The sequence below is a fragment of the Rothia sp. ZJ932 genome, assembly GCF_016924835.1.
GTDB lineage: Bacteria > Actinomycetota > Actinomycetes > Actinomycetales > Micrococcaceae > Rothia.
The window spans coordinates 1-57,671 of record NZ_CP070480.1; the positions used below are offsets into that span (position 1 = coordinate 1).

At 53.0% G+C, this 57,671-nt stretch carries 57 protein-coding genes, 3 tRNA genes and 2 rRNA genes (1 of these 62 running past the window's edge); 46 read left to right on the forward strand and 16 right to left on the reverse strand.

Going from position 1 to position 57,671, the window contains the following annotated elements:
* The first annotated feature begins 372 nt into the window (after positions 1-372).
* The 22 genes from dnaA to JR346_RS00105 all read left to right on the forward strand — a co-directional run bounded on the left by dnaA (position 373) and on the right by JR346_RS00105 (position 21,526).
* Entirely contained in the window at positions 373-2,043 is a 1,671-nt protein-coding gene (gene dnaA, locus JR346_RS00005; protein ID WP_205482458.1) for a chromosomal replication initiator protein DnaA, read from the forward strand.
* A 471-nt stretch (positions 2,044-2,514) separates the two neighbouring features.
* The gene (dnaN, locus tag JR346_RS00010) at positions 2,515-3,645 is read left to right on the forward strand and encodes a DNA polymerase III subunit beta (protein ID WP_204877769.1); all 1,131 of its coding nucleotides are present in this window, start codon (positions 2,515-2,517) and stop codon (positions 3,643-3,645) included.
* Positions 3,646-3,748: 103 nt separating this feature from the next.
* Positions 3,749-5,008, forward strand: coding sequence for a DNA replication/repair protein RecF (gene recF / locus JR346_RS00015; RefSeq protein ID WP_204877768.1), 1,260 nt, complete (start codon positions 3,749-3,751; stop codon positions 5,006-5,008).
* On the forward strand, positions 5,005-5,607 hold the full coding sequence (locus tag JR346_RS00020) for a DUF721 domain-containing protein (protein WP_240333960.1): 603 nt from the start codon (positions 5,005-5,007) through the stop codon (positions 5,605-5,607). Before recF ends, JR346_RS00020 begins: the two co-directional genes overlap by 4 nt.
* A 399-nt stretch (positions 5,608-6,006) precedes the next feature.
* Entirely contained in the window at positions 6,007-8,037 is a 2,031-nt protein-coding gene (gene gyrB / locus JR346_RS00025; protein ID WP_204877767.1) for a DNA topoisomerase (ATP-hydrolyzing) subunit B, read from the forward strand.
* Positions 8,038-8,117: 80 nt separating this feature from the next.
* Entirely contained in the window at positions 8,118-10,778 is a 2,661-nt protein-coding gene (gyrA, locus tag JR346_RS00030; protein WP_205482459.1) for a DNA gyrase subunit A, read from the forward strand.
* Complete coding sequence (locus JR346_RS00035) at positions 10,778-11,263, forward strand: DUF3566 domain-containing protein (RefSeq protein WP_204877765.1); 486 nt, start codon at positions 10,778-10,780, stop codon at positions 11,261-11,263. The genes gyrA and JR346_RS00035 overlap by 1 nt, the downstream gene beginning before the upstream one ends.
* A 191-nt stretch (positions 11,264-11,454) precedes the next feature.
* Positions 11,455-11,528, forward strand: a tRNA-Ile gene (locus JR346_RS00040).
* Positions 11,529-11,553: 25 nt separating this feature from the next.
* On the forward strand, positions 11,554-11,673 hold the full coding sequence (locus tag JR346_RS10325) for a DLW-39 family protein (protein ID WP_239478981.1): 120 nt from the start codon (positions 11,554-11,556) through the stop codon (positions 11,671-11,673).
* A 23-nt stretch (positions 11,674-11,696) separates the two neighbouring features.
* A tRNA-Ala gene (locus tag JR346_RS00045) sits at positions 11,697-11,769 on the forward strand.
* Between the two features lie 3 nt (positions 11,770-11,772).
* A 5S ribosomal RNA gene (gene rrf / locus JR346_RS00050) occupies positions 11,773-11,889 on the forward strand.
* 229 nt (positions 11,890-12,118) lie between these two features.
* Positions 12,119-12,835, forward strand: coding sequence for an AAA family ATPase (locus JR346_RS00055; RefSeq protein WP_205482460.1), 717 nt, complete (start codon positions 12,119-12,121; stop codon positions 12,833-12,835).
* A 355-nt stretch (positions 12,836-13,190) separates the two neighbouring features.
* Complete coding sequence (locus JR346_RS00060) at positions 13,191-14,039, forward strand: hypothetical protein (RefSeq protein WP_205482461.1); 849 nt, start codon at positions 13,191-13,193, stop codon at positions 14,037-14,039.
* A 42-nt stretch (positions 14,040-14,081) separates the two neighbouring features.
* Positions 14,082-15,245, forward strand: a complete 1,164-nt coding sequence (locus JR346_RS00065) for a peptidoglycan-binding protein (protein WP_205482462.1) — start codon at positions 14,082-14,084, stop codon at positions 15,243-15,245.
* 8 nt (positions 15,246-15,253) lie between these two features.
* Positions 15,254-15,940, forward strand: coding sequence for an ABC transporter ATP-binding protein (locus tag JR346_RS00070; protein WP_239478978.1), 687 nt, complete (start codon positions 15,254-15,256; stop codon positions 15,938-15,940).
* On the forward strand, positions 15,937-17,082 hold the full coding sequence (locus JR346_RS00075; RefSeq protein ID WP_205482463.1) for an ABC transporter permease: 1,146 nt from the start codon (positions 15,937-15,939) through the stop codon (positions 17,080-17,082). The genes JR346_RS00070 and JR346_RS00075 overlap by 4 nt, the downstream gene beginning before the upstream one ends.
* A 322-nt stretch (positions 17,083-17,404) precedes the next feature.
* A complete protein-coding gene (locus JR346_RS00080; RefSeq protein ID WP_204877760.1) occupies positions 17,405-18,619 on the forward strand; it encodes an inorganic phosphate transporter in 1,215 nt (404 codons plus the stop codon).
* Between the two features lie 2 nt (positions 18,620-18,621).
* The gene (locus JR346_RS00085) at positions 18,622-18,918 is read left to right on the forward strand and encodes a hypothetical protein (RefSeq protein ID WP_205482464.1); all 297 of its coding nucleotides are present in this window, start codon (positions 18,622-18,624) and stop codon (positions 18,916-18,918) included.
* 37 nt (positions 18,919-18,955) lie between these two features.
* Positions 18,956-19,333 carry a DUF3349 domain-containing protein gene (locus tag JR346_RS00090; protein WP_205482465.1) on the forward strand — a complete coding sequence of 126 codons (378 nt, stop codon included), beginning with the start codon at positions 18,956-18,958 and terminating at the stop codon, positions 19,331-19,333.
* Between the two features lie 228 nt (positions 19,334-19,561).
* A tRNA-Ala gene (locus JR346_RS00095) sits at positions 19,562-19,634 on the forward strand.
* A gap of 3 nt (positions 19,635-19,637) precedes the next feature.
* Positions 19,638-19,754, forward strand: a 5S ribosomal RNA gene (gene rrf, locus JR346_RS00100).
* Between the two features lie 311 nt (positions 19,755-20,065).
* Positions 20,066-21,526 (forward strand): sodium/glutamate symporter, encoded by a 1,461-nt coding sequence (locus JR346_RS00105; RefSeq protein WP_204877757.1) that lies wholly within the window; start codon positions 20,066-20,068, stop codon positions 21,524-21,526.
* A gap of 487 nt (positions 21,527-22,013) precedes the next feature.
* Here JR346_RS00105 and JR346_RS00110 read toward each other — a convergent pair whose 3' ends face one another.
* Entirely contained in the window at positions 22,014-22,649 is a 636-nt protein-coding gene (locus JR346_RS00110; RefSeq protein ID WP_204877756.1) for a hypothetical protein, read from the reverse strand.
* 266 nt (positions 22,650-22,915) lie between these two features.
* Between JR346_RS00110 and JR346_RS00115 the strand changes: the two genes are divergently transcribed.
* Both JR346_RS00115 and JR346_RS00120 read left to right on the forward strand, forming a co-directional pair.
* Positions 22,916-23,440 (forward strand): peptidylprolyl isomerase, encoded by a 525-nt coding sequence (locus tag JR346_RS00115; RefSeq protein WP_304621684.1) that lies wholly within the window; start codon positions 22,916-22,918, stop codon positions 23,438-23,440.
* A 107-nt stretch (positions 23,441-23,547) separates the two neighbouring features.
* Positions 23,548-24,384, forward strand: a complete 837-nt coding sequence (locus tag JR346_RS00120; protein ID WP_240333961.1) for a rhomboid family intramembrane serine protease — start codon at positions 23,548-23,550, stop codon at positions 24,382-24,384.
* Between the two features lie 400 nt (positions 24,385-24,784).
* Here JR346_RS00120 and JR346_RS00125 read toward each other — a convergent pair whose 3' ends face one another.
* Entirely contained in the window at positions 24,785-25,423 is a 639-nt protein-coding gene (locus JR346_RS00125) for a PepSY domain-containing protein (protein WP_205482467.1), read from the reverse strand.
* Between the two features lie 267 nt (positions 25,424-25,690).
* On the opposite strand from JR346_RS00125, the gene JR346_RS00130 reads away from it, so the two are divergent.
* Positions 25,691-25,894, forward strand: coding sequence for a TspO/MBR family protein (locus JR346_RS00130; RefSeq protein ID WP_205482468.1), 204 nt, complete (start codon positions 25,691-25,693; stop codon positions 25,892-25,894).
* A 686-nt stretch (positions 25,895-26,580) separates the two neighbouring features.
* On the opposite strand, the gene JR346_RS00135 is transcribed toward JR346_RS00130, so the two are convergent.
* From JR346_RS00135 to JR346_RS00160, 6 genes are all read right to left on the reverse strand, one after another.
* Positions 26,581-27,420, reverse strand: coding sequence for a shikimate 5-dehydrogenase (locus tag JR346_RS00135; RefSeq protein WP_204877752.1), 840 nt, complete (start codon positions 27,418-27,420; stop codon positions 26,581-26,583).
* Entirely contained in the window at positions 27,420-27,728 is a 309-nt protein-coding gene (locus JR346_RS00140; protein ID WP_239478976.1) for a glutaredoxin domain-containing protein, read from the reverse strand. Before JR346_RS00140 ends, JR346_RS00135 begins: the two co-directional genes overlap by 1 nt.
* A gap of 121 nt (positions 27,729-27,849) precedes the next feature.
* Positions 27,850-28,038 carry a CsbD family protein gene (locus JR346_RS00145; protein ID WP_204877751.1) on the reverse strand — a complete coding sequence of 63 codons (189 nt, stop codon included), beginning with the start codon at positions 28,036-28,038 and terminating at the stop codon, positions 27,850-27,852.
* An 84-nt stretch (positions 28,039-28,122) separates the two neighbouring features.
* The gene (locus tag JR346_RS00150; protein ID WP_239478971.1) at positions 28,123-28,284 is read right to left on the reverse strand and encodes a ribosome recycling factor; all 162 of its coding nucleotides are present in this window, start codon (positions 28,282-28,284) and stop codon (positions 28,123-28,125) included.
* Positions 28,285-28,432: 148 nt separating this feature from the next.
* Positions 28,433-29,779: a galactokinase family protein gene (locus JR346_RS00155; protein ID WP_205482469.1), complete on the reverse strand. Its 1,347-nt coding sequence runs from the start codon at positions 29,777-29,779 to the stop codon at positions 28,433-28,435.
* Positions 29,780-29,848: 69 nt separating this feature from the next.
* The gene (locus tag JR346_RS00160) at positions 29,849-30,436 is read right to left on the reverse strand and encodes a TetR/AcrR family transcriptional regulator (protein ID WP_204877749.1); all 588 of its coding nucleotides are present in this window, start codon (positions 30,434-30,436) and stop codon (positions 29,849-29,851) included.
* Positions 30,437-30,583: 147 nt separating this feature from the next.
* Here JR346_RS00160 and JR346_RS00165 point away from each other — a divergent pair, with 147 nt between their 5' ends.
* The 4 genes from JR346_RS00165 to JR346_RS00180 all read left to right on the forward strand — a co-directional run bounded on the left by JR346_RS00165 (position 30,584) and on the right by JR346_RS00180 (position 32,939).
* A complete protein-coding gene (locus tag JR346_RS00165; protein WP_204877748.1) occupies positions 30,584-31,252 on the forward strand; it encodes a hypothetical protein in 669 nt (222 codons plus the stop codon).
* Positions 31,249-31,860 carry a hypothetical protein gene (locus tag JR346_RS00170; RefSeq protein ID WP_205482470.1) on the forward strand — a complete coding sequence of 204 codons (612 nt, stop codon included), beginning with the start codon at positions 31,249-31,251 and terminating at the stop codon, positions 31,858-31,860. The genes JR346_RS00165 and JR346_RS00170 overlap by 4 nt, the downstream gene beginning before the upstream one ends.
* A gap of 374 nt (positions 31,861-32,234) precedes the next feature.
* The gene (locus JR346_RS00175) at positions 32,235-32,615 is read left to right on the forward strand and encodes a hypothetical protein (RefSeq protein WP_205482471.1); all 381 of its coding nucleotides are present in this window, start codon (positions 32,235-32,237) and stop codon (positions 32,613-32,615) included.
* Positions 32,616-32,627: 12 nt separating this feature from the next.
* Positions 32,628-32,939 carry an ATPase gene (locus JR346_RS00180; protein ID WP_205482472.1) on the forward strand — a complete coding sequence of 104 codons (312 nt, stop codon included), beginning with the start codon at positions 32,628-32,630 and terminating at the stop codon, positions 32,937-32,939.
* Positions 32,940-33,041: 102 nt separating this feature from the next.
* Here the strand turns inward: JR346_RS00180 and JR346_RS00185 are convergent, their stop codons facing one another.
* From JR346_RS00185 to JR346_RS00200, 4 genes are all read right to left on the reverse strand, one after another.
* A complete protein-coding gene (locus tag JR346_RS00185; protein ID WP_205482473.1) occupies positions 33,042-33,689 on the reverse strand; it encodes a hypothetical protein in 648 nt (215 codons plus the stop codon).
* An 11-nt stretch (positions 33,690-33,700) separates the two neighbouring features.
* A complete protein-coding gene (locus JR346_RS00190) occupies positions 33,701-35,230 on the reverse strand; it encodes a GMC oxidoreductase (RefSeq protein WP_205482474.1) in 1,530 nt (509 codons plus the stop codon).
* A 341-nt stretch (positions 35,231-35,571) separates the two neighbouring features.
* Complete coding sequence (locus JR346_RS00195; protein ID WP_205482475.1) at positions 35,572-36,255, reverse strand: trypsin-like serine protease; 684 nt, start codon at positions 36,253-36,255, stop codon at positions 35,572-35,574.
* A gap of 244 nt (positions 36,256-36,499) precedes the next feature.
* Positions 36,500-37,000 (reverse strand): MarR family winged helix-turn-helix transcriptional regulator, encoded by a 501-nt coding sequence (locus JR346_RS00200; RefSeq protein ID WP_205482476.1) that lies wholly within the window; start codon positions 36,998-37,000, stop codon positions 36,500-36,502.
* Positions 37,001-37,087: 87 nt separating this feature from the next.
* On the opposite strand from JR346_RS00200, the gene JR346_RS00205 reads away from it, so the two are divergent.
* From JR346_RS00205 to JR346_RS00220, 4 genes are all read left to right on the forward strand, one after another.
* The gene (locus tag JR346_RS00205; protein ID WP_255521937.1) at positions 37,088-37,570 is read left to right on the forward strand and encodes a CrcB family protein; all 483 of its coding nucleotides are present in this window, start codon (positions 37,088-37,090) and stop codon (positions 37,568-37,570) included.
* Positions 37,567-37,971 (forward strand): CrcB family protein, encoded by a 405-nt coding sequence (locus tag JR346_RS00210; protein ID WP_205482479.1) that lies wholly within the window; start codon positions 37,567-37,569, stop codon positions 37,969-37,971. The genes JR346_RS00205 and JR346_RS00210 overlap by 4 nt, the downstream gene beginning before the upstream one ends.
* A 94-nt stretch (positions 37,972-38,065) precedes the next feature.
* Positions 38,066-38,656 carry a VanZ family protein gene (locus JR346_RS00215; RefSeq protein ID WP_205482480.1) on the forward strand — a complete coding sequence of 197 codons (591 nt, stop codon included), beginning with the start codon at positions 38,066-38,068 and terminating at the stop codon, positions 38,654-38,656.
* Between the two features lie 196 nt (positions 38,657-38,852).
* Positions 38,853-40,328: an amino acid permease gene (locus tag JR346_RS00220; protein ID WP_204877740.1), complete on the forward strand. Its 1,476-nt coding sequence runs from the start codon at positions 38,853-38,855 to the stop codon at positions 40,326-40,328.
* A 523-nt stretch (positions 40,329-40,851) separates the two neighbouring features.
* Here the strand turns inward: JR346_RS00220 and JR346_RS00225 are convergent.
* From JR346_RS00225 to JR346_RS00235, 3 genes are all read right to left on the reverse strand, one after another.
* Complete coding sequence (locus JR346_RS00225) at positions 40,852-42,342, reverse strand: family 16 glycosylhydrolase (protein WP_205482481.1); 1,491 nt, start codon at positions 42,340-42,342, stop codon at positions 40,852-40,854.
* Between the two features lie 988 nt (positions 42,343-43,330).
* Positions 43,331-44,545, reverse strand: a complete 1,215-nt coding sequence (argE, locus tag JR346_RS00230) for an acetylornithine deacetylase (protein ID WP_205482482.1) — start codon at positions 44,543-44,545, stop codon at positions 43,331-43,333.
* A gap of 134 nt (positions 44,546-44,679) precedes the next feature.
* Positions 44,680-45,216, reverse strand: a complete 537-nt coding sequence (locus JR346_RS00235) for a flavin reductase family protein (RefSeq protein ID WP_240333962.1) — start codon at positions 45,214-45,216, stop codon at positions 44,680-44,682.
* A gap of 327 nt (positions 45,217-45,543) precedes the next feature.
* Here JR346_RS00235 and JR346_RS00240 point away from each other — a divergent pair, with 327 nt between their 5' ends.
* The 12 genes from JR346_RS00240 to JR346_RS00295 all read left to right on the forward strand — a co-directional run bounded on the left by JR346_RS00240 (position 45,544) and on the right by JR346_RS00295 (position 56,081).
* Positions 45,544-46,062 carry a gluconokinase gene (locus tag JR346_RS00240; RefSeq protein WP_204877736.1) on the forward strand — a complete coding sequence of 173 codons (519 nt, stop codon included), beginning with the start codon at positions 45,544-45,546 and terminating at the stop codon, positions 46,060-46,062.
* A 50-nt stretch (positions 46,063-46,112) separates the two neighbouring features.
* Positions 46,113-47,516, forward strand: coding sequence for a GntP family permease (locus tag JR346_RS00245; RefSeq protein WP_205482483.1), 1,404 nt, complete (start codon positions 46,113-46,115; stop codon positions 47,514-47,516).
* 302 nt (positions 47,517-47,818) lie between these two features.
* Positions 47,819-49,861 (forward strand): DUF6541 family protein, encoded by a 2,043-nt coding sequence (locus JR346_RS00250; RefSeq protein WP_205482484.1) that lies wholly within the window; start codon positions 47,819-47,821, stop codon positions 49,859-49,861.
* A gap of 166 nt (positions 49,862-50,027) precedes the next feature.
* A complete protein-coding gene (locus JR346_RS00255; protein ID WP_240333964.1) occupies positions 50,028-50,762 on the forward strand; it encodes a glycosyltransferase family 2 protein in 735 nt (244 codons plus the stop codon).
* A 2-nt stretch (positions 50,763-50,764) separates the two neighbouring features.
* Positions 50,765-51,157 carry a DUF2304 domain-containing protein gene (locus JR346_RS00260; RefSeq protein ID WP_205482485.1) on the forward strand — a complete coding sequence of 131 codons (393 nt, stop codon included), beginning with the start codon at positions 50,765-50,767 and terminating at the stop codon, positions 51,155-51,157.
* A complete protein-coding gene (locus JR346_RS00265) occupies positions 51,154-52,263 on the forward strand; it encodes a glycosyltransferase family 4 protein (RefSeq protein WP_205482486.1) in 1,110 nt (369 codons plus the stop codon). The genes JR346_RS00260 and JR346_RS00265 overlap by 4 nt, the downstream gene beginning before the upstream one ends.
* Before the next feature lie 3 nt (positions 52,264-52,266).
* On the forward strand, positions 52,267-53,124 hold the full coding sequence (locus JR346_RS00270) for a glycosyltransferase family A protein (protein ID WP_205482487.1): 858 nt from the start codon (positions 52,267-52,269) through the stop codon (positions 53,122-53,124).
* A 139-nt stretch (positions 53,125-53,263) separates the two neighbouring features.
* The gene (locus JR346_RS00275) at positions 53,264-53,644 is read left to right on the forward strand and encodes a glycosyltransferase (RefSeq protein WP_205482489.1); all 381 of its coding nucleotides are present in this window, start codon (positions 53,264-53,266) and stop codon (positions 53,642-53,644) included.
* A gap of 23 nt (positions 53,645-53,667) precedes the next feature.
* On the forward strand, positions 53,668-54,198 hold the full coding sequence (locus JR346_RS00280; RefSeq protein ID WP_205482490.1) for a hypothetical protein: 531 nt from the start codon (positions 53,668-53,670) through the stop codon (positions 54,196-54,198).
* Positions 54,186-54,584 (forward strand): GtrA family protein, encoded by a 399-nt coding sequence (locus JR346_RS00285; RefSeq protein WP_204877728.1) that lies wholly within the window; start codon positions 54,186-54,188, stop codon positions 54,582-54,584. The genes JR346_RS00280 and JR346_RS00285 overlap by 13 nt, the downstream gene beginning before the upstream one ends.
* On the forward strand, positions 54,584-55,198 hold the full coding sequence (locus tag JR346_RS00290; protein WP_205482491.1) for a DUF6056 family protein: 615 nt from the start codon (positions 54,584-54,586) through the stop codon (positions 55,196-55,198). The genes JR346_RS00285 and JR346_RS00290 overlap by 1 nt, the downstream gene beginning before the upstream one ends.
* Positions 55,170-56,081 (forward strand): hypothetical protein, encoded by a 912-nt coding sequence (locus JR346_RS00295; protein ID WP_205482493.1) that lies wholly within the window; start codon positions 55,170-55,172, stop codon positions 56,079-56,081. Before JR346_RS00290 ends, JR346_RS00295 begins: the two co-directional genes overlap by 29 nt.
* A 4-nt stretch (positions 56,082-56,085) precedes the next feature.
* Here the strand turns inward: JR346_RS00295 and JR346_RS00300 are convergent, their stop codons facing one another.
* Positions 56,086-57,345: a hypothetical protein gene (locus JR346_RS00300; protein WP_205482494.1), complete on the reverse strand. Its 1,260-nt coding sequence runs from the start codon at positions 57,343-57,345 to the stop codon at positions 56,086-56,088.
* A gap of 278 nt (positions 57,346-57,623) precedes the next feature.
* On the opposite strand from JR346_RS00300, the gene JR346_RS00305 reads away from it, so the two are divergent.
* Positions 57,624-57,671, forward strand: partial view of an MFS transporter gene (locus JR346_RS00305; RefSeq protein ID WP_205482496.1) — the 5' end (the start) only. Its footprint extends 1,269 nt past the window's final position; the window shows 48 of its 1,317 coding nt (coding positions 1-48); it begins with the start codon at positions 57,624-57,626; its stop codon lies beyond the right edge, outside the window.

A 57,671-nucleotide genomic window follows, 5' to 3' on the forward strand; every position in this document is an offset into this window, starting at 1 on the left:
TTTCTTGGTTTTAACACCGAGTAAATTGGGCACAGTCCTGTACACATACGACTGGACAACTCTAGAAGATTTTTGGTAGTGGGGTCAAGTTTAGGGAGTACTCGTTTTAATCACAGGCTGTATACACAGAGTCATCAACAGGTGTGGATATTTGTAATTTCACGTATGCTGGAAGGAAGTTATCCACAGGCAAGCTATCAACATCCACAAATGACAAGTTTTCGCGGATTTTTGCAGGCTTTGCTCACGGTATCCCCACGACTTACCCCAGGTAAATCACAAGTTTTCCACCCTGTGTATAGTTGTGTGGATATTCGGTGCGCTGCTTGTGGACTAGCCTCAAAAAGTTTTTCGAAGAATTAAAGGTGAGCCATGGTTGAGAACCTCGATGACGATCTGAAGCAGCGTTGGGCGCATGCGACCAGTTTGTTGCGTTCACACTCAGGAATCAGTCAGCGGTGGAAGGCGTTCGTGGGTTTAGCGCAACCCCAGGCACACATGGGCAACGTGTTGCTAATTGCTGTTCCTAACGAACTCACCCGCGATGTTTTTCAGAACCACATTAAAGCTGAGTTCAAGGACGCCTTAGATACAGCCTTTGGGGCAGGTACCTCCGAGGCTTTTGTGATCGATACCGGTCTTTCAACGGAGCCAATTACCCCCGCTCTCACCGCTGATACCGCAGCAACAGTGCCTACCCAGCAGGAACAGCCCCTCGAACCGGTGGCAGAGGTACAGCCCGAGCCTGCGATCCGCTCCAATGCTCAGGCGAAGCGAACCCTGCCCTCGCTCAAAGATTTAGAGGCAGAACAGGGTATGTCTTCGCCTAATTTTGCGGCGCAAACCCCGCATGTTGATTCTTCTGCCCTGGATGTTCCTTCATCAGATACACCGCAATCAGATGCCCCCCAGCACGAAGAGGCACCTCTCGCAGAACCCGCACCTGAACCAGCCGCGTCCGCACCGTCGGCAACCGGTGCGTCCACAGCCCAGTGGGAATCTTCAGCGCGTCTGAACCCCAAGTACACCTTCGATACTTTTGTCATCGGTCAGTCCAACCGTTTTGCTCACGCAGCAGCTTTCGCGGTATCAGAAACTCCCGCCATGGCATATAACCCACTCTTCATATACGGCGACTCGGGTCTGGGTAAAACCCACCTGTTGCACGCTATCGGTCACTACGCCAAGCACCTCTACCCCAGTCTGCGCGTACGCTACGTAAACTCTGAAGAATTTACCAACGATTTCATTAACTCCATTCGTGATGATGAGGGGTCATCTTTCAAGCAGATTTACCGCAACGTAGATATGCTCTTGATTGACGATATTCAGTTTCTCGCGGGCAAAGAGCACACGCAGGAAGAGTTCTTTCACACTTTCAATGCCCTGCACAACCACCAGAAGCAGGTGGTGATCACCTCGGATATGCCGCCGAAGCAGCTCACCGGTTTTGCTGAGCGCATGCGCTCGCGCTTTGAGTGGGGTTTGATTACCGATGTGCAGCCGCCAGAGCTTGAAACCCGCATTGCGATTTTGCGTAAGAAAGCTCAGAACGAGAATCTGAATGTTCCCGATGACGTGATGGAGTACATCGCCTCGAATATTTCCACCAATATTCGTGAGCTGGAGGGTGCGCTGATTCGCGTCACTGCCTTTGCATCGCTTAATAAGCAGGGTGTTGATCGGGCGCTGGCTGAGCTGGTGCTCAAGGATTTGATTACGGACGATGGTGCTTCTGAGATTACGGCATCGCAAGTTCTCACGGCTACAGCTACGTATTTTGATGTCACTCTCGATGATTTGAAGTCGAAGTCGCGTACTCGCACGCTGACGACGGCTCGGCAGATTGCTATGTATCTTTTGCGTGAGCTCACCGATATGTCATTGCCGCGTATTGGGCAAGAGCTGGGCGGACGCGATCACACCACCGTGATGCATGCAGATCGTAAGATTCGCACTCTGATGGCGGAGCGACGCACGATTTTTAATCAGGTGACCGATCTGACGAACCGCATTAAGCAGGAGCAGCGGACCCAGAAGTAGTGATGTGGCCCCTGTGGATAAGGTGTGCGTCCACAGGTCTTTAATGTGGACTACTCTTGAATATTTATTCAAAGAGTGTGGATGGCTCCCTATGTATAAATATCCATTCACAATGCATGCACAGTGATACTAAGTTTTCTCCACACACCATCAACAGGCATTTTCCGCGGATTCGCGGGCTCAGCTGGGATTTTCCACAGAATCCACAGGGGTTATTAACACTACGATTCCTTAAAGAAAAGGCCAAATAACAAATTCTGTGCTGCGCTACCTGGTTCATCGGGGGTGTAGGGATTGGATTTTTCGTAATTACATGATTCGGCTGTGACTGCTAGGGGTCGAGATAGAAATTTAGGTAATTACAAACTTTTCTGACCCCCTTAATCGGGTAGACTGAAACATCGAGCTTGCTGCTCTTGAAATAGATTCGTTGTTGTAGCCGGAAAGTTCACCGTGTAAGGGGTATTTGGCGTGAAGTTTGTTGTTGATCGCAGTGTATTGGCAGATGCTGTTAGCTGGACTGCCCGCTCCCTCTCCCCTCGTCCCCCAGTGCCTGTACTTTCGGGTCTGCTCATTAAGGCTGAAGACGGAGCAGTTTCTATTGCTAGCTTCGACTACGAGACCAGCGCCAAGCTCACCATCGAGGCTGAGGTTGAAACCGAAGGCACCACGCTGGTGTCGGGTCGTCTACTGGCTGATATTTCTCGTTCACTGCCTTCTTCAAGTACCGATGTAACCTTCGAGGTCGTAGACTCTAAAGTTCACCTGACCTGCGGAAACTCACGCTTTAATTTGGCTGCTATGCCCGTTGCCGATTACCCGGAGCTTCCCGCTCTTCCCAATATCTCGGGCACCATCGATGGTCACACCTTCGCACGCGCTGTCGCGCAGGTGGGCGTTGCCGCATCCAAAGATGACACCCTGCCCATTCTCACCGGCATCCGCATGGAAATTGAGGGCGACACCATCACCCTGCTTGCAACCGACCGTTATCGTCTGGCAATGCGTGAGCTGACCTGGTCACCGGAATCCAGCGACATTTCAACGGCTGTGCTTGTCAAGGCAAAAACCATGAGCGAAGTCGCCAAAACATTGGGTGCAGCCGGTGATCTGAACCTGGCACTCTCTGGTTCTCAAGAACTTATCGGCTTTGAATCAGGCTCACGCCGCACCACCAGCTTGCTGGTTGGCGGTGAATACCCCAAGATTCGCGCCCTGTTCCCTGAGAACACCCCCATTCACGCGGTAGTACGCACCCAGGATCTTCTCGAAGCCGTTCGTCGAGTCTCATTGGTTGCTGAACGCAACACCCCCGTTCGACTTGCCTTCACTGACAGTCAGCTAACCTTAGATGCAGGCACAGGCGAGGACGCGCAGGCTACCGAGCAGATTCATGCGCAGCTCACCGGTGAAGACATCACCGTGGCCTTCAATCCCTCCTACCTGTCAGAGGGTCTCAACGCTTTCGGCTCAGAGTTCGTACGTTTCTCCTTCACTACTCCCCCCAAGCCCGCTGTGCTCTCAGCACAGGAGGATCCGCTGGGTGAAGATTCTAAGGAATACCGTTACCTGCTCATGCCGGTACGCTTACCCAACCAGTAACCGCAACTTCGCTGTGATTGCCCACTTGCTTAGGCGAAATACCCCGGTAGTCTCCCACTGGGTATAAAGCGCAGCAACATCTTTGAAAGAGAGGGTACGTGCTATGTACATCGACCATATTTCGTTGATGAACTTTCGCACGTACCCTTTGCTGAACCTCGCCCTCACCCCCGGTGTTACCGTTTTTTTGGGTTCTAACGGGGTGGGCAAAACTAACATTTTAGAAGCGGTCGATTACACCGCCCAGCTTTCATCACACCGCGTGAGTAATGATTCCCCGTTGGTGAGGGTGGGCGCGGATCGCGCCTATATTCGCACCAGGGTGGTGCGCGGCGGGCAACAGACCATCATGGAATTCGAACTGGCACCGGGCAAAAGCAACCGTGTACGCATCAACCGGGCAGCTCCCGTCCGCGCTCGCGAAGCACTGGGCATTAACCACACGATTTTGTTTTCTCCTGAGGATCTGCAGCTAATCAAGGGGGAACCTGTCTACCGTCGTCGTTTCATTGATGATTTAGCGGTAGCCTTGCGACCTGCTGTCAATATATACCGCAGTGAGTATGAAAAGGTGTTGCGTCAGCGCAACTCCCTTTTGAAATCCATGCGCTCCCGCAGGGCTGATGTAACAGACCTCAATACATTACGTATTTGGAATGAACAGCTGGCGGACGCCGGTGCCCACTTGGTACAGGCGCGTCTGCGCGTCCTGGCTCTGCTATTGCCTCAGTTGCAGCGCGCTTATCGCGAGATGACCGACGGTGCTAAGACTGTGGAATTCACCTACGAATCGGTCGCCCTGCCCCCTGTGACCGCCACTGTCATAGATAGGGCAGCGCTCATGAGCGTAGAAGATCTCAAGCGCGCACTGCTGCAATCGCTGGGCGAAAAGCAGAAGGAAGAACTAGAACGCGGAGTGAGCCTTGTCGGGCCCCACCGTGATGAACTGATTTTAGAACTCGGTGGTATTCCGGCTCGTGGCTTCGCTTCCCACGGTGAAACCTGGTCTTATGCTCTGGCGCTGCGCCTTGCCTCTTGGTACGTGCATGTGAGTGACAACTCCTCCCCCGGTGCCTCCCCTATTCTCTTGCTCGATGATGTTTTTGCTGAACTCGATACCGCCCGCCGAACCCGCCTGGGTGAAATTGTTGCCGGTGCCGAGCAGGTACTGATTACCTGCGCCGTTGACACCGATATACCCGCTGCTCTGCGTGAAAATATGAGCTTGGTGCAGGTGGTTACCGGTGAGGCGCAGAAGGTGGACGCGCTCACTCCCTCCCCGCGGGCTGAGGCGCAACCTGCGCGTCCTGAGAACCAACACCGCGAACCGACAGATGAACACGAGGCTTCGGAGCGCCCATGAGCCAGCCGGTAGACCCGCATCGCTATGAAGATGAGGTCGATGCGCCCCATGCTTTGCTCAACAGATTGCGTATCAGCGCGACAGCTCGCGGAGAAGGACGTCTGAATAAGGCGGCGTCAAAGAAGCTGATCCGGGATTTTGGTGCGGCGATGAGTGCCACTCCGGGGTCTAAGCGCAAGCGATCTTTTTATGCCCATGATCCCCGCCTACTGGGGGGTTACTCGGGGCCCAGCAAGAGTGCTCGTGACCCCAAACCGCTCACCGAACTCATGGAAACCATGATCGCTTCGCGCGGGTGGAAGGAGCCTGTTGCAGTCTCTAGCGTTCTGGCACGCTGGGAACAGCTGGTGGGTGCCCACCTTGCCTCCTATGCGCGTCCTGTGAGCTTTAATGACTCCACGGTGGTGATTGAGTGTCAAACGACACCGCAGGCAGTGAACTTGCGCATGATGACTCATGAAATCCTCAAAGTGTTTGAGCGTGAGCTGGGGGCGGGGGTGGTGCAGAAAATCCAGGTATTTGGGCCTGAAACCCCCTCATGGAAGCGTGGACGCCGCGTTGCACCGGGTATGCGTGGGCCGCGAGATACCTACGGGTAGATGGCGTACGTGCCTGTATAGAGCGCGCTCGCGGTGCTCTGTGCATGGGACGGCAGAACCCTCGCGAGAGCCTCCGTGAGCCACCGCGAACATCCAAAGAAGAAAAAACAGCCGCCAGATGTGTTGAGGACTCAAAAGGTCTTGACCTACAGCTACGGGGGGTCAAGCCCTAAAAACCGCATTTACGGGCTTTTAAGCGGGACTTACCCCTTTCAATCCGGTAGAGTAAGAGGTAATCGTGCGCTCTGCGCGCCCTTCTCTTTCGAAGCTGAAAACGATCACGTTTAAGCGACTGCTCGGTACCTGAAATAACTGCTGGCAGTTGGCAGTTTTCAAGCAGTGTAGAAGTGGCTGTGAGTTTGGGGCGCCTTTCTAAGCACAAGGAGCCTGAGAAAAACAGTGGCAACTGAAGAAACACCGCGCGAATACGGCGCGAGTGACATTACCGTTCTTGAAGGTCTCGAAGCCGTTCGCAAGCGTCCGGGTATGTACATCGGCTCAACTACAGAGCGCGGTCTGCATCACCTGGTCTACGAAGTGGTCGATAACTCCGTTGATGAGGCGCTGGCAGGGTATGCCGATCGCATTGATGTCACCATTCAAAAAGACGGTGCGGTGCGCGTTAAAGACAACGGTCGCGGTATTCCTGTAGACGAACACCCTACCGAGCATAAGCCCACCGTTGAGGTCGTCATGACTATTCTGCACGCCGGCGGTAAGTTTGGCGGCGGCGGTTACGCTGTCTCCGGTGGTCTGCACGGTGTTGGTATTTCTGTGGTGAACGCGCTCTCAACGCGCGTGCTGACCGAGGTTCGCCGTCAGGGGTACTCCTGGAATATCTCCTTCAAAGACGGCGGTCACACTGACCAGCAGCTCATCCGCGGTGAGCCTACCGATGAAACCGGTACCACTCAGACTTTCTACCCCGATGCCTCAATTTTTGAGACCGTAGATTTCGATTTTGAAACCCTGCGTGCGCGTTTTCAACAGATGGCGTTCCTCAACAAGGGTCTTACCATTGCTCTTACTGATGAGCGTGAGCAGTTTGAAAAGGACGAGGTTGCTGGCGATGACGAAGCCGCTAAAGAAATTCCCCTGAACCAGGTGGGCGCAAGCGACGATGGGTACAAGACCGTTACCTACCTCTACGAAAACGGTTTGTTGGACTACGTGAAGTTCTTGAATGAGTCCAAGAATCTGACCGTGGTGAATGAAGAGGTTATCGACTTTGAGGGTGAAGATACCGAGCGTGTGATGACCCTTGAGGTCGCGATGCAGTGGACTTCTTCTTATAAAGAGTCGGTACACACTTACGCCAACACCATTAACACTCACGAGGGCGGTACCCATGAAGAGGGCTTCCGTACCGCACTGACCACCCTGATTAACCGTTACGCCCGCGAGAACAAGCTACTGCGTGAAAAGGACGATAACCTCACCGGTGAGGACGTTCGCGAGGGTCTGACCGCGGTTGTCTCGGTCAAGATTTCAGAACCTCAGTTTGAGGGTCAGACTAAGACCAAGCTGGGTAACTCTGAAGCGAAATCCTTTGTGCAGCGCGCCATGATGGATCACTTGGGTGACTGGTTTGAGCGTAACCCCAGCACTGCTAAAGAGATTATCCGCCGTGCTATTACCGCGTCCCAGGCTCGTATTGCTGCGCGTAAGGCACGCGAGACCACCCGCCGCAAGGGTCTGCTCGAATCAGGCTTTATGCCCGGTAAGCTCAAGGACTGCTCATCGAAAGAACCCAGCATCTCTGAAATCTTTATGGTGGAGGGTGACTCCGCGGGCGGTTCAGCGGTGCAGGGTCGAGACCCTGTAACCCAGGCGATTTTGCCCCTGCGCGGTAAGATCCTCAACGTTGAGCGCGCTCGCATTGACCGCGCCCTCTCCAACTCCGAAATTCAGTCGATGATTACCGCTTTCGGTACCGGCATTGGTGATGAGTTCGATATCGAAAAGGCGCGCTATCACAAGGTAATTTTGATGGCTGATGCTGACGTCGACGGTCAGCACATCACCACCTTGCTGCTGACCCTGCTCTTTAGGTTCATGCGTCCGCTTATTGAAGCTGGCTACGTGTACCTGGCACAGCCTCCGCTCTACCGTCTTAAGTGGTCGAACGCGCCACATGATTACGTGTATACGGACGCGCAGCGCGATGAGGCTTTGCGCGCCGGTCAGGCAAAGGGCTGGCGCCTGCCCAAGGATAACGGCATTCAGCGTTACAAGGGTCTGGGCGAGATGGACTACTCGGAGCTGTGGGAAACCACTATGGATCCCGAGAAGCGCACCCTGCTGCAGGTGACCATGACCGATGCTGCTGCCGCTGATCAGATTTTCTCTGTGCTGATGGGTGAAGACGTGGAGGCGCGTCGTGAGTTTATTCAGCAGAACGCTAAGGACATTCGATTCCTTGATATCTAAGGGTTTTTCGTGTGAAAAACCGGCTATATAGCTGATGAAGAATATTAGGTATTGAAGAAGAGAGACGTAAGGAATTGAACATGAGCGACGAAACTATTAACAGCTCAGAACCCTTTGAGGGCGTTGTCGTCAATGAAGAAGGCGCTATTGTTGCCGGACGTGTGGAGCAGGTCGACCTGCAGGGCGAGATACAGCGTTCTTACTTGGACTACGCCATGGCGGTTATTGTTGGGCGCGCACTGCCCGATGTTCGTGACGGTTTGAAGCCCGTACACCGCCGCGTTATTTACGCGATGTACGACGGTGGCTACCGTCCGGAGCGTTCTTTCAACAAGTGCGCTCGCGTGGTGGGGGACGTGATGGGGCAGTACCACCCGCACGGTGACTCGGCTATTTATGACACCCTGGTGCGTCTGATTCAGAGCTGGGTCATGCGTTACCCGCTGGCTTTGGGGCAGGGTAACTTCGGTTCACCGGGTAACGATGGGGCTGCGGCTCCCCGTTACACCGAAACTAAGATGGCTCCCATCGCCCTGGAAATGGTGCGCGATATCAACGAGGACACCGTTGATTTTCAGGATAACTACGACGGCAAGTCGCAGGAACCTACCGTTTTGCCTGCCCGTATTCCTAATCTCTTGGTGAATGGTTCATCGGGTATTGCTGTGGGTATGGCAACCAACATTCCGCCGCACAACTTGCGCGAGGTTGCCGACGGTGTGCAGTGGTTCTTGGAGAACCCCGAGGCTACCAACGAGGAGTTGCTTGAGGCTCTGATTGCCCGCATTAAGGGCCCGGACTTCCCCACTGGCGCAACTATTTTGGGTCATAAGGGTATTGAGGATGCCTACCGCACCGGTCGTGGTTCTATCACTATGCGCGCGGTGGTCAATGTTGAGGAAATCAAGGGTCGCACCTGCCTAGTGGTCACTGAACTGCCGTACCAGGCAAACCCCGATAACCTTGCTATCAAGATTGCTGAGCTTATTAAGGACGGCAAAATCGGCGGTATTGCTGATTTGCGCGATGAGACTTCTGGCCGTACCGGTCAGCGCCTGGTTATTGTGCTCAAGCGCGATGCTGTGGCGAAGGTGGTGCTGAACAATCTTTACAAGCACACCTCCTTGCAGGAGAACTTCTCTGCGAACATGCTGGCGATTGTGGACGGTGTGCCCCGCACACTGTCGCTCGATGCTTTCATCCGTCACTGGGTTAACCACCAGATGGAAGTTATTGTTCGCCGTACTAAGTACCGTTTGAAGCAGGCTGAAGAAGAGGCGCACATTTTGCGCGGTCTGCTTAAGGCATTAGATGCGCTCGATGAGGTTATTGCCCTGATTCGCCGCTCTCCCACTGCTGATGAAGCGCGTACCGGTTTGATGCAGCTGCTTGATATTGATGAGTCACAGGCTCAGGCTATTTTGAACATGCAGTTGCGCCGTCTGGCTGCTCTGGAGCGTCAGAAGATTCAGGATCGCCATGACGAGCTGATGCGCATGATCGACAAATATAACGCCATTATCGCTTCAGAGGATCGTCAACGTCAGATCATTTCTGAAGAGCTGGGCGATATCGTCAACCGTTACGGTGATGACCGTCGCACCAAGATTCTTATGGGTTATGACGGCGATATGTCGATGGAAGATTTGATTCCTGAAGAGGAAGTCGTGGTGACGATTACCCGCGGCGGTTACGTCAAGCGAACCCGTAGCGACCAGTACCGTAGCCAGCACCGCGGCGGTAAGGGCATCAAGGGCGCGTCTTTGCGCGGTGATGACGTGGTCGATCACTTCTTCGTGACTACCACGCACACCTGGATTCTCTTCTTCACTAACTTTGGCCGCGTTTACCGCACCAAGGCATACGAGTTACTGGAGGCAGGACGCGACGCGAAAGGTCAGCATATTGCTAACCTGTTAGCCTTCCAACCCAATGAAGAAATCGCTCAGGTGATGGAACTTTCCTCCTACGAGGATGCTCCTTACCTGGTGCTTGCCACTAAGAACGGTCTGATTAAAAAGACCAAGCTCTCTGACTACGACACCAACCGTACTGCTGGCGTTATCGCTATCAACCTGCGTGATGGTGATGAGTTGGTATCAGCAATGCTTGCCTCAGCTGAGGACGATCTGATGCTGATTTCCCGCAAGGGGCAGTCACTGCGTTTTACCGCCACCGATGAGGCACTGCGTCCGATGGGTCGAGCCACCTCCGGTGTAACCGGTATGAAGTTCCGCGATGATGATGAATTGCTCAGCGCCAATGTCGTTAGCGATGATTCCTTCGTCTTTGTTGTAACCGAGGGCGGCTACGCTAAGCGCACCCAGGTTGACCAGTATCGCGTTCAAGGACGCGGTGGCTTGGGCATCAAGGTTGCCAAACTCGCCGAAGATCGCGGCGATTTGGTGGGTGGTTTGATTGTTTCTGAGGACGATGAGGTACTGGTTGTCATGCAGGGCGGCAAGGTTGTTCGCACCGCAGTGTCAGAGGTTCCCGCGAAGGGGCGCGACACTATGGGCGTCATCTTCGCAAAGCCTTCAGTTGGCGATCAGATTGTGGGCGTGGCACGTAATCACGACCGCCAGCTTGAAGAGGAAGCTGAGGGTGAAGAGGGCGAAAACGGTGCTGAAAAAAACACCGCAGAAAACTCTGAGGTCGCAGAAAATGAAGTACCGTTAGATAATCAAACAGATGAAAACACCGCTGACGCGGTTGAACCTGCCCAGCACGGAGGTAACTAGTGAGCACCAACGCTTCAGCGCCTAAGAGCTCAAGCGCGCCGCGTAAGGGTGCTGCCCGACCGCAGCCCCGCCCCACCGCAACTCGAGGAAACAAACCGCTGGTACGCCCTGCCCCCCGGTCGAAGGTGCGCCGCGCTCGCCTGGTGGTTGCCAAGGTTGATACGTGGTCAGTTGCCAAGCTGATTTTCTTGCTTTCTGTTGCCCTGGGTATTGTGACTGTGGTTGCCACCGTTATTCTGTGGTTGGTTATGCAGACGACCGGTGCTTTTGATGGTTTGAATGAGCTTATTAGCTTGCTGGGTACTACCGGCAACAATATTCAGATTGATCAGATTCTTTCGCTGGGGCAGGTTGCTTTGTTTGCAACTATTATTTCGGTGTTCAACGTTGTCTTGCTGACTTTGTTGGGCGTTATTGCTGCCATGCTGTACAACGTAGCTGCCAAGCTCGTGGGCGGTATTGGCGTAACCCTCACCGACGACTAAACGTTACATTGGATTCAAGCTGTACAACCCGCGTCCTGGGCGTCTGAAAAGGTGTTCCGGGCGCGGGCTGTGTGCTTTACGGGTAGTGCTTACGCAACCCCTGGGGGGCTTGTGATGCATAACACCGCCTTTCGATTTGGCAAGAGGGTGAAACCTGTGTAGAGTTGTATTTCGTTCCGCTGCGGAATGGAGGGCGTATAGCTCAGGCGGTTAGAGCGCTTCGCTGATAACGAAGAGGTCCCAGGTTCAAGTCCTGGTACGCCCACTCTCCGAAAGCTCAAGGGGTCACGATGAAGAAACTGATAGTCATTGCTATGGCTGGTGCGGTAAGTTTCATTGCGGCTCGCAAGGTCAAGGAAAACCAAGAAGCGAAAGCTACTTGGAATGAATCAACTGATTCACTTAACTAAATAGAGATTCAGCTCTTTATTACGGGGGCGTGGCGCAATTGGTAGCGCACCTGCTTTGCAAGCAGGGGGTTAGGGGTTCGAGTCCCCTCGCCTCCACGTTTCGGTGATTATATCAAGAGGGAAACGCCCGGATCCATCCCGAACCCGGAAGCTAAGCCTCTTCGAGCCGATGGTACTGCACTCGGTAGGGTGTGGGAGAGTAGGTTATCGCCGAGCTAATTTTATAAAAAACCCAGTCACTGTGTGGCTGGGTTTTTTGTTTATGGGTGTTTGTCTCTAGAAGTGGCCTCGCGTTTTCGGAGAATAGGGAACCTATATGTCCTGCAACGACATATCTGCTCCTATCGCTATTCTTTTCTAAACGTGTTCGGCGAGAATACTGAACGCGTTTTTCTATTATCAGCTACCTGTCTCTGTTATATGAGGGTGAACGTAGTATGGACTTATGACTATTTCTACCCTCGCCTTGCGGTCTGTGTGCGCTGTTAACGGGGCGGACGCGCTCTCCCGCGACCGTTGGCCATTCACGGTGCCCAGTGTTCGGGCTGTGCTTGCTGAGGGGCTAGATTTCGCGCCGCTGACGGTCATCGTGGGTGAGAATGGGGCTGGCAAGTCTGTGCTGGTAGAAGCTCTGGCGGTTGTCTACGGCTTGCCTGTTGAGGGTGGCACGTCATGGGATCAGCGTGAGAGTGCCGAGGGTGAGTCTTTGCTGGCTCGGTGGCTGCAGCCGGTGCGGGGTGCGGCGAAATCCCGCGAGGGGTTGTTTTTTCGGGCTGAGACGGTTCACTCGTTGGTGAGTTATCGGGTGCGTGTTGGGTCTGACATGGCACCGCGTTATTTTAGGCAGTCCCACGGTGAGTCTGTTCTAGAGATGGTTGAGGCTGCTCGTTCTCGCGGTGGTTTGTGGATTTTTGATGAGCCCGAGTCGGGGCTTTCTTTTAACGGTCAGTTAAGGCTCATCGCCTTGATAATGGAACACCTTGAAGCGGGGCACCAGGTAATCCTGTGTACGCACTCGCCGCTGCTCATGCAGGTGCCGGGTGCGCGCGTCCTTGAGGTTGGTGGGTGTGGTATGCGCCCGGTGAATGTTGAAGATCTTGAAATGCTGATGCATTGGAAAACATTTCTGGACGCGCCGGGCAGGTATCTAAGGCACCTGTAGCGATGAAATAAATTTTCTGGAAGGTCTTGATTCTTTTTGTGATTCGAGTTACTTTTGTAGTGTCACTTCAATAGTGAAGTGACACTTGCATGAGCGAATCATGAAAGGGGAATCTCATGGCAATGAGTTCACCCCAAAAGATTGCGGTATCAATGGTGATAGGTGCTGGTCTGGTCGCAATGTTATCAACGCATGGTCATCTGCTGAAGTGTTCTACTTCAATAACAATGCGTCATATTCGTATCTTGGTAGAGCAAACGATGTCATCGATCATTTTGACCGGAGGTAGTTAATTATTGTTTCGAGGCACGTTTGCTGTTCTGACAAGTCTGTCTCACAAACAAGAGAGGTAAATATGAAGCGGATACTAACTGCTACTGCCTGTTTGGTACTGACTGCTTGTGGTGCAAACACCGGAGTGGGTGAGGTTCACCCCCAAACTCGAGAAATTATCAATAACTACAGCACTCCGAACCCAGATATTGAGGCAGCTTATAAACAGTTGGTTGAGCAATGCCTTATGCAACGAGGTGTTCCCCAAGCGCAAGGGCTTGAAAGTTCACAGCGCTCATCGCTTCTAGGGATTAGCGGAATATTTACCTCTGAAGATGCAGCCAGAGATGGCTACCCCGGCACTTACAAGGAATCTTCGTCACTCACTGCTGAACAGCAATCGGCTCTATACGGCTCGTCTCAGAGTCCAACTTCAGATATCACGTTGTCATCGGGCGTAGTAGTTAGCGTAAGAACAGACGGGTGCGTATCTGTTGCAGAGGAAAAAATTTATGGCTCATTAGAAAATGCTACCCGCTATAAAAACTTCATCAATGAGATGAAAACCGGTGAGCAAGAAGGAACAATTGAAGACATCTTTGACGCTGCTGGGAAAGAAACGAGTGCTTACAAGGCCTGCATTACAGATAAAACGGGATTCACTGCTGAAACACCTGAGCATCTAGCGCAACAGGTTGAAGAAAAACTTGGTCAGTATAGGTTGCCCGGCCAATCTCCTCATACAGAAGAACTAAATATTGCTGTGACCGACTACAAGTGTCAGCAATCTTCAAAGATTGTGGAAAAAACCAACAAGGAGTACCTCAAGCGCATCTCGCAATGGCTGAAGGAAAACGAAGAGATGGTGCTGAAAATTCGTGACATCGAAGAGGCTGCACAACAGAACGCTATAGATATCGTCAATTCGTAATACATCATCACGCTTACAAGGACGTAAGTAGAGGAAGAAATCATGGACCAGCAGCAGTACCCGCCGCGTCGCGGCATCATTGTTCCACTCTTGGTGCTGCTACTGGTTGCTATGACCTGTTTAGCACTCTATGCCTTCCTCATGGGAACGAATACGCAGGCAGAGTCAGAGAAAAAATCTGAGGAAGCTGAAATTCTCACGGCTAAGGTTGTGCAGCAAACCTTGGCTGAGACATATCAAGCCCCCGTATCTGTTGTTCAAGAAGGCGCAGCAGAGATAGCACCGCCCGTTAGTGCCTCGTCTGTGGTGACACGCGAAGCACCTGCTGTTGGCACGGTTCTAGAAAGCGGCGATGTTGTAGCAACTATTGATGAGCGTCCCTTATTTATTTTTGAAGGAGGGGTTCCTGCCTATCGTGATCTTGCACCGGGTGTACGAGGTGAGGACGTAGCCCAAGTTCAGCGCACCCTAGTAGCACTGGGATACCCTATTTATGATGAGCTAGGGGAATACGGCAAAGACACCGCTAACGCTGTCTACCTTTTCTACCTCAACTCAGGCTACTACCCACCGGGTAATGTGGATGCGTCTCAAGACGACGATGCTCGCTATACAACTAGTATGCCACGCTCGGAATATTTCTTTGTGCCTCACGAGCGCTACACCGTGTCTAGCTTGTGCGGTGAGGTGGGTAAAGCGCCCCAACAACCCCTGTGTACAGTCGGCGATGGTAGCCAAACCTTGCGATTTAGCGTTGATTCATCAACCGCCGCTCAAGCGGTGAAACCTGAACAGCAGGCAGTTGTTACCCTCAAAGACGGTCAACGTCTGCAAGCGACAGTGGGGCAAGCGCGTCCCCCTGAAAAACCCTCATCTGCTGTAAACACCGATAAAAGTGCAGACTCCGCACCGGAAAGCCAACAGCTCCCACCAGAAGGAAAAGTTCAGTACTTTGAGCTGAACATAGAAATTCCAGAAGGTGCAGACTTCACAGAATCCTCTGTAATCGTGACAACTGCATCAAGCTCCCCCGACGCTATTACAGTTCCCGAACCGGCAGTGAGCGTTGAAACAAGCGGCAGACAGTATGTGCTCGTCAACGGACAACAGGTTGATATCACCACCGGTCACTGCCAAGGCGGTTACTGCGAAGTCAAAGACCCCAATCCGTTGCTTACCCCCGGTGCAGAACTGACTCTGCCTTGAATATGACCATGCCTGCACCTCTTCTTGAAGCCAAAGAACTTTCCCGTTTCTTTGAACCGAATACCTGGGCTTTGACATCTGCCCATCTCACTATTTACCCAGGAGAATCTATTGCAATCACCGGGGCGTCAGGCTCCGGTAAATCAACCCTGCTAGCCCTCATCGGGCTACTAGACACGCCCACCAGCGGGGAACTCATTCTTCTGGGCGAAAACCTCAGCACCGCCAAGGACGCGCAGCGAACACTCATGCGCAAAGAGAACATCTCATTTGTTTTTCAAGCTTTTCATCTTGTTCAGCATCTTAGCGCTCTCGAAAACGTTCGATATGCCCTTGAACTCAGAGGAACCCCCAGACATCAAGCAGCAGAAAAAGCCAAACTAGCGCTACAAGAAGTGGGACTTTCTCACCGAAGTCACGCTCGTCCTTCTCAGCTGTCAGGTGGCGAGCAACAGCGGGTAGCGGTAGCACGGGCACTGGCAAGTAGCGCGGCTCTACTGCTGTGCGATGAACCTACAGGAAACCTTGATACCCAAAACTCCCACAAAATTCTAGACCTGCTCCTTAACTCACGAAGCGAACAGCAAAGCCTCGTCATTATTACTCATGAGCCGGATATAGCTGCTCGCTGCGATAGGCAGTTCACGATGACCGACGGCAAACTGACCGAAGAAAAACAGCAGGTTCAACCATGAAAACCACGGTTTACTACGCCTTTCTCAGTGTTATTCGAAGGTACAAAAGAAACCTGCTCACCATAGGAGCCATGCTCGTGGGCGCAGCCAGCGTTGTTGCCCTCATAGGCATCTCAGAATCATCAGCATTACACAGTGCTACTCGATTGACTAAATACGAGTCCGCCCATATTGGTGTGAGGCTGCAACCCGACACATGGCAAATAAGCGAAGAAGAAATCCAAAACCGCATCAACCAGGTGCCCTCCGTCGAAACAGGCGGAACACTCACCATCAGTGAGCAGCCAATTTTAAACGTCTCTACTCTGCGCCGCACCACCCATAAGAGCGTCACCCTAGCTATCGTGAGCCAAGAAGGCTTGCATGCCCGTGAAGCCACCATTACCGAAGGAGCCTACTACCGTCCCCACCATGCAACTGAGCCCACCGTTATGCTGGGTTCAGCACTGGCCCAAGACCTGGGAGTTACCACCCGACCAGGGTCAAATCGCCTACTCATCAACAACCAAGCAGTCAGCGTTGCAGCAATTATTAAGGACGGCCCAGACAAGGCAGCGCTCGCTGTAGCAGTTATGGTGTCGCCAGATTCAGCTCTCTTTCCCGAAATCTTTACTTCTGCTCGTGCCCTTGTCATCAAGGTGGCTCCTGGGGGCGCAGAAACAGCAGGTGCAGACTTAAAAAGAGTTCTTGACCCCTCTCGTCCTGATGACGTTAATATCGCGATTCCACCCTCTCCTCAGCAGCTCAAACGTCAGCTCACCGAAGATTCCCGCCTGCTCACCGCTGTTATCTTAGGAGTCATGGTTGTTTCTACCAGCTTTGGCATCATGATGACCATGTACATGTCTGTATGGGAGCGCCGCCGAGAGATAGGTATTAACCGTGCATTAGGTGCTGCGCGTAGGTCAGTAGCGATGCTGTTCTTGATTGAAGCAATTATTGTGGGCGCACTGGGTGCGCTAAGCGGCTTTGTCGTAGGCATCTGTATAGCTTTCACTGTTGCCCACGTTAACGGATGGGACTTTTCAATACCTGCGTACACGGCAGCTTTACCTCTGCTGGGCGCCCTGGTCGGTGCTCTCTCTGGGGCTTTGCCGGCGTATAAAGCCAGCACTGTTGAACCCTTAGAACTTTTGCAGTAATCAGCATCTCACCCTTTTTAAGATGAACAGTGGGTAAACATGAGTTAACCATGCGGTTCTAAGGTGTGGGTTTAAGGTGTTTGAGCGCACGAAAGCCACTGGTAGGTGGGTGTTGTAGGTGGTGGTGATGCACGGTTGTTGTGCATAGCTTCCCTTGATATATCAAGGTTTTAAGACCCCTTTATTCCTTGGGATGTAAAAGTCAAAACCTATTTATCGTTTGGCTTTGTGTGGGTTTTTCGAAGTTTTGCCCACTTTTAGCTGTGGGTTGTGTGGTGTTCACCTGCTTTTATCTTTAATCTGAGCAGACGATAATTCTTATGTGACTACTGAACTGATTATCCTGGCAATCGTGGTGCTCACTGCGCTGGCATTCGACTTCACGAACGGATTCCACGACACCGCGAACGCGATGGCAACCTCCATCGCCACTAAAGCTCTCAAACCTAAAACCGCTGTAGCGCTCTCAGCAGTGCTCAACCTTATCGGCGCTTTTCTTTCCATTGAGGTTGCTAAGACCGTCGGTAAGGGTCTCGTAAACCTCGACTCGGCAGGCTCAAATAACAGCCTCATGCTGATCGTCTTCACCGGGCTCGTTGGCGCGATCCTTTGGAACGTGCTCACCTGGCTGCTGGGTCTGCCCTCATCATCATCACACGCTCTCTTTGGCGGTCTTATCGGCGCGACCCTCGCGTCCTTGGGTGCTAATGGCGTACTGTGGAGTGGCGTCCTCTCCAAAATTATTATTCCCGCCATCGCAGCGCCCTTCATCGCAACCATCGTTGCAACCGTGGGCACCTGGTTGGTATACCGCCTCTCACAGCCCGTCTCTGATGAGAAAAAGCGCTCGGGCTTCCGTTACGGTCAGGTAGCCACTGCTTCACTCGTTTCGCTGGCACACGGCACCAATGACGCGCAGAAAACCATGGGCGTTATCTTCCTAGCACTGGTAGCAGCCAACGAAATCGACCCCGAAGCAAGCATTCCTTTCTGGGTACGCCTCACCTGCGCACTGGCTATCGCTCTGGGTACCTACCTGGGTGGCTGGCGCATCATCCGCACCCTTGGCAAGGGTCTCGTTGAAATCGACTCACCGCAGGGTATGGCAGCAGAAGGCTCGTCAGCAGCAATCATTCTTACCTCATCACACTTCGGTATGGCGCTGTCAACCACTCACACCGCAACCGGCTCAATCCTGGGTTCAGGTCTGGGACGTAAGGGCGCAGAAGTGCGCTGGGGCGTCATGGGTCGCATGGTTATTGCCTGGCTCATTACTCTGCCCGCCGCGGGCGCTGTTGGTGCTGCCACCTGGTTCATCGGTCACTACATCAACCACTTCAGTGGTAGCGAATGGTTGGGTGAACTCGTCGTCTTCCTCATTCTCGTAGGCTTCTGCACCTGGATGTTCCTGCACTCACGCAAACAGCCCATTGACCCCACCAACGTCAATGACGACTGGGAAGACTCAACCTCCGTAGCGGCACCCGTTGCCACCGCAGCGGCAGAAGCTGTTAGCTCACAGAAGGCAGGACGATAACCATGAACTTCGCAGAAATCTTTGAAAAGATCATCCCCGTTCTGCTGGCAGGTCTCTTCTTCGGTGCCGGTATGCCCGCCCTCTACTCACTGGGTATGCGCTGCATGGCAGGCACTACCGAATACACCGCAGACGGCAGGCTTATCGAAGTTGATCCGCCCTCAAGCATCGCCAAAGCGGTTGGATACCTCATTTTCGCGGTCATCATTGTGGTGATTGTTCTGGGTATCCTCTGGATTGCAAAAGACTTTATCTTCCACATGACCGGTTTTAACCTCTTTGGTCTTACTGGCAACTAGGATTTAAAGAAACTGCACTTTACCCAAGGAGGCAACGATGCCCGATAAGAACGTTATTTCACGTGTGATTGACTGGCTGAGCGCAGGCTACCCTGAGGACGTGCCACCCACAGACCGTGCAGCGGTCATGGCGGTGCTACGTTACAACCTCACCGACGCCCAGCTTGAAGAAGTCATTCGACGCCTCATGAAATCCCGCGAAGCCCGCGGTGAGGAATACGTGAGTGATAACCGCATCAACGAGTACATTCGCAAGGTCGTTGGTCAGGCACCCAGTGCCGAAGACATCGACCGTGTGGCAAAAATTCTCGGATCGCGCGGGTTGAAAATCGATGCCCGTCACCTTGAGGAAAACTCAGATACTGCAACCGGTGAATACCGTGCCGTAGATTCTGACACCAATCTTCAGAAGTAGTCACATACTCTCAAGCCATAAGGCACCATCTGCTGTTTACCCCCCCCGGCTAGCCTGGGGAAGGCAGGTGGTGCCTTTGTGGTGGTGGGCGCGGGCGGACGCGTCCGCCCGAGGTCTGAAGTGACGGTGGGCTTGCGGTTTTACCGCACGCAAAGTAGTAGTGATACAGAACACCGTGTACTGATTTGTTTTAAGATGTTTACCTGCGGTAAGCTATTTATACACCACGGGGGCGTGGCGCAATTGGTAGCGCACCTGCTTTGCAAGCAGGGGGTTAGGGGTTCGAGTCCCCTCGCCTCCACGTTTCGGTGATTATATCAAGAGGGAAACGCCCGGCTCCATCCCGAACCCGGAAGCTAAGCCTCTTCGAGCCGATGGTACTGCACTCGGTAGGGTGTGGGAGAGTAGGTTATCGCCGAGCTAATTTTATTAGCCGGATAGGTGAGAAAAAGACCCAGTTCTTAGGAGCTGGGTCTTTTTCGTTGTGCTCACGTCCGTGGTGCCTCCTTGTGCCACCATGAACGTGCAGCATCCACTCAGCTCGCGGTGTCACCGCAGCCGATGCCGCCGGATCAACCGCTAGCCGGTGATATTTCTTACCTGCTAATCTGCGCATTGGTAATCTTGAGCATCTGCTCATAAGCTAGAAAAGCTGTAACCCCGATTACGCTTGTTCTTAAAAGTAATCACCACACACGTTTTTAGCGTGTTACTGACACAAAAGGTGCCTCTATGTCTCCACAAGCCATTGGCTTCTCGCTGCTCATTCTGGGAGTAGCGCTACTGATCGGTAAGTTTGTTCGCGTGAAATCAAGCATGGCGCAGAACCTGTTTCTGCCCAGCTCTATCATCGGTGGCGCGCTTCTTTTGCTACTCGGACCTCAGGTTCTCGGACGCTTTGGAGGCCCCTGGGGCGAGTTCGGTTTCTTCAACGAAACCATGATTACCACCTGGAAGGCTCTTCCCGGTCTGCTCATTAGCGTTATCTTTGCGACCATGTTCTTGGGTCAGCCTCTGCCCAACCCCAAGCGTGCCTTCAAGCTGGCAGGCCCGCAGCTTTCTTTCGGTGTTGCGATGGGCTCAGGCCAGTACGTTGTTGGTTTGCTGCTCACCGCACTGATTTTAATTCCCGCCTTTTCAGCATCCCCCATGTCTGGTGCGCTCATTGAAATCGCTTTTGAGGGCGGTCACGGCACCGCAGCAGGTATGCGCGACGTAATGATTGAGCTCGGCTTCGAGACCGGCGCTGACCTCGCTGTTGGTCTGGCAACCGTTGGTATCGTGGGAGGCATCGTTATCGGTATCGCCATGATTAACTGGGCTGTTCGCACCGGCAAAACCAAGGTTCTGCGCGGGGACGCCCACATGAGCGTTGAGGAACAGAAAGGCCTGTTCCGCTCAGATGAGCACTACGAAGCTGGCAAGATGACCTCACGTCCAGCGTCCGTAGAGCCCCTTTCACTGCACATGTCAATCATGGCTGTGGCAATCATCATCGGCTGGGTGATCCTCGAAGCGCTGCGTTGGGTAGAATCACTGACCTGGGGCAAGATCATGCTTGATGAATCGACCCCTCTGGAAATCTTCTCTTACGTTCCATTGTTCCCCATGGCACTCATTGGCGGCGTGATCGTACAGTGGATCGCTACCGCGCTGAAGGTCGATCACATCATCGACCACCAGATGATGCTACGTATTCAAGGCTGGGCACTGGACTTCCTCATCGTTGCCGCAATGGGCACCCTCTCACTGGCAGCAGTGGGCGAGAACCTGGGCACCTTCCTGATTCTGGCGATCGCCGGCATTATCTTCAACGTCGCGATCTTCCTGTTCCTGGCACCGCGCGTACTCGGCTACTACTGGTTTGAGCGCGGCATCGGCGACTTCGGTCAGGGCATGGGCGTTACCGCAACCGGTCTGATCCTGATGCGCGTGGTTGACCCCAAGGGCGAAACCCCCGCCTTTGAGGCTTTCGGCTACAAGCAGCTCATCTTTGAGCCCTTCTTCGGCGGCGGTATGGTGACCGCGCTGGCAGTGCCGATTATCTTCTTCTCGGGCATCTGGCCACTATTCTTCTTCATGCTTGTACTGTTCTTCATCTCAGCCGGTATCGGTTTGATGATGCAACGCAAGAACAAAGATTTTGACGGTCCGCTGACCACCCGCCACGCCATCGTGGACGAGACACGCTAGAACCTCTAACCTCTGTAGATACTCAAATACCCTCTCTCAACCTGCGCCCCTCGGGACTGTGGGGTTGCGGGAGGGTATTTTTATGGATGGAGGCAAAGGCTTTAGGCTATTGCTCTGAAAATCAGGTACATGGTGAGCAGAAAACCCACCGCGTAGTTGGTCCAGAGAAAATTCTTCCAGCCTTTATTTGCGGTTGCCGAGGTCCGTATCCGTAATGCCCACAAAAGGAGCCCCGCTAAGGGGATATAGGGTAGCACCGCAAGTTCCACCAGCGCATCCGACAAGCCTAAGCTCAAGAGCAAACAACCACTGATTAGCCACAAGGACAGCGCGAAAAGTACCGCCTTCAAACGTGCCAGCGCAGAATAAACCTGTATAAGGCTGAACTGCTCCCCAACGCGGTACGTTCTCGCAAGAACAGAAAAAGGGCATACAAAAAGCGGTGCGAGAGCACACGCTCTCACACCGCTTGAGAAAAATGTAAGACTTAGCGAGCCGCGGGGGTCTTCCAAGGATCCTCAACGGGGCGTGATGCCTTGTACGCTGAGAAACCAGCAACACCAGCAGCAACAATCAGACCAACAATGAGCAGACCCTTGCCGCCCTTCTTTGAAGCCTTCTTCTGATCCTTCGCGTACTGCTTAGCAGCCTTAACAGCTGCCTTCTGAGCCTGCTTCACAGCCTTCTTGTTACCGGTTGCCTTAGCAACAACGGTCTCAACCTGAGTGGGCACCTCAGCGTCAGAGAGCTTATCAGCAACATTTGAAGCAACCGCAGCTGCCTTGAGGCGAGCATTTGATACTGCATCCTCAACAACGGGGCTTACGTTCTCAATCTGCTCCTGGAACTTATCGCTCAAAGTCTCCTGAACATTGTTCAGCTTCTTAGCGCCGTCCTTCTGAGCAGCCTTGAACGCCTTCTGAGCGTTCTTGCCGGTTGCTGCAACAGACTTCTGAGTCTTGTTCAGCTTCTTCTCGCCCAGCTTCGCGGCCTTAGCGGCGTTCTTCTCAGCGATCTTCGCGAACTTGTCAGCCTTCTTACCAGTGGTCTTCTGTGCCTTAGCAAAAGCCTTCTCAGCTGCCTTAGTAGCCTTCTTTACCTTGCGGTCTTTACCGAATACCATTCGATATACCTCCCTATAGGTGCCGGTACTCACGCCAAAAAATGAAACGACGAGCTACCAGCAAACGTATGCTTGTATATCAGCTTACGTTCTATCGCCCCAAAACCCTAAGAAATCACCTCTCAACACTCAAGGTTTCACTGTTCGCTAAAGTTTTCCTCAGACCGCGATTTCAGGCGTTCACTAGCGTCCACCCACTTTCGCTACCTGCAAAAGAACCCCCAAAGTGTAGCGCGGGGCTGTTCATGCATGAGAAGATAACAAACATGACTGCAACAGCTAAAGCAACTATTCATACCAACCACGGCGACATCGTTGTTAACCTCTTCGGTAACCACGCGCCGCTCACCGTTAAGAACTTCATCGGTCTGTCAGATGGCACCCAGGAATGGCGCCACCCCCGCACCGGCGAAGTACAGAACGGCCCCCTCTACAAGGACGTCGTTTTCCACCGCATCATTCGTGACTTCATGATTCAGGGCGGTGACCCCCTGGGGCAGGGCATCGGTGGCCCCGGCTACCAGTTCAAGGACGAGATTCACCCCGAACTCTCCTTCAACAAGCCCTACCTGCTGGCAATGGCTAACGCTGGCCCCGGCACCAACGGTTCACAGTTCTTCATCACTACCGTTGAGACCCCTTGGCTCAACGGCCGCCACACCATCTTCGGTGAGGTAGCAGATGAGGATTCCAAGAAGGTTGTAGACGCTATTGAAGGCGTAGCAACCGGCGCTATGGATCGCCCCGTTGAAGATGTTGTTATCTCATCAGTAGATATCGAACAGCTCTAAAAATTTTTCAAGCGCTAACGCGCTAATAAAGGCTCAGTGGATGCCCGTACAATGTGCGGGCATTTTTACTGTATGCCCGGTAGTTAACCATGGAGATAAGGACGCGCGTGAACCAGCAAGACCCCTATTCACCGGATGATGGTGCACGAGATTTTCAGGCACCTCAACCTACCCGTTACGGTGCCTACGAAGAGCACCAGCAGTTTCCCACCTGTGCTCGCCACCCCGATCAGGTGAGCTATGTGCGCTGCGGTCGATGCGCGCGTCCTACCTGTGGACAATGCCAGATACCGCTTGAAGTAGGGATGATCTGCACTGACTGCTATAGGCAGGCGACCGGCAAGAATTACCATCAAGAGCAGCGTAAAGCCCGCGGCGGGGTGTGGGCGAATTACCCTGTGACGATGGTGCTGATTGTGCTCAACCTCCTAATATATGCAGCTCAGGTTATATTGCCGGGTGCGACTGTTCTGCAGCACCTAGCCTTCAACGGGCAGTACGTTCAGTACACAGACGAGTGGTGGCGTATGCTTACCGCAGGTTTTGTACACTCACAATCCAACATCGCCCACGTGGGTATGAATATGTTTACTCTCTACCTCTTTGGGCAGGCTCTGGAACCGCTCATGGGTAGGGTCAAATATTTGCTGACCTACCTGCTGGCGATTTTGGGTGGATCTTTAGCTGTTCTGATGATTGCCCCCACCGCGACGGTGGTAGGTGCCTCAGGCGGCGTCTTTGGTCTCTTCGGTGCCCTTTTGGTGCTAACCAAACTGCGCGGCGGCAACACCCGCTCTCTCGCGACCCTTATCGCCATCAACTTCGCCTTCGGGCTGATCTTCCCCAATATCTCTTGGGAAGGTCACCTCGGCGGTCTTATTGCTGGCGCCCTCGTTGCTTATCTGCTGCAACTGATAAACAAAAAACCGGCAGTCCACAGGTAATAGGTGGCGGGCCGAGGGGTGGGGCGGACATGTCTGCCCCACCCCTCTTTTCTCTCTTTGTGTCGCGGTTAATTAGCGGCCTCTAATGTGAAATGTCGTAATTACATAATCCACAGAAGTTATCCACACCTGTTAGTAACCACAGCAGTGTAATTCCACAGGTGTTAACAAGCCTGTGGATACTGCAATTCAGGGTTTCTTAGTGTCTTGGACACCCTTGGAATTACAGGCATGTAAGGAATATCCCCAGAATTATCCCCATATGTGGAAAACCTTTAAGAACAGGGTGTGGACTCTTTGTAATTTCAAAAAACTTTCATTCAGCTAAGTGACAGAGCACCAAAAAGGGCACCCACTAGGGGTGCCCTCTTGAAGGAAAAATCAGTACTCGTGAATGACTTTAGCGAGTAACAACCTCACCGGTTACCGCATCAACGTCTACCTCATCGTCGTTGCCAACAACATCAAAGGAAACTTCCCATACCAGGCGGTTGTTCTGGGCATCAATGCGGTCAAGGCTCACGCTCTCTACCTCTTCGCCGGGTTTCTCGCCCTGCGCGGTAGCGATTGCGTCCTTGATATCAACCCGCGCCTCGCCGGCATCGCGAATATCGTCGCTGTCAGAATCATGATCTACATCAACATCTTCAAGCTCAACCTGGGTGCCGTGAATGTGAATATCGAGTTCTTTATTATTCTCGATGGCGCTAACATCCCAGTGGTCTGAATCGTCATCAGCACTGATAGAGACAATCTGCGCATTGGGATGCGCTTTGCGCACTGCATCTACCGCGCCCGCTACATCAAGGGCAGGTGAAACCTTTGATACTGAGGACTGGCTGGTTGCTGAGCTTGCCGCTGAAGTTTTAGCTGCTGCATTTGAGGTGTTTGCATCGGCTGCCGGGGTGGATGCCGGTGCCTCTGCGGTCACGGTGACAGTTGATGCCTCGGGAGCAGGTTCTGCGGTGTTTGAACCGCATGCGCTCAAGGCGAGAAGGGTGAAAATTCCTGTTGCTGCGTATGTAGTTTTCTTCATCATGCTTATAATTTTGCCAGAAGAATATGAAAGAAACATGAAAAACCCCTTGAGGCGCGTAAATTGCAAGGAAATGGTTGGCAGGTCAGCGCCAGGGGGGGCACGGAACAACCGGTCACCGCAAACTTGCTGGTAATACCTTCACCGTGGAGAGAACACCGTGAAATCATATGCTGTAGCTGACAACCGTGGGCAACGTGCAGGAACTAGAACCTAGCTTGCCCTGACTGGTTTTAATCTTGTGCCCCTGATAGTCGGTTTTGTAGGTAAATGCTTACCTCCCACTATATTGACGGCTGGTACGCTACTGCTCACAAAGTGCTCTGGAACTCGCCCAACTTCGTCTTTGCCCCGGTGTGGACCCTGCTTTATATTGTGATCGGCATTGCCGGCTGGAAGCTGTGGCAGAACTCCGCTACCACCGGAAACCTGATGACTCTCTACTGGGTGCAGCTGGTGCTTAATGCTGTATAGTCACCGCTGTTCTTCGGTAGGTACACTGCCTGAGGAACCACAGCCCTATGGCCTTGCCTTTGCTATTATTCTCGCTCTGCTCCTTACTATCACAGTCCTCTTACGAGGTGCCTTCACTTGTGGATTCACTCCTGTAGGTTTTCTATTACTACCCTATTTTTGTGGGTGGCGTATGCCTCTACACTCAACCTGTGGGTGGCAATCTTTAACTAAGGCGGAGAGCGCGTCCGCCCAGGTCTCTGGCGTCCTACTGCCCCAACAGGGCGGCTCAGCTTTACTCAAAGTGACCACCAAAAATCAGGGGTGACCATCAAAAGTAATACTGACCGTGAAATGTACGGTCAGTATTACTTTTGACGGTCACCTCTTACTTTTCGCGGTCACCCCGTGGGAAAACCGGGTTGTCGCGGACGCGTCAAGTTCCTGAGCATCTGGCCGCTCTTCAACCTCAGCGGAGCGGTGGTTAGCTTGCTCATTCTCTCAGGTATTTTGCTGGTTTCAGCCCTGCCTGCTGCCATTGCCACCGTGGGTGGGACAGCCATCACCGGGGTAGCCTGGACGGTAGCGACGCCGCCGGTGACTAAGCTGCCGCCCGGCACGTCCAGAAAAATACCGAGAGTACACTTTAAGACATGTTTTGAAAGAAAATATGTCTTAAAAATGCACTCTCGGCGGTGCAAGGGGCTTTAGCTTGCCTGCGCCTCTGCTTCCTCTACATCTGCCGCTGACACCTCAACGCCGGTGTAGAGCCTAAACTGCTCAGCCGCCTGCAGGGCGATGACTTCGCCGCCGGTAATAACCTCTTTGCCAGCTGCTCTGCCCGCCTGAATCAGGGGAGTCTCCACCGGCATAGCGACCACATCAAACACTATGGACGCGGCGTCGATAGCTACCTGGGGGAAAGAAAGTTCATGCTCCTTAGCACCCCCAGCCATGCCAATAGGAGTTACATTCACAATAACGGGGGTCTGCACACCTTCGGGTGAAGAAACCCATTCGTAACCGTATTTGGTTGCTAGCGCGCGTCCTGCTTCTTCATTGCGGGCAATAATGGTTCCCTGCGTGAAACCGGCATCAAAGAAAGCCCCCGCAACAGCCGCCGCCATGCCGCCCGAACCGCGCAGAGCAAAGGGTAGAGACGGATCAACCGTGTGGCTTTTCAGAAGAGAAGCCACCGCAATAAGGTCGGTGTTGTAGGCATGCAAGTAACCGTCGGTGTTCACAATGGTATTGACCGCGCCAATGACCTCTGCCGAATGGTCGATTTCGTCCATGAGTGGGATGACGTCTTTTTTGAAAGGCATCGATACGGAACACCCGCGAATACCTAAGGCTCGCACGCCACCAATAGCTGCCTTAATGTCGGTGGTGGTCATTGCCTTATAGAGAAAGTCTAGACCGAACTTCTCATACAGGTAGTTGTGGAACTTGATGCCGTGGTTTGAAGGGCGACCCGAGAGAGAAATGCACACCGTCGTATCGCGGTTGAGTGGTGGGCGTCCAACGAAGGTTTCTGATGAAGACATTATTTGCTGCTCTCTTCAATAAGAGTTGCTGCCTTTGAGCGCGTATCATCGCCAGCAGCCACAAATGTTTCACGTGAAACAGCTACGGTAGGCACAATCTCATTTCCGTCATTGACGCTCTTGATGAAGTCAGAACCCGCTGAATCCTCCCAAACATTCACCCACAGTGCCTTATCGCCCAGCTCGCCCAAAGACTTATCAAGACGCTTGCAGAAGGGGCAACCCTCACGCCAGTAAACGACAACACCGCCGTCCTCCATGAACTTTTCTGCCTCAACCTGGGTGCCCTGCGGGCGTGATGCTGACATGACTCTTAACTTTCTTATAAACAATGAAGTTACTGAAATACTTTCTAAAAAACAAAACGCACCGCAAGGGTATTCCCCTCCTACGAAGGGTTACCCTGCGGTGCGTCGCTGTATCAGAGACTTACTTGTTGTCAGTCAAAGAATCCTTGATGCCCTCTACAACACCCTTGACATCTTCAATCTTCTCTTCAACAGCAGCCTTAACCTGGTCTACCTTGCCTTCTGACTCAAGACGCTGATCGCCGGTGATGTCGCCACCAACCTCTTTAGCCTTGCCAGCCAACTTATCGAAAGTGTTTTCTGCGCTCATCAATGAGCCTCCTTTTTTACTGTCTGCGCCACAAAGCACGCAGTGAATCAAAAAAATTTTTACCGCTCACGCGGTGAGAGTGTTCTACTTACCGAAGCCTGAGGGCTTGTCGTTGATAATGCTCTCTGCCTTTTCAACGTGCTCGTCGGTAACAACCTCTTTGCCAGCCTTGTTATTGACTGCGTCCTTACCAGCGTTCAGACCCTCGCTGACTTTACCATTGATACCGAAACCTATAGGTGTCATCCTTTCATCACGCGGTTTCTACTCCGAAACCATTAGAAGTGACCCGCAACTCAGCGTTGCGGCTTGTTCTAAGCATACTGAATTTTTGTTTCTCTGGGAACCTTCTACAGATGTTCAGTTGCCAGCGAACACCTCCGGAGTGCGCTGCTTAGTGATCGCGCTGCGCGGGGAACCCCGGTGACATCGGCAGAAATTCAGGGGACGCGTACCCCCGCGCCGCATAGGCATCGGCAACTGCCTGCGACACTGCATAAAGGCTGTCAGTTTCTACCAGCGCCATGACAGCACCACCAAAACCACCGCCCACAATGCGCGAACCCAAGGCACCTGCGTCCAAACACGCATCCACCGCCGTATTGATCTCAGGGCGTGAAACCTGCAACTCATCGCGCATCGACACAAAGGACTCCGTAAACAGGTTGCCCAACTCAGACCATGCGGCGGGGGACTGCGCATCCGCCACCGAAATAACGTAGGCGGCGCGCTCTACTAGACACATATCATGGAAAGCGTGACGCACCCACCCACGCGGTGCCTCGGTGCAACGGGTAACGGAATCCATAGCAACCATCGCTTTGTTAGTGAGATCATCGATAGCAGCAAGACGCCACTGCTTAGCCTCAGCCTCACCCAACCCTGCACAGCGCAAATCATCGGGCAGAGCATCGCGCAGATAAGCCAACCCCAACGCCTGGGTGGCGCACTCCGTCACAGCACGACGCGCAGCGAACTCACCACCGGCAAGCTCATGCGGAGTATTAGTGTTAACCACCAAAAAACTCAGACCGGCACTCTCAAGATCTACATCAACCGGCTGCAACGAAAAATCACGGAAATCAACAACCAAAGCCTGACCGGGTGCCGAACGCAGCGACGCCGTCTGATCCAAACCACCCGTATGGGCACCTGCCACCTTATTCTCAGCGCGAATACAGACCTGAGCAAGACGCGCCCGCAACTCACCATTCGCTGAGCTGGCATCTAAAACCTGCTGACGCAAGGTAACAGAAAGATCCATGAGCGCAAGAACCGTTGAACACTCAATTGCCGCAGATGACGACAGCCCGCCACCGACCGGAACGTTTGAATCAATCATCAAATCCGCGCCGAATTCAGCAGGCAGGGTAATATCACCAGCCTCCTGATTCAACGACCAAGCAACACCGGCAACATAGGTAAACCAACCCTTAAGATTGCCCGGGTGAATATCGCGAATCACCACGGTGCGCTCGTCCCCAGGCATCTGCACCGACTCAGCACGCAAAACCCCATCACGACGCAACCTGCCCGCCACATAGGTGCGGTACGGCAGAGGCATAGGCATACACGAGCCACCCAAAAAATCAATGTACTCACCCAACAAGTTCAGGCGACCGGGAGCCGACCACACCCCATCCGGCTCTACACCGTACTTAGCCACAAACGCATCGCGGACGCGCGCTACCAGCACCTTGTGGTCAGGTTCAGATGCCCAGGCAGGCTCAATAATAGTCACGAGATGCTCCTTAGCGCTGAAAAAAAGATACGCCCCCTAGTCTATGCCTTCTGACGAGACGCCGCGGGGTTAGAGCGAGTGTGAAACCAAAAACCCTCGTGCGACCGCTTCAATCGACAGGGCATAGTACGCTGGGGCAACAGTAGACAGCTCGGCGGCTGTAACCAGGGCGCGCGTCTGCTCTTCCTCAATGAGCGAAAGCATGCAGTGCAGCACGGTTTTCGCCGCAAGAGCGGGGTCGGACGCATCTGCCGCCCCAGGCACCTGCTCACCGAAAACAGCATCAAGGTCAGTGAGGAACACCAACCGCTGCGGGTGCAAAGCCAAAGCAAGACGCACTACCTCAGCACCCTCACGAATACCCACCAGCTTCTCGTAAACCCGGGCGGACGCGTCCACCACCGCCGTCACCTTCTCATCAACAGACACCGGTGTGGGTGAAGATACCGGAACATCAACCAAAAGACGCGATGCAAGGTGACTTAGCAGATCCTGCTTATTTTTGATGTGGTAGTAGAGGGCACCCGGAGCAACGCCCAACTCAGCGGCAAGACGGCGCATCGACAAATCAGCCAGACCATACTGCGACAGCACAGTAAAAGCTGTATCAAGAATCTTTTCACGGGTGAGCGCCATGCCAACCATTCTACCCACCACACATCCGCACCCCACCGCCGCCCGCTACCCCCCCTCGTGGTGTGACCACCTTCTGCTTAGGTGTGACCATCCTCTGCCCAGATGACCAGGTTTATTGTGGTCACCTGGGCAGAGCATGGTAACAAAGGGCGGGAGTAGAATAAAAACATGCCTTACACAGAACTGACCCAGCGAGTAATCACCGGCGCACCCGCCACCCCCGAAGAACTCAGCGAACTGCTACAGGCGCCCGCCTCTCAAACCTTTTCTATCATCGATGCGGCATCATCACTGCGATACCGCTTCTTCCAAGCGACCATCACCACCCTAGAATCCACTGCCAGCGACGACTCCGTGGGGCTGCTCGACATCGCGCCCGACCTGACTCCCGAAGACATGACTACCGACATCGCCCGCTTCTCGGGCCACACCGGCACCCTCATCATTGATTTCCCCGCCCTCGAATGCCACCGTCCGCTCCCTGCCATGACCGCTCTGCGCGTCATCGCAGCCACCCGATTCGCCGCACCGCGTGCCACCATCATCGTGGGTGAAGGACGCGCCCGTACCCTTAACTCCCTCCAAGCCCTCGCCCTGCACACAGCTAACGGTCTGGTACTCAGCGACCGCGACGAAGAGAACGGACGCGCCCGCCTCGCGGAGACTCAGATGCTCAGCGACGGCAACTTCAAGGTCCTAGGCTCAGAAAACACTGATCTCGTCGCGGAACAAGAAGAGTACATGCGCGCTCAGGGGTTTGAGATCCCTGCACCAGCTGAATCAACGGGTGGATGCGGCGGTTCCTGTGGCTGCGGTTCAGGTGGTTGCGGCGCGTGAGTCCCGCACCAGGCACCGATGCTGACGCGCCCTCCACGGTGGTGTTCACACCTGCCCCCACCGATAACCCCCAACCGGTGAGCACTACCCCAACCACCGGCGGATCAGCGCGATTCTTTTCGCTGGGCGCTCGCGGAACCCAGACCGTTCGGTGGAGTTTTGTTGATACTAACCGGGAACTCTACGAGAACCGCACCCCGCTGCCCGGTTTTACCTGGCAGAGCCTTATTTTTGCTCTAGTTGTTGGAATGTTTTCCGGTCTTATTTTTGGGTTGCTCATGGCGCGTGCCGGCGGTTTTCCGCAGTCGCAGGTTGCTGTGTTGGCGTTGGTGGGTGCCCTGTCGCTGGGGGTTGGTTACGTGCTTGCCGAACTCATGGGTAAAACTGTAGAGGTACTGGGGCTCAGGCGCTTGATTTTCTTTGCTTTACCCATTGGTAAAGTGCCGGTGGCGGTGATGACTACCTTTGTGATGTCGTTTTTTATTGTTCAGGGGCAGTCCTATGTTTTTGTGCTTTCCGGTGCCCTCTACTTTGCCCTGTACGCGTTAGGTGTGATGATTCTGAACTATCGCAGTTATTTTGAGTCGCAGCGAAACTCTCTTTTTTAGGTTCTGCCCGCGGTATTCGCGGAGTTTCGAGCGTGCCCTAAACTATGAAATATAGCTCACACTACAGATGCCAATTACCTCTTGACTCGGTGCCACGCGGTGGGTGGATTTGCTCTGGATGCGGGCACCTTCTGTCCTTTGCACCATGACCTAAGGTTCACCAGCCAGCAGCGCGGCGAGGAACTCACTACCGCCGCCATGCAAGCTACCGTGGATGCGCTTTGTGGAGCCTGCGGGCATGTAACGGTCAAGAAATTCCCAGAAATATTCTCTACACTTGAGTAAGTACAGAACACAGCCGTATATGCCTTAATTGGCATGCGTCCGTATGTGTAGACACCCGGATCTACGAACCAACGAAAAATAAAGGAACAATGGACTTCAAAGAACTCTCACCAGCATTTCTCACCTCCCTCGCAACGATTTTTGTGGGCGCGATTTTGGCGGGCACCGGCTTGACCTTGGTGACAGTTCTAGGATGGTTGCTGATTCTTGGTGGCATCGGGCTGAATGTCTTCGCCGCCCTCGTCTCAATCCAGCAGGCTAAGGGCGCTCCGTTGCCTTTTCTGATTGCATCCCATGAAGACCATGGCGAATCACCGAGGGAGTCTGCAGAAGTTCAAGAAGTTGAACTGAATGAAGACCCAGAGCCTGACACCGAGTCGCAGCCCATCGTAGTGACCGATAAGACCGAAGAAAAAGACAGCTCGATCTTTCGTACCGTACGCAGAAAACCTGTTGGTAGCAGGAGCTAAGGCAAAAATCTTATGAACACTAAATTTCTGCTATCACCGGCGTACCTAGTCTCTGTGGGTGCTATGCTTGTGGGCGCTTTGCTCGCGGGGACCGCCTACATGACGGTGGGATGGATTCTGTTCATCACTGGACTTGCCCTCAACGCTATGGCGCTGGTTGTTCTCGCCAACCGCGAGCAGCTGCGCCGCGCGTCCGACTCTCAAACCCCTGGTCGAGCGAAAACCTCAACCGCTACACCCACGCCGGTCAGCAAAAAAGCACAGAGCAACGAGAAGCGGGGCAAAAATTCGCAGCAGACAGAGAAAATATTCCCGCAGAAATAAAATACTTCGCCCAGCTTTCTGAGAACTTTTCCGAAGAAAACAAACAAAAAATGTCGGTTTCCGCAAAAGAGGAAACCGACATTTTTGTATCTTAACTAGTGTTTAATCCCAGAACAGCCATCGTGTGAAGCCCGGAACAACCCCCACCGCTGCCGTTGTTGACATGATACTAGAGAAAGTAGCTGTTACTAGCAGCTCATAATCAACGTTCGAGAAGGGATAATTCACGTAGTAGCGCAGGGGAATCTCAAGGCTTTGCCCGGGCTTGAGCGTGATATTCCGATAAGTCCAGGTGTATAGGCGTGCGCCGTGCTGATTGGTGCCTTGATCCTTGAAAAGCACAGCATTATTACTGCTATTAGCACGGGTTTTGCTAGCGCCACCTACTGAGGGAATATCCATTCCGGTATCTCGCATCTGAAGGGCAAGAGTACCAGTGGGGTTCACAATAGGCTGGTTACTGGTGTTAGTAATAGTAAAGCTGGTAGGCAACGAACCATGGCGCAGGACTCGCCAGGGGCTCTGACCCGAGTAGATCGGCACGGTATACCCCAGCCAATGATCCTGAGCGTTGTAGGGAGTATCTGCTAACACAATGGGCGCGCCTTTACCCGGTGCAAAAGCATAGCCTGGCACCTCTGCAGCCGCAGCGGGAATGAGATCTGAATAGGTAATAGCTGCCGCTGTTGAAAGGGTTAATCCAAGCATAAAAGCGCGGCGCGAAGGCTGAAAATTGGTGGTATTTGTCATGATGAAACTCTTTATTTAGTAGTGGTGGTGAAACGATTAGCAGTGAGTAGCGCATTGATATTACGCAGTGCAAGAGCTGTGATAGTGACAAAAGGATTGACACCGATCTTGCCAGGAATCAGAGAGCCATCCATCACAAACAGCCCCGGAACATTCTTAACCTCACCGTAATTATCAGTAGCTTCATTAAGAATCATTCCGCCGAGAGGATGGTAAGAAAAGTAGTCGGCAAAAGGAGCGCCGCCTTCAAACAAGTCATACCTGTAACCAGTACCCGGGTTAGCTCTATTAATGGTGTCAAAGAAATTACGAGTAGAGGTCACAGAAGGCTCTGCCATCTTCGAATCCCAGTTGAGATCCGTAGCCTGCTTCTCTTCGTTCCATGTGAAATCTGCCAAATTGGGGTTATTGGTAATTGCAAGGTAAAGACTAGTATGCGTCTCAATACCTGCGGGGAAAGGCGCAACCTCAGCGAAGACCGACTGCTCACTACCGTCCCAGTTAGTAACACCATTAGCTGGAATACCTGACTGGAAACATCCTGTAGTAGTGTCCAAACCAAGCCACCGCGCAGTCATGATATTGCCGTTGGGTCCCCACTTCTTACCGGTTTCTTCGGGAAGATCCTCAATAGTATTGCGTGCTTTAGCTGCAGTGAGCAGCTTGCTGGTACCAATAGAACCGGCAGCAAGAATAACCTTGTCATACACCTCAACCGTGCGTCCGGTAGTTTCACCGGAAGCATTGATGGTGTTGAGGGTTAGCGAGAAAGTGCTGTTATCTTTGTGGTGCTGAATAGTGACAACTTCGGTGAACTCACGTAACTTTACGCGTCCTGTTGCAAAAGCATGGGCAAGAAGGGTTTTGGGCAACGACTTTTTGCCGTGGTCATTACCGAAAATAACCTGACCATCTAGCGCAGAACGCGGAACATTGTTGAAGGATTCTTCACGCATGTAATCCCAGTCGTAAACATTGGGGACGGTGGTGCTAGAGAATCCTGCCTTAGTAGCATGGGCTACTCCAACGCGTGAGAAACCGTACCACTTGGAGTTCTGCAAAAGATCTTTGGGAGGCTCCTCCACCGAAAGAAGCTGGTTGGCGAGCGGGAAGTAGGTGGCATACATTTCATCAGCGTCAACGCTGGGCAACACGTGCTCAAAGAAGGCGCGGTCGGGAGTGACTGCCATACCACCGTTGACGAGTGATCCGCCGCCGACGCCTCGTCCGACATATACCTTCATGTGCTCGAACTTTTCAATATCAAGGACGCCGGGGCCTCTGTCGATATTTTTGTTGACGATATCGAGGTACATGAGGGAACCCAAGGGCATGTCGGTGCGGTCTTTGAACCACATAGAGCGTTCGCTGGGGGAAACCATGCTGGTGAACTTTTTGCCATTCTTAGCGGGGATTTTCTCCCAGTCGGCTCCCATTTCAATGAGTTCTACAGAGTAGCCAGCTTGGGTGAGCTGGTAAGCGGCTACGGCTCCACCGTATCCTGAGCCGATAATAGCAATGCGGGGGTTGGGGGTGTTCAATTTTTTCCTTATAGAATGCGATGAAAATGAGCTGAGAATTTTCAGTAAGCCCAATTTGTCCCTTCAATAGGGGATTAGAAGGGGTAAATGCTGCGTTGGTAAAAACGCCGATATCTAGGGTAAACGCAAGATTCTCCCAAGAAAAATTTACTTTTGTGGGTCTTTATGGGTGCAAGTATAGTGCAAAGCCTCTGGCACGTAAAAGCCTGAAGATTAGGGGGTAGAAGTGATGCTATGAGCTGCAGTCTTGACGCATCAACTCAAACGGCAAGAAGCCTCTTTTGGAGTTTCACCCAAAAGAGGCTTCTTACCGCTAGGTTTTACTACCTGATTGAAAAAGGCTAGTTGATCGTGTGCTCGATCCAATCGACCTGATCAAAAACGTCAGAGTAGTTGGTGGCAGGGTTGCTATCGGCTCCCGATGAAGAAAGGATGCCATGCACCTGATTGTTGACAAAGAACGGGCTACCTGAATCGCCCGAGCGCGGTCGGGAATCGCCCTGGTGGATGGTTGTAAAGAAGAATCCACGGTTATAGCCAGAATGATAACCATTGTTGGCCACTACGGATTCAGTGGTGGTCAAGCGGTTGCCGGTGCCAACGCCCCAGCCATAAGCAAGCCCGCGATCGCCCTTCTTAAAGGATTCTGAAGGAAGCTCTGGGTAGCTTTCAAGTGATAGGTGATCTTTGAGGTGTACCAGGGCTAGGTCGCCCATAGGGGCAATCTTTACCGCGTCAGCGGTGTGTGCCTGATGCTGAGAGCGTTCCACCCCGGTGTAAACCGTATGGTGTGCTCCAGGATTTTGGGTGATGCAGTGTGCTGCGGTAAGAGCCCATTCGGGTGACAGTGCTACAGCAGTGCAAGAGCCGATGCCAGAAAGCGCAAGAACCTGGTGTGCGTGGGGATCTGTATCTGTTACAGGGGTTCCTTTGTAAAGTGCGCTAGCGGGCGCCAAGCTTCCTGCAAGCAGTGCTGCACTTGCAGCAAGGATTGAAACTACTTTTCGGGGACTGAAAAAAGGCATACATTCCTCTATTTACTATGTTTATTTAGTGTGGGGTACCATAATATTTAAGTTGCACAAGGTTAGCGGGTTAGGTCCTGAAAAAGTGGGGAAGTATGGGGAAATTTTCAGGAAAAACAGGCAACCTGTAAGACTGCAACTGGTACTAGCCTAGTGGTAAGAATGCTTAGACTCAAACTAGATGGAGTGCTTAGGGGTAAAAATAAATGAAGATACAGTCTATTTCTAGTGTGGATGCTTTTGGCTATATATCTTTATTGTCATACTCGATGGTGGCTTTCAGAATCTTTGCATAAATGTTCCTGAGCATCGCGGTTTCCTCATTGCTAATGTTTTTGAAAACGATGTCGCCAATCACCGAGTAGTAGACCTCGTAGGCTTCAGAAAAAATCTCGTAACCTTTATCGGTAATGCTGACTGCTAGGCCTCGTCTGTCTTTGTCTGCTTTGCACTTGTGAACCAGCCCCTGTTTAACCAGCGAATTGATCTGGTAGGTCAAACGCGAAGGTGAAATGCGCAGGGAATGAGAGAGTACGCCCATGCGCAACTCTCCGCTGTTAATAGCGTCGGGAGATTCCACCAGTAAGTGCAACAGCTTGTAGTCAACGAGCCTAATACCGGCACGTTTTTTGAGCGTGCGGTCGGTGAGTTCCCGCAAGTAATCACCGGAATCTATATAGAGCTGCCACAGATCAACGGGTGAGAGGGAGGTCTCATCGGTGTTTGGCATAGTTTTTGATGTCATCTTTCCCCGTAAGTACGAATCGCAGATTAATCTAATAAGTATTATCAATACTAATTACTGGCAGTAGTTGTGGGTGCTATATCTGGCATGTTTTCGGCGGCGGTGCACACATTGAGGGGTGAAATTTTGAAATTACACAAAATTCCACCTGGAGCCTGGGTTTTTGTTGGGGGAGGTGCAGGTGCCGTGACACGCTACTTCATCCTAGAGATCACCCCCTGGGATGGTCTTCTGATGGGGTACAAGATTCCCTGGGACGTTCTACTCATCAACTGCGTGGGAGCTATCGCGTTAGGGTTCCTGACCGGGTACATGCAATCCGGGGTTCGTACGGGGCGGACGCGACCTCACTCCGACGCTGTACGTTTGGGGCTGGGTGCAGGGTTCTTGGGCGGATTTACAACATATTCGACTCTGGCTATGGGAATCCTAAGGCTCACGCGCGGGGGAAGCCCGGCAAGTGCTCTTTTCTACGCGAGTATCAGCCTGCTACTGGGTTTCTTTTTATGCTGGTGGGCAATGATCGCCGGTGAAAGGTTCGCTCATCGCACCGTAGGTGGTCTCTCATGACTTTGATGCTGACCGGGGCTATATTTATTGCCGGTGGGGTAGGTGCCTGGTGTAGATACACACTGGATAAGCTCATGAAATCTGCCCTGCCGCGCAAAACGTATCTTTCTATACCGCTGATTAATGCCGCAGGTTCGCTGATGCTGGGCGCGCTCGTAGGGGCACTGCCCTTATTCGCACCAGAACTCACCTCCTTCTCGACCTTCCCAGCCATCGCGGGAATTGGTTTTTTGGGAGCCTTCACCACCTTCTCAACAGCCATGGTCGAAGCTGTCACCGCCGCGAGGAACGCGCGTCCGGCTCTCGCCTGCTGGCTACTGTGCGGTCAGCTCATGGTGTGCATTATCGCTGCCTGGTGCGGTTTCTTTGCGCCATTTTTGATAACACTGATGAGAAGGTAGGTAAACACCACACCCACAAAAATTGATGTACCCGTGCCCAGCGCGTAGAGTGCAAGTCTGGTTTTACGTTTGAGGTGAAGAGGCGGTTACCTGCATGAACCTAGCTGATCTTTTAGTGCAAGCCGTCATCCTGTGGGTGGGCTTGGGGCTGATTCTGGTGCCCATTTACCTGACTACCAGCCACCACTGGAAAGAAAAAGTACAGCGACACTGGTACATCGTTCTGCCGCTTTTTCTGCTGTACATCTGCACAGTCATTTCATTTACTTTCCTGCCACTACCTGATGACAGTGAGTTCAAATGTAACTCCAGCCTCTACTACCCACGCTTCTTTCCCGGATGGAGCCTGCAGTTTGCTTTGAGAGATAGCGGCGGCAACCTTTTATCGGCTTTGTCTAGTACATATGTTCTTCAGGTAATACTTAACGTGCTTCTCTTTCTGCCGCTCGGAGTCTTTCTGCACCGCGTCCTAGGATTCAATTTTCGCTCCTGTGTTCTGGTGGGTTTTGCTGCAACCATGCTTATTGAACTCACCCAAGCAACCGGGCTTTGGGGCTACTACGACTGCCCCTACCGCACCTTCGACGTAGAAGATCTCATGGCAAATACGCTTGGCTGCGCCGCGGGATGGATTCTCTGCGAAGCACTGCGCCTACACGGCAAACGCGAACTGCCCAGCCTGTAAAAAATCACCTGGCTCACTTAAAGATTCAGGGGTCGCTGAGAACCATAAGAGGTGCTTAGTTCCACACCGTCAGCGCGCATAAACCCCGGCTTCAATGAATAAATATAGGGTAGTGTGAATATGTACTTTTAGCCCGCACCATCACCGAAGACTGGCGCGGCACGCAATTTTTGCACTCTCAATTTCAAGAGGAAACATGGCTTCACCAGAACACGTGAAAGACCCCAGCGACGCCTACGCCCACGAACAAGTTGGTTTCAAACAGGGGCTCAAACCCCGCCAAATCCAGATGATTGCCATGGGCGGCTCCATCGGCACCGGTCTCTTCCTGGGTGCGGGCGGACGCCTGGCGGACGCTGGCCCTTCCCTCTTTGTGCTCTACGCTATCGCCGGTTTCTTCGGCTACCTGATTCTACGTCAGCTGGGCGAACTGGTTGCCTACCGACCCTCGTCCGGCTCATTCGTCTCATACACCCGTGAGTTCTACGGCGAAAAATCCGCCTACTTCGTGGGCTGGATGTACTGGCTCTCCTGGGCTGCAACCGCCATCGTAGATGCCACCGCGATTGCCATCTACTTTCGCTGGTTTGGGCAGTACATCGAGGCAATCAACGATATTCCCCAATGGGCCATCGCCCTCGTTGTAGTGGTAGTTGTGGTTGCCATGAACCTCGTATCGGTCAAACTCTTTGGCGAACTTGAGTTCTGGTTCGCGCTGATTAAGGTCGGTTCGCTCGTGGTCTTTATGATCATCGGTATCTTCTTCGTCATCTTCGGAACCCCCAACGGTAACCCCACCGGGTTCTCACTCATCGCCGACAACGGCGGCTTACTGCCCAACGGACTGATGCCCGCGCTGGTAGTTTCTCAGGGCGTCATCTTTGCTTACTCGGGTATTGAACTGGTCGGTACCGCATCGGGCGAAACAAAGGACGCGCGCACCGCCATTCCGCGCGCCGTCAACACCGTGGTCTGGCGCATCGCAATCTTCTACGTCGGTTCAATTCTGTTGCTAACCCTGCTACTGCCGCACACCGCATACTCCGCCGACGAGTCACCCTTTGTGACCTTCTTCGACTCCATCGGTGTTGGATATGCAGCCCCCATTATGCAGCTTGTTGTCATCACAGCGGCAGCATCATCACTCAACGCGGGTCTATACTCCACCGGGCGCATTATGCACTCCATGTCGCTCAACGGCTCAGCGCCCCTGTTTGCCGGCAAACTCTCCCGCTCAGGCGTACCCTACGGCGGCATTCTACTCACCGGTATTGTTTCCATTATTGGTGTGGGTCTTAACTGGTGGGTTCCCGCTCAAGCATTTGAAATTGTGCTCAACATTTCTGCCATTGCTATCATCATTGGCTGGGCGGCTATCACCCTGCCCCATATGAAGTTCGTTGCCCTGGCTCGCGCGGGCAAGTACATACGTCCGCACTACCAGGCGCCCCTAGCGCCCGTGAGCAACTGGGTGACCCTCGCCTTCCTCTTGTCAGTGATGGTTCTTGTTGCTTTTGATTACCCGGTGGGAACCTACACTATGGCGTCAATGGCTGTAGTGCTGCCGCTAATGGCTCTGGGCTGGTTCTTTGTGCGGACGCGCGTAGCCGACGTAGCGGCACGGCGAGCTGACGCACATGATGACTCAACCACAACCATCACTCTGCCCTAAGACCCTCGAATTTTGAGAGTCCGGGGTTTTGATGCCCGGTTTCTTCCTTTGAAGTGGGGAGCTAGCGCTGATCGGAGTGCGGGATGGGGCGCGGGCTCAAGGAGCTGGACGCGGTCGTTAGCCTTTTTGTCTCGCTTGAGGTTCTAAGTGTTGCTTCTTGACCACTCGCGTCCGCCCCGCTCACCCTCTACACCTTATAAGCGCGATACCGTCCGTCACTGCCTGTCATCATAAGCCGTCTGAGCACTCGGTTATTCCCTACTGAACAACCCCTCACACGGCAAAGACCGCACCTAGCTAAAAGCTAAGTGCGGTCTTTCCTTTGAGTTTCCCTAATACCGGTGTGAATACACTAAAAATACAACTCAAACCGTTTTGCTGAGCAAATCTTTACGGAGGTTATATGCCAAACGGCCGCTTAGATAAATGCCACCGACCAGACCCCATTTTTCTGGCTCGGGGCGTAAACGACCGCTCAGCATACCGTGCAATAGCCAGTACCCCTACGGCTATGTACGTTTCCCTAACCCAGGTATGCCCACACGCGGACGTAGTCCACTTCGAGTGCGCAATCCCGGGTGCTATCAGCCATGCCACCCCACCAAGCGTTACCAGCCTGCATGCTCAGGCGGATGTTAAAGTTCGCTCCGGTGGGAAGCGCGGTTGCATAGCGCGGGTTGTTTGAAGAGACGAACATGTATTCAATGTCGTCAAAGTAAAAACGAATACCCGCAGGGGTCTTTTCAACGGCCCAGGTGTGGTACTCGTCTGCAAGTACCTGACCCAGAACCGGAATCATTTTGTTGTGCTTGGACTTGTTGCCCTGCTGCTGACCGTAGTGTACGGACGCTTCTGAGCGGTTGGTCGGGTCAAAGCTCTGCTTGCCTGAGGTGTAGCCGTATGACTCTGAGATGTCGATCTCGCCAAGCAGTTTGGTGTTGTCGGGGCGCATCCAGATGCCACCCCATGCGCCGATGTGTTCGGGACGTGAAACGGGTTGCTTTGCGCGGTATTCGAGGCGGAAGTACTCTGCTGAGAACTTGCCGATGGTGTCGATATAACCGGTTGCCCAGTTGCGTACCTTGCCGTCGCGGTAGATGTGTTCCTGACTTGCGGGGAGCTTTTTCAGCCAGATCTTCGCAACTGAATCCTGAACGGTGACAGCATCTGAGAGGATAACTGCCTGATCGTAGCCAACATAATCGTTGTTACGGATTCGCCACTTTGAGCCATCGACGGTGCCGGTGCCGTAGTAGGCGGCGTTGTCGAAGTCGTCTTCGAAGATGACCTGCCCCCAGCCGGGCTGAACCATTGAGCCACGGAACTGGCCCCATTCGCCTGCGGTTGCCTGTGAAACGTTGAGCTTGGTGGCGGCGGGAGCGTGGCGTGAAACGTAACCGCTGACGCCGGTGCCGGTGCCCTGGGGCATACCTGAAAGGGGTACGTTGATGTCATCTGCTGCGATGCGAATCGCGGGCTGACCTGCGAAAACAACCTGTGCTTCGAGGTGACGAGCGCGGGCGCTCAATGCCAAGTCGAAGGAGAGTTCCTGGTCAATGAGAGGGCGGGCAATGTTGAGAATCTGATGCTTGATGACGGTGGTTCGGTTGTTGATAATGCGCTCAATGGTGAACTCGTACTGGCGGTATGAGGTGATTGCCAGTGCTGCTGCGTAGAAGTCCCTGCCATCTGCTGAGCGGCGGAGGATCACGCGGGGGTAAACGGAGCCTGAGCGGGGTGAGACGGTGTCAAAGTGTGCTGATACCAGCGCGTCGGAGGGGGAGGGCTCGGGTGCTGGGATGAAGCGGGAGCCGGTGCTGGGGTTTGCAGTGAACGCCTGCGCAAAGGGATTGACGTAGGTGACGTCGTTGATGGGGGTGAAGCGGAGGCGACCTGCGGGCAACTCTGCGCTGTTGAGTGCAAGGGTGTTTGCATTTGCTGCAGGCACGAAGGCGAGGGTTGCTGCGCCTGCGATTGATGATGCTAGAACTGAGCGACGTGAAAGAGTAAGCATGATTTTTTTCCTGTAGTCGGGGTACTCAATGGGGTACGTGTTGTTCGGGGATCGTTTGGGCAGTTGAAGTGCTAGAGACATTGGGGTGAATGTCTTTCGCTTGGGGTACCTTCTGTGCCTTGGCGACAGAGAAAAATCTATCAGGGATTTTCTTGCCCACCAGGTGGGGGACAAATAAAAAAGATGGGTGCAAGCCCTTGAGGGGTATTGGTTTCAGAAGAAACTATTGGTTTTCTAGGTAAAACCGTTTAGGGGACAAAATAAGTGTGTTCTGCAACATATTTTGAAAACATGTCTTGTGTGGGTGGTTTTTAGAACGCTAATAAATGAAAAGCCAATCAATGTAAAGTAAAAAGGTTTTCTTAAACGCGCTGTGTGTTAACGAAAGCAAGAATCTTCCGCTTTGAAATACTGGTAAATCCACTGGTTAAAGTGGTTAAAGAGTGGGTTTTGTGGAATCCTGTCATCCCTATTTTCTGGGCGCAAGCAGAGAACATGGCTGGTGTAGAAATTATTACCTAGCGGTAACGTACATGCCTGCTGAGAGGCTCTTTTGCCTTCTGAAGACCCTCGCTGCCGCTGAGCAGGGGGGCAAGGCTGGTCTTGTAGAGCTTGTGGGGGATAAGCTGTGAAGTTCTTAAAATGCCTGCCTGTAGTTTTGCCTCCCGTCCGGTGAATGGGGGACAAAATTTAGTCGCTCAGGATGCATAGGCGTGGCTGCACATCACTAAAACGCGCCGCCAACTCACCTCTTTGCCAGCTTCTACCCGCTGTAAAAGGGCGAAACGCGCGTCCGCCCCCGATCTCAGTCAAGGGTGTGACCACCCTCTGCCCCGGTGACCACAATAAACGTGGTCACCTGGGCAGAGTATGGTCACTCCGGCTCCGTCCAACCCCTTCTGCCCCGCCCTGCGTGTCGGGCAAAAAAAGGGGCAGGACGCGCGGTGTTGCATCCTGCCCCCTTGGCTGGCTCACGGTTGCCCAGTGTTTATTTGCCTTGCGCCCAGCTCAGAATGTTACGTATAAAGTCTTCGCAGGCTTCGATTTGGGTGAGCTCAATCCACTCGTTAGGGGTATGTGCTTGGGCAATGTCACCGGGGCCGCAGACGATGGTTGCCACGCCCGCTGCCTGAAACTGCCCGCCTTCGGTGCCGTAGGGAACCTTAGCGCCCTCACCGATGCCGCCCATCTCGCCGCCGAAAGTGATGATGGGTGAGCCTTCTTTCGCGCCGAGGGCGGGCACGCGCGCGAGAAGTTCGTGCTTAATGGAAACCTGAGATTCCAGAGATCCGGGTTCCGCTCCTGAGAGCTGTTCGGCGCTGCGGGCGCGGGTGCGTAGCTCTTCGCCGAGGGCTTCAACATAGGCTTCGATCTCATCGATGACGGCTTGCGCGTCGATAGTGGGCAGTGCCCTGAAGTCGTATTCGAGCACGGTGTCTTGGGCGATGATGTTGTATTGTACCCCGCCGCGTGCCACGGTGACGCCGCCAGTCGAGAAGGGTGTGACGAACCCCCTATCGAAGGGGCCCTCTTCAATCCACCGCTGTGCCAGTTCATCAAAGAAGGTGATGAATTTTCCTGCTACAGCCACAGAGTTGACCCCGTGCGGGGCGAGGGATGCGTGCTTGGCAACGCCGCGCAGGGTGACGCGTCCGCGGTGGGCGCCCTTGTGCGCGGCGATAACCTGCATCATAGAAGGCTCACCCACCACGCAGAATTCGGGGGTGAGACCACGCTGTACCATGTCTTCGATCATGCGAGGTGCTCCCACGCAGCCGATTTCCTCGTCGTATGAGAAGGCGAAATGTACCGGATGCGCCAGCTTCGCCTGGGCAAATTCGGGCAGCAGGTGCATGGCAACACCGATGTAGGCTTTCATATCTGATGATCCGCGACCGTAGAGTTTGCCGTCTTTGACGGTGGCGGTGAAGGGATCTGTGTTCCAATCTTGACCCTCAACGGGCACCACATCGGTGTGACCTGAAATCACCACTCCACCGGTGGTTGAGCCATCGTGGGCAGGCAACGTCACGAACATATTGGCACGCTCACCGTCGTCACTGTAGGTGTAATGCGGGGTGAAACCATATTTATCAAACTCGTCCGCTAGAATCTTCAGCAGACCTTTATTAGAGGTTTCACTGACAGTGGGTTCGGCAATCAGCTTTTCAATCCAGGGGAAGGAGTCTGGCAGGGCGCTCATAGCTACTTCTTTCATTTCTGTGGTGCTGTGTGATGTATACAAAAACACCGCACCTATTCTGCGGCGTTCTTCATTACCTTAAGAATGCCACCGACAAGGCGCGGTGTGCTGGCGCTGTTGAGTACCTGAAAAATTTAGTTGACTTCGCTGTGCTCACCGAGGGCGTGGAACTTACGGGCATGGTAGACCACGGGCGCCCCGCTAGTGTCGTGACGAATGAAATTCAGTACTTCGGCGGTGAGTAAGATAGCCGGACCCGCCTCAATCTTGTCGTGAAAACGAGCACGCAGCACTCGTCCTACTCCTTCAAGCAGGGGCTCGCCGGTGGGCAGCGTCTCCCAGGTGGAAAGATCTGCGAAGCGAGGGCAGCCGCTGGTCGCGAAGTTTTTGGCGAGCTGAATGTTCTCAGCCGAGAGCAGATGAATCAAAAAGGTGTCAGCTTTCAGCAGTTGCGCCGCCGAACCGCTGTTGCCTTTGAGCGAGAAGCTCACAATGGGCGGCTCTGCCGATACGGAGTTCACGGATGAGGCAGTGATACCCACCGGGTTGCCCTCAGCGTCAAGGGCGGTAATAATCGAAACGCCTGCGGGCTGAGCGCCAAACGCCTCTTTGAAAAGGTCGCTTACTGACGCGGTTTCGATGCGTGAGATTTCAGGTGCCAAAGTCATCATCAACTCCTTGTTGCGGCTGCAAATAACGGTGTTACATTCACAAAGACTAGAACCCATTGAGGTGTTAAAGCTAGGTTGTTTCGCTATATGTTCTTTAAAACCTGTTTATGACTTTATGACGCCAAAACTGTGGGTTCGTTACCAAGTGTGCTCACGAACCGCCGGTTGAGAGGGCATGTACAGGTTTTTGCGCGCGGACGCGTTTCCTCTGCACGGTCATGTTCTATAACGGGTGTATAACGCACGAGAACCGATAACTAACGCCGATCTGCGACATGCAAAGTCATCACTTCGATGATTGAACGCCCTCGGTATTAAGCTGAATTTATGACTACTCATGAACCCACCCATCTGGTGGTGATGGGCGTTTCAGGTACGGGCAAAACCAGCCTGGCTCTAGCCCTCGCCGAGCAGCTCAATCTCACCTTCGCAGAAGGAGACGATCTGCACCCGAAAGAAAATATTGCAAAAATGAGCGCGGGGATTCCCCTCAATGATGAAGACCGCGCGCCCTGGTTGCAACTCATCGCCCGCTGGATGCAAGAAACCGGTGCTACCGGTCAGAACACGATTGTGACCTGCTCCGCCCTGAAAAGGAAATACCGCGATACCCTGCGCTGTGCTGGTGGGCGCGTCCTCTTTCTTCACCTCGCCGGTGAAAAATCGTTAATCGCCGAGCGTATGAACGCCCGCAAAAACCACTTCATGCCACCTGCCTTGCTAGATTCGCAGTTCGAAACCCTTGAGCCACTTGAAGCAGATGAAAATGGCATTGTGCTTGATATTTCTGGCACCCAGCAAGAGATTATGCAGGACGCGCTTGCCCAGCTCAACAGCCTGCGCTAAAGATTTTTGAGGCAGCAACCGCTGCACATAACGAAAGAAAACACACAGAAATGAAAATTGAAGACTGGTCGCAGACCCTGACCGCGGGTCCGCTCCTTGCGATCGCAGCTGCTGCTATTGCCCTGCTCTTGCTGCTGATTATCAAACTCAAACTGCACGCCTTCCCCTCGCTGATTCTGGTGAGCCTACTGACCGCGCTTGCCGCAGGTATTCCTGTGGCGCAGGTGGTGCCGGTGATGCTCAACGGCTTCGGCAGCACGCTTGCCTCTGTTGCCCTGCTTGTGGGCCTGGGTGCGATGCTTGGCGTTCTCATTCAGACCTCCGGTGGCGCTCAGGTGTTGGCTACCAAACTCATCGATGTCTTCGGTGAAAAGCACGCCCCCATTGCGCTGGGCGTTGCATCTATGCTTTTCGGTTTCCCCATTTTCTTCGACGCCGGTCTTGTAGTGATGCTACCGATTATGTTCTCGGTAGCGCGCTGGGTGGGTGGCTCCATGCTGCTTTACGGTCTGCCCACCGCAGGCGCTTTCTCCGTCATGCACGTTTTCGCGCCCCCGCACCCCGGCCCCGTCTCAGCGGCAACCTTCTTCAACGCCAACATGGGCGTCCTACTTTTCGTTGGTCTTATCGTTGCTATGCTGACTTGGTATTTCGCTGTCTACCTCTTTAGTAAATACATCGGCAAGCGCATTCACCTACCCGTTCCCGCCATCCTCGGTCAAGAAGAAATCCAGACAGAACCTGCCAATCCGCCCAAATTCTCCACCGTTGTGTTGGTACTGCTACTGCCCATGATCCTCATCTTCATGAACACCGGCCTCAACACCCTGCTTTCCTCAGGCGTCCTGGCAGAATCCACGGCAGATGAAACCTGGTTCCAGTCCCTGCGTATGCTCGGTGAAACTCCTGTTGCCCTGCTGATTACCACCTTGTACGCCATGTACACCCTGGGCACCAAACGTGGCGAACACAAAACCCACCTGCAACACACCATGGAAGGCGCCCTGCCTGCCGTCTGCTCCGTCATTCTTATCACCGGTGCTGGTGGCATGTTCGGCGGCGTTCTACGCACCTCAGGTATCGGTGCGGCACTGACTGACTCCCTCGGCGGTATCGGCGTTCCCCTGATTCTTGCCGGGTTCCTTATCTCGGGCATCCTGCGTATCGCTCAGGGGTCAGCAACCGTAGCGCTGACCACTACCGCTGGACTGCTCGCACCCGGTGTTGAAGCAGGTGGATACAACCAGCTACAGCTGGCAGCACTTGTGATGGCAGTTGCGGCAGGCTCAATCATTCTGTCTCACTTCAATGATTCCGGCTTCTGGCTCATGAGCCGTTTTTTCAATATGGACGAAAAAACCACCCTCAAAACCTGGACTGTTATGCAGACCCTCATGGGTGTTTTTGCTTTCATCGTTGCAGTCGTTATTTTCGCGTTGGCTAGTGCGCTCTAAAACCAACGAGTGAAGGCTGTAGCCAGCTAGGAAAAAGTGGGTGGACGCGTCCGCCCACTTTTTCTATGCTCACAGCGGGTTGGGTACGTCCCACTCCCCGCCCCTCTTACTTGCCCGACCTCCGGTGTGACCACCTTCTGTTCACCTGTGATTGTTCTCTGCCCAAGTGACCGCGTTGGTCGTGGTCACCTGGGCAGAGCGTGGTCACACCTCTAGAAGGAGGGGAAATAATCTGATTTCCCTGTAAAATTGGTATATTTGGATGACCTCTGCCAACTTTAGACCGAGAAGGAAAACAACCTATGTGGATCAACGCTTTACTACCTGCTGCGCTGGCACTGGTGGTTGTTTTCGTCCCCGGTCTCATGGTGACCATCGCAGCGCGACTTAAAGGCTTCGACGCTTTTGCTATCGCCCCGGCAATCTCCGTTGCCGTAGTTGCCGGCAGCGCTATACTCGCTCCTTTCTTCGGCTTTGACTGGGCACTGTGGCTGCCCTTCGTGCTCGCCCTTTTTATTGCAGTGCTCGCTGCCTTGGTAGTCTGGGGCTTTGATTCAGTGGGACTGTTGGACGTGCCCTCCCGTCGTCGACTGAACTCCACCGTGGACGCGACCCCTATGAGCTGGTCGTTCAAGGGGCAGCTCTGGCACTATCTCGCGTGGGCGCTGGCACTTATATTGCTTGTGCGTAATATGACTAACTCTTTGGGGAACCCCGAGTGGATTTCACAAACCTGGGACAACATCTTCCACCAGAACGCCATTCGATACATCGCTGATCACGGCAACGGTTCCGCGCTCTTTATCAACAGCATGGTCTCCGCCAATGAAACCCCTGCATTCTACCCGGCAGCCTGGCACGATATTGTTTCACTAGTATTTATGAACACCGAGGCATCTGTTGCGCTCTCGACCAATGCTGTTGCTTTAGTAGTATCAGCGGTTGTGTGGCCGCTTTCGGCTCTCTATATGTTGCGTAGCATTTTTCCGCTGGGTCGCTTCGCCCTGATGCTTTCAGCTGTTGCCCTAGCGTCTTTTCCTGCCTACCCCTATCTTCTGGTGTTCTTCGGCGTTCTCTACCCCAACCTCTTAGGGTATTCGCTGGTGCCGGTTGGTATTGGCATGATGGCGCAACTCTTCCGCGTTGGTTTGGTGCGTCACCTTGCGACGGTGCAGACGGTGTACCTGGGCATTTTCGTCGCCCTAGGTACCGCTATTGCTCACCCCAATGCGGTGATGTCCATGCTGGTTCTAGTGACCCCCATTTTCGCTACCCGCCTGGTGATGCAGATAGTTTCCGCGGTGCAAAAGCAAACCCCCGCTTGGGTTGCAGTGTTGCAGGTTTTGGGTCTGCTCGCCCTTTTTACTGTGGTTTACTACCTGTGGGGAGTGGTACGTCCGCCCAAGGAAGCTGGCGATATGTGGCATCCTTACATGAGCCAGGGTGGAGCTCTGGGTGAGTTGCTGTCTCACCAGGTGCTGTCACTGACTAAGCCGCTGTGGTTGGTGAGTGCGCTCTTTGTGGTTGGCGCTTACCTGCTGGTTACCGCCAAAAACCGCCTCTACTGGCTGTTTGGTACCTGGGTTGTTCTTGCCTATTTCTACATTGCGGTGCGCTCGTTGGATTGGGAGGATGGCCGTTACGATGTGGTGGGCGTCTGGTACCACGATTCCTATAGGGTAGCTGCGCTGATACCTCTGGTAGTTTTGCCATTTATTGCATACTTGGCACAGCATTTAGCTGAGTGGGCACAGAGAATTTATGCTGGTTGGACTGCGCGCAGGGTTGCAGCTGAGACTGCCTCGTATCGGGCGGACGTGCGTCTGCGGCTTCTGCCGGCTGCCGGTGTAGTTGCTGTGCTTGTGGTGGGTGGTGCCCTCCAAACATCAGCGCCGTTGACGAAATTTATTGACAGTATTTTCTGGCAGTATGCCCCCGAAGATGAGTCACCCCTGCTGGGTCCTGATGAGATCACCATCTTTGAACACCTCGATGACTATGTTGAAGAGGACGAAAAGATTGTGGTGCAAGCGTTCAACGGTGGTCCGCTTGCTTACGCCTACACTGGTCGTGAGGTCAGTGCCTACCATGCCCTGTGGGACATGACGGACGATGAAGCCTACGTTTATCAGAACCTTAATGCCGCCAATGAGGACCCTAAAGTCTGTGAGATTTTAGAGCGCGAGAACTACCGTTACTACCTGGAATTTGGACACATTGAGGTCAATGAAGCTGACCATTCTGTCTGGTATCCGGGTTTCGAAGAGGTTGTTGAGAATAATGTGGTTGAAGAGACCTACCGCGCCGGTGGTGCCAAACTCTACAAGATTACTGCCTGCGATTAGGCTGTCTGGTCTCGTCACGCGTCTTGAAGTATTGGGTCGGGTACAAGGATTACTGCGTTCAATACCTCACCCCTCCTGCAGAGGTTAGATATGAGCGAACTGCTAAACTGGCAACAATTCTGTGTACTCTGTGGGGGTACACTGCCTTGTTTTTGGAGATTGTTTGATGCAAAAATCTGCACCGCACGGTGAGTTGCGCGTACTGGTTATTATGCCTGCGTGGAATGAAGAGGAAACCATTGGGCAGACGATTGCTGAGCTGCAGGTAAAGCGTCCTGACTTGGATTTGATCGTTGTCAATGACGGTTCAATTGATCAGACGTCTCAGGTTGCTCAGGCTGCCGGTGCAAAGGTGATTGAGTTGCCTTACAACATGGGTGTGGGTGCTGCAATGCGTACCGGCTATAAGTATGCCCGCTACAAGAACTACGACGTTGCTCTACAGATGGACTCCGACGGGCAGCACCTGCCTGAATATATTGAAACTCTTCTAGACGGTTTGCAGCGGGCTGATATTGTGATTGGCTCCCGTTTTGCAGGGAAAAGTGATTACGAAGTGTCAGGCCCTCGCAAGTGGGCAATGAGCCTGCTGTCGGTTATGTTTACCCAGATTTCTGGTGAGAAATTTACCGATGTCACCAGCGGCTTTAAAGCGGCTAACCACAGGGGTATTCAGCAGTACTGCGATTTCTACCCGGCTGAATACTTAGGCGACACTATTGATGCTACGGTGATGGCTATTCGCTCTGGATGCAAAGTGGTTCAAGTACCGGTGCAGATGCGAGAGCGGCAGGGCGGCACGCCGTCTTCTGGTCCTATTAAGTCAGCGATTTACCTGGTACGTTCCTTCTTTGCTTTCGCTATTTCGATGACCCGTCAGAAGACCTCCAGAGAGGGGTAATCATGCCGTCTAATATTTTCTTTTTGATTCTTTCCCTTTTTATTTTCTGTGCTGTACTGATGCTGGTGCGTAGCCAGAAGATGAAAGAGAAATACGCGGCTTTATGGTTGATTATTTCGGCTATTACTATCGTGCTGGCGCTCTTCCCCTCTCTCTTGTCAGTGGTGACAGGTTTTACCGGCGTCGTTATGCCGGTGAATCTGCTATTTTTACTGGCAATTATCATGCTTATGGGGGTTTGTATGCACCTTACCCTGGAACTATCAAAGGTTTCTGATGAGGTGCGCACCCTTGCCGAGGAGATCGCGATTTTGAAGGCTGAAACCCTTTCGCGTTCGGAGACCTCTCGCACACCAGGTATTCCCCTCAGCGGCAGAAAGAAGACTAACCAGTGAAGATTGTTTTTCTGATTAATAACTACCCACCGCGTATTGGTGGGCTTGAGCAGCACGTGTACTCTCTGGCAACCCGTCTGGTGGGCTTGGGGCATTCGATTAGTGTACTAACTCTGGGTGAACGTACTGAGGTAAACATCGAGGACGGTATCACCGTTTATCGTTTTAAAGAACTAGTACAGGTAGATGGAGTATTGGGTTTCCCAACCTTAGGTGCTACTGCAGGGCTCTTTTCAGCTCTTAAAAAAATCAATCCGGATATTATTTCGGTGCATACTCGTTTTTTCACACTCACTTGGCTCGGTGTGCTTTGGAGTAAGCTGCTGAAAATACCCGTGCTGCACACTGAACACGGTTCTGGCTTTGTTGTCTCGGGTAGCCCCGTCATTGGTGCCGCTAGCCGCCTGGTTGATTACACCCTCGGACGCGCGTCCTTGCGGGCAGCCAGCGGAGTGGTATGCGTGTCTGAGCCTTCACAGCGTTTTGTTGAAAAGCTGGCGCAGGTTAGCCCGGCATTGTTCTACAATGTTTCCCCCCTGCCCATGCGTTCCTCCGGTGACATAGTGCTGGATCGTAAGCGTCTGGTCTTTTTGGCGCGCGTGGTCGAGGTCAAGGGGTGGCGTGACTTCTTGGACGCGGTTGCCCTGGTGCGTGCTCAGGATCCTGAGGTTCACGCGGTGGTCTTGGGCGACGGTGCAGACCGCGCCAAAGCGGAATCTTATGCTCGTGAGCTGGGCATCGCAGAGGCAGTAGACTTCCGCGGGTTCGTTGACCACGCTGAGGTGGCTCGCATTTTGCGGGGCGCTACTTTAGTTAACCCCACCGTGGCAGCTGAGGGTTTTCAGACCACCATCATTGACGCCTTCGTTTCGCACGCGGGCATCGTCACCTACGATGTTTCAAGCGCGCGCGTCCTTGAACAGCGCGGAGTACCGGTTCGTATTGTGACCGAGCGTGGCCCGCAGCAGCTGGCTGAAGCTGTTCGGCAGGAAATAATCACACCGCCCGCCCCCTACAGCGATGACGAAATTAAAAACTGGGGCTGGGAGCACCAAGCAAAGCTCTATGAAGAATACGCTCAACATATTGTGAACCGGGGTACATAGTTGATGTCTGCTGAAAAATCTACAGGAAAACTTGCTGTTTTTGTGCGCAGTGGTGAGCTTAATTGCTGGCTCGACCGGGCTGTTGAGTCTGTCCTGGCAAGTGATTACGCCCTATTGGAGGTTATTGTTCTACTCAACGGCCCGAGTATCGGTGTGAGTGTTGATGCTGTTGCGGCGCAAGAAGCAGCACACCCCTGGATGCAGGACGCGCGCGTTAGTACCTACCGCTATGACCGCTACCTGGGGATGAGCGGCTCTATGATTGAGGCAACCTCTAAAATTTCGGGCGATGTTGAGTTTATGGCGAATGTCGATGGTGATGATTATGTCGCCCCGGAGAAATTCTCTGCTCAGATTAGTTATCTTCAGGCTCATCCTGATTGCGTACTGGTGGGTACTGGTGCTTACATGATCGATGGGGAAGGTGCTGTTACAGGTGAGCTGGGGGGCACCCACCGCGATGACGTGCGCTCAAAACTGTACTTGTTCAACCCGTTGCCGCATTCGTCTGTGCTTTACCGCCGTTCAGCTTTTGAGAAGGTTGGCGGGCATACTCCTGGCTTGTCACAGTGCGAGGATTACGACTTCACCTTGCGCATTGCCTGCCACGGTAAGGTCGCGCAGTTGGCGCAGAAGTATGTGTACTACCGGGTGCATCAGTCTAATTTGAGTAAGGGTGCTACTGCTTCTGGGCCGCACATGAAATGTGTGAGTGAAGGACGTCGCGCCCTGGCCCATGCAACCGGCACCCCTTCGGTGGTTGCATGCCCTCAACATCTACTCTGGGTGGCAATACAGTATATTCGCACACGCGGGCTTATCAGGCCTTTGCATGAGTACAGAATCAGAAAGTCCTCCTAGCTTATTGCGTGTAGTCTTTCCACGACTATTGGCAGATTGAAAGGTTATTGCTATGACGAGCTCTGCGAGTGTTTTGTCTGTGGTTGTGCCCGCTTATAACGAATAAGAGGGCATTGCTCTTTTCCACACGGACTACCTGTTGCCTGCCCTCGTTGATTGCGAGCCGCTGCTCTCTGGTAAGGATAAAAATGCTTTTGAGGTTATATACGTTAACGATGGTGGTAGCGATAAAACTTTGGCAACTCTGCAGTCTTTAGCCGATGCGGACGCGCGGGTAAAGGTTGTGAACCTATCGCGTAACTTTGGCAAAGAGGTTGCTACTACCGCAGGTGTTTCTGCTGCCACCGGTGACGCTGTGGTGATTCTGGATGCCGATGGGCAGCATCCGCCCCACTACCTACCCCAGTTCATTGAACGCTGGCGGGGGGGGGGTGCCCAGGTTGTCGTGGGTGTACGCTCAAACCACGGTGGCGGTAAGCTCAAAACCCTAGGGTCGCACAGGCTTTCTACAAGATTCTGAACTCGATCACTGACAACCCCACCGTGCCCTACTCCACGGATTTCAGGCTGATTGACCGAGTGGTCGCCGATGAGTTTTTGCGATTCAGCGAACGCAAGCGTATCGCTCGCGGTCTGATTGACTGGCTCGGGTTCACGCGTGACTACGTGGAGTTTGAAGCACCTGATCGTCTTGCCGGTGAAGCTACCTACGACATGCAAAAGCTGGTGGGCTTGGCGCTGAACAGTTTTATCACGATGAGCATTAAGCCCCTCTTCGCTTTCGGGTACATCGGGCTTTTTATTACTCTGGCGGCATTTATTGCCGGATACGCGGTGATAGTGCAACAGTTCCTCCTTGGTGATCCGCTGAGGTGGAACATCACCGGTTCAGCCATGCTGGGTATTCTGGTGTCGTTCTTGGTGGGCGTCATGCTGATTTCCCAGGGCATTGTGGCTGTGTATATGTCGCACATCTACATGCAGGCACAGGGGCGTCCGCTCTTCGTTATTGACCGTTCTACCTCACGCAACCTCGGTGGAAGCGCCAGAGCGGGTGACCCGTGGAATTCCTAGCGAAAAATAAGACCCTGATGCGCTATGTGGGTGTAGGCGTCACCGGTGTTATTTTTGAACTTCTCATTCTTTACATCGTCAAGAACGTGCTGGACGGCGACAATAAGATAGCAGTCACCGCCAGCTACTGGCTGGGTATTATCTTCTCTTTTCTGCTGCAAAAGTTCTTTGCTTTTGAGAATAAAGAAACGGCTACCAAAGTGGTGGGCGCCCAGGTGCTTTCCTACTCCCTGCTGTTACTGGTGAACTACCTGTTTACTCTCGGGTTTATCGCCCTCTTCGCTGAGATGCTAGGCATTTATATTGCCCGCATGGTGGCGCTGATGATTACAACGGGGTGGAACTTTTTTGTCTACAAGTACTTCGTGTTTAAGAAGGTCAAGTAATGGAAGTGACCGTCACTAGCTACAAGAAGTTTAAGGATTTTACGCAGAACAACAAACTGACAGTTGTCGCGGGAGTGCTTTTTTCTCTGATTCCAGTGTTCCTGATAATTTATTTCGCTCGGTTCTCATGGGCGGCAGGTATTATCGCTGATGACTACCCATACTTCATGAAGTTCAATCTTTCAGGCGGTGCTTTCGAATACTTTTGGAAGCATATAAATACTCACAATGGAAGGTTTGGGCAGGCGTCCCTCTTTGCGTTCCTTTTTTTAGTAATGGGGGAGAGAACGATCAGCCTGGTCCCTTTTTGCTTTTTTATCGGGATCTCACTAACTATTGCCGCTATTACCAACCAATTGCTGGATTTTAGGAAATTTAAATATATTGCATCACTGGTTATCGGGGTAAATCTCACCGGCGCTGCTTTACTGCTAGCTCCAAGTATCGTTGACTCGTACCTTTGGCTGACTTCAAGTACGGTATACTTCGGTGGAGTAATATTTTTCCTTTTAGTTTTTTTTATTGTGCCTGCTGACATTGAACCAGGTCATTCAGCTAAAAATTGGGCTAGGTGCAGTATTCGCAGTGTCTGTTTACGCAGCTGGCTTTGTTGAACCTCTAACGGTCTGTATGTGCATCCTCTGGTTTATGGTACTACTTGATGACTTCATCAGGGGTAGGATGTTGAATCTTAAACTAACCGTAGCCGCTGGCCTCGGTACCGGTATAGGATTTTTGCTACTGTTCTTTCTGCTAGGGTCGCAGAATAGGCAGTCAAATATCAGTACAACCACAGGGGTGCAAGAGTCACTGAAGAATATGCTGACTAGTGAATTCCCTGAATTCTTGGATCACTCTTATGTGTGGCCTTGGCTCATCATTGTGCTTACTGGGTTCTTTACTGTGTTTATCGTGAAACCGGAAAGTAGTAACAGTTTCTACCAGCTCAGGAATTTAGCCTATGCAGTCCTACTTTTTGCTTTTATTTGCTTGGTCTATAGCCTGCTCACTGTGCATATTACCAGTGATATTCCTTGGCGTGCATATTCTGTTCCGGTTTTTGCCATGAGCGCTTCAGGTTACGCGGTCATCACATATGCTTTTAGTGGAATTTATCAGAAATATGCTACTACCTGGGGTGCAGTTGCAGCACTAGTAACATTGGTAGGAACGTTCATTGTTCTTATGGGGTTGGGTTTCTATGGCAGTGTCACCTTAGAGGCGCTCACTAAACGTAGTGACTTACTTGAACAGCGCCAGAGTGAAGTTGCACAACAGCTCAACTTTTCGGAAAATGCGCCTATTTCGGTTCGTGACGTTCCATCATTGTTGACTAGCGATGGAACTGATATGAAAAACCGATGGGGTTTTGAAGAGGCAATTGCGTGGCGCTTGGAAATCCCTGAGGATCGAAAATATGAGTTTGATTCATCATTGCCGGCACAATATTGTGCACCTGAGTCAATTCTGGTAAACCCCAATTTTTATTGTGAATAGATTGTTAACCTCGACGCTTCGCTATTCCTGCTAGGTGGACGGCGAATCCAGCCAGTGGCCCAGCAATAAGGGCGATGTTAGCTTTTGCTACGAGGTCAGTGCCCACTACCAAACAGACCAGCGAAACAAGGAGGGCAACAACCCAGCCCGCAAGATAGAGGCGGTGCTTATTGAGTGCTAACGCCACCGTGCCTGAGAGGGTAGTTAGCGCTAGCAGGGCACCTGCGAAGGTCAGCACAGCAAGCACTGCACCCGATAGCTGCCCGGCGTACTTAGGATAGATCAGGTCAAAGAGCCAAGGACCCAGTAGAAAAGCTGCCCCAGCACCTACAACGCCTATACCAATAAACACCGCAACCGGCTTGAGTAGTGCTTTCACCGGCTGATTCTGGTGCGCCAAGAAGTGGGAAATTGCAACGCCCTGAAAAGCCTGTAGGGGAATCATAATGGGCGCGCGCGTAATCGAGATACCCAAAATAATTGCCGAGAGCAGAGCCGCTTTTTCTGTGGCAGAAGTGCTTGAAGTTGCCTCCAAAAAGACGGGGAAACCGGTTGAAACCGCCGCCATCGCCAGTGCGGTGAGCAACGTCCACAGCATCGCTTTAAAAACAACGGACACGGGTTCTGCAACGCGGATGCGCGCCGCCGACCGTGCGGTGGGTGAGAAGGCCAAGAAAACTAACCAGAGGAAGGCAGTGGCAGTGAAGGCGAGCTGAAAGAAGAACACATCTTTGCTGAACAGTGAAGCTATGCCTGATGCCGCCAGGGTGAAAATACCGCCGGTAGAAATGAGCAGACCGTAGAGGGTCCAGGCTTTCAAGCCAGCCATCGCACCGATAAAGTACACGTGCAGGGCGTAGGCGACGGTGCCAATCAGCACCAGGAGCATCGACCTGCCGGTGTTGACCGACAGCACATAGTTCATAAGATAGGGTGACGCTAGCGCCAGCACCACCGCGCACAAAACGCCCACGCCCAAAGCCACGACTAGCGGACGCGCCCCACCGGGTTTGTTGTTGCTGACTGCGTCCTGCTGGGAGCCAATAAGACGTGCCGCTTCTTGCTGCACACCGAGTAAGGTTGCGAACACCAGTGACATCAAAGACCAAAAGACCAGAAACTCTTTATTGTCATCGACGCTGAGTACGCGCGAGCTGAGCCAGGTCACGGCGAAGGTGGTCGCCGCGCTGATGATTGATGCGGAGGCAATAAAAATAGACTGACCGCGGGTAATCACGGAATCTTGAGGTAACTGTTCTTCCATGCCACTTCTCTGTTCTGGTGTTATTTTCTGTGCCCGGTTTGATACCTATATATCGCACCGTTAAAACCCTTTCAATACTAGACCGTGCGTCAGTGTCGCGTTTTAGTCAGCTACTACCTGCCGGCGGTGTCATAAGCAGAGGTGTGTCATATGGCGGTCATGTTCCTTTCTGATTTTGTGGCAAGCGCTAAGGGTTCTTAGACTCTACTCATTGACCAAAGATGGTTGAACAGATCTAACCTCGCGCGCACACCTGAGAACAAGGGGGTGCGGGGCTTATGGGTGAAGGAAAAACTGTGGCACCTACAGCAGGCACAATCGCCAAA

Bases quoted from the DNA above. Each gene is read 5' to 3' on its own strand.
- dnaA (WP_205482458.1), top strand. From the start codon at position 373: ATGGTTGAGAACCTCGATGACGATCTGAAGCAGCGTTGGGCGCATGCG.
- recF (WP_204877768.1), top strand. From the start codon at position 3,749: ATGTACATCGACCATATTTCGTTGATGAACTTTCGCACGTACCCTTTG.
- JR346_RS00020 (WP_240333960.1), top strand. From the start codon at position 5,005: ATGAGCCAGCCGGTAGACCCGCATCGCTATGAAGATGAGGTCGATGCG.
- gyrA (WP_205482459.1), top strand. From the start codon at position 8,118: ATGAGCGACGAAACTATTAACAGCTCAGAACCCTTTGAGGGCGTTGTC.
- JR346_RS10325 (WP_239478981.1), top strand. From the start codon at position 11,554: ATGAAGAAACTGATAGTCATTGCTATGGCTGGTGCGGTAAGTTTCATT.
- JR346_RS00055 (WP_205482460.1), top strand. From the start codon at position 12,119: ATGACTATTTCTACCCTCGCCTTGCGGTCTGTGTGCGCTGTTAACGGG.
- JR346_RS00060 (WP_205482461.1), top strand. From the start codon at position 13,191: ATGAAGCGGATACTAACTGCTACTGCCTGTTTGGTACTGACTGCTTGT.
- JR346_RS00065 (WP_205482462.1), top strand. From the start codon at position 14,082: ATGGACCAGCAGCAGTACCCGCCGCGTCGCGGCATCATTGTTCCACTC.
- JR346_RS00070 (WP_239478978.1), top strand. From the start codon at position 15,254: ATGCCTGCACCTCTTCTTGAAGCCAAAGAACTTTCCCGTTTCTTTGAA.
- JR346_RS00075 (WP_205482463.1), top strand. From the start codon at position 15,937: ATGAAAACCACGGTTTACTACGCCTTTCTCAGTGTTATTCGAAGGTAC.
- JR346_RS00085 (WP_205482464.1), top strand. From the start codon at position 18,622: ATGAACTTCGCAGAAATCTTTGAAAAGATCATCCCCGTTCTGCTGGCA.
- JR346_RS00090 (WP_205482465.1), top strand. From the start codon at position 18,956: ATGCCCGATAAGAACGTTATTTCACGTGTGATTGACTGGCTGAGCGCA.
- JR346_RS00105 (WP_204877757.1), top strand. From the start codon at position 20,066: ATGTCTCCACAAGCCATTGGCTTCTCGCTGCTCATTCTGGGAGTAGCG.
- JR346_RS00110 (WP_204877756.1), bottom strand. From the start codon at position 22,649: ATGGTATTCGGTAAAGACCGCAAGGTAAAGAAGGCTACTAAGGCAGCT.
- JR346_RS00115 (WP_304621684.1), top strand. From the start codon at position 22,916: ATGACTGCAACAGCTAAAGCAACTATTCATACCAACCACGGCGACATC.
- JR346_RS00125 (WP_205482467.1), bottom strand. From the start codon at position 25,423: ATGATGAAGAAAACTACATACGCAGCAACAGGAATTTTCACCCTTCTC.
- JR346_RS00130 (WP_205482468.1), top strand. From the start codon at position 25,691: ATGCTTACCTCCCACTATATTGACGGCTGGTACGCTACTGCTCACAAA.
- JR346_RS00135 (WP_204877752.1), bottom strand. From the start codon at position 27,420: ATGTCTTCATCAGAAACCTTCGTTGGACGCCCACCACTCAACCGCGAT.
- JR346_RS00140 (WP_239478976.1), bottom strand. From the start codon at position 27,728: ATGTCAGCATCACGCCCGCAGGGCACCCAGGTTGAGGCAGAAAAGTTC.
- JR346_RS00145 (WP_204877751.1), bottom strand. From the start codon at position 28,038: ATGAGCGCAGAAAACACTTTCGATAAGTTGGCTGGCAAGGCTAAAGAG.
- JR346_RS00150 (WP_239478971.1), bottom strand. From the start codon at position 28,284: ATGACACCTATAGGTTTCGGTATCAATGGTAAAGTCAGCGAGGGTCTG.
- JR346_RS00165 (WP_204877748.1), top strand. From the start codon at position 30,584: ATGCCTTACACAGAACTGACCCAGCGAGTAATCACCGGCGCACCCGCC.
- JR346_RS00175 (WP_205482471.1), top strand. From the start codon at position 32,235: ATGGACTTCAAAGAACTCTCACCAGCATTTCTCACCTCCCTCGCAACG.
- JR346_RS00180 (WP_205482472.1), top strand. From the start codon at position 32,628: ATGAACACTAAATTTCTGCTATCACCGGCGTACCTAGTCTCTGTGGGT.
- JR346_RS00185 (WP_205482473.1), bottom strand. From the start codon at position 33,689: ATGACAAATACCACCAATTTTCAGCCTTCGCGCCGCGCTTTTATGCTT.
- JR346_RS00195 (WP_205482475.1), bottom strand. From the start codon at position 36,255: ATGCCTTTTTTCAGTCCCCGAAAAGTAGTTTCAATCCTTGCTGCAAGT.
- JR346_RS00200 (WP_205482476.1), bottom strand. From the start codon at position 37,000: ATGACATCAAAAACTATGCCAAACACCGATGAGACCTCCCTCTCACCC.
- JR346_RS00205 (WP_255521937.1), top strand. From the start codon at position 37,088: ATGTTTTCGGCGGCGGTGCACACATTGAGGGGTGAAATTTTGAAATTA.
- JR346_RS00210 (WP_205482479.1), top strand. From the start codon at position 37,567: ATGACTTTGATGCTGACCGGGGCTATATTTATTGCCGGTGGGGTAGGT.
- JR346_RS00215 (WP_205482480.1), top strand. From the start codon at position 38,066: ATGAACCTAGCTGATCTTTTAGTGCAAGCCGTCATCCTGTGGGTGGGC.
- JR346_RS00220 (WP_204877740.1), top strand. From the start codon at position 38,853: ATGGCTTCACCAGAACACGTGAAAGACCCCAGCGACGCCTACGCCCAC.
- JR346_RS00225 (WP_205482481.1), bottom strand. From the start codon at position 42,342: ATGCTTACTCTTTCACGTCGCTCAGTTCTAGCATCATCAATCGCAGGC.
- argE (WP_205482482.1), bottom strand. From the start codon at position 44,545: ATGAGCGCCCTGCCAGACTCCTTCCCCTGGATTGAAAAGCTGATTGCC.
- JR346_RS00235 (WP_240333962.1), bottom strand. From the start codon at position 45,216: ATGATGACTTTGGCACCTGAAATCTCACGCATCGAAACCGCGTCAGTA.
- JR346_RS00240 (WP_204877736.1), top strand. From the start codon at position 45,544: ATGACTACTCATGAACCCACCCATCTGGTGGTGATGGGCGTTTCAGGT.
- JR346_RS00245 (WP_205482483.1), top strand. From the start codon at position 46,113: ATGAAAATTGAAGACTGGTCGCAGACCCTGACCGCGGGTCCGCTCCTT.
- JR346_RS00250 (WP_205482484.1), top strand. From the start codon at position 47,819: ATGTGGATCAACGCTTTACTACCTGCTGCGCTGGCACTGGTGGTTGTT.
- JR346_RS00255 (WP_240333964.1), top strand. From the start codon at position 50,028: ATGCAAAAATCTGCACCGCACGGTGAGTTGCGCGTACTGGTTATTATG.
- JR346_RS00260 (WP_205482485.1), top strand. From the start codon at position 50,765: ATGCCGTCTAATATTTTCTTTTTGATTCTTTCCCTTTTTATTTTCTGT.
- JR346_RS00270 (WP_205482487.1), top strand. From the start codon at position 52,267: ATGTCTGCTGAAAAATCTACAGGAAAACTTGCTGTTTTTGTGCGCAGT.
- JR346_RS00290 (WP_205482491.1), top strand. From the start codon at position 54,584: ATGGAAGTGACCGTCACTAGCTACAAGAAGTTTAAGGATTTTACGCAG.
- JR346_RS00300 (WP_205482494.1), bottom strand. From the start codon at position 57,345: ATGGAAGAACAGTTACCTCAAGATTCCGTGATTACCCGCGGTCAGTCT.